Source organism: Motiliproteus sp. MSK22-1 (assembly GCF_001968815.1).
Lineage (GTDB): Bacteria > Pseudomonadota > Gammaproteobacteria > Pseudomonadales > Balneatricaceae > Motiliproteus.
The window spans coordinates 115,344-173,014 of the sequence record NZ_MIEQ01000024.1 but is presented as its reverse complement, the minus strand read 5'-3'; the positions used below and the strand labels follow the sequence as shown (position 1 = coordinate 173,014).

At 47.5% G+C, this 57,671-nt stretch carries 39 protein-coding genes and 1 riboswitch (2 of these 40 cut by a window edge); of the genes, 18 read left to right on the top strand and 21 right to left on the bottom strand.

Annotated features, from left to right (window positions below; all coding sequences use genetic code 11):
• A protein-coding gene (locus BGP75_RS05355) for a PLP-dependent aminotransferase family protein (protein WP_076716176.1) crosses the window boundary here: on the bottom strand, positions 1-638 show its beginning. It extends 862 nt beyond the left edge of the window; 638 of the gene's 1,500 nt are visible here — the first part of the coding sequence; its start codon is at positions 636-638; its stop codon lies beyond the left edge, outside the window.
• Positions 639-826: 188 nt separating this feature from the next.
• On the opposite strand from BGP75_RS05355, the gene BGP75_RS05350 reads away from it, so the two are divergent.
• The gene (locus BGP75_RS05350) at positions 827-1,642 is read left to right on the top strand and encodes a phosphodiesterase (RefSeq protein ID WP_076716173.1); all 816 of its coding nucleotides are present in this window, start codon (positions 827-829) and stop codon (positions 1,640-1,642) included.
• A gap of 89 nt (positions 1,643-1,731) precedes the next feature.
• Positions 1,732-2,310 carry an HD domain-containing protein gene (locus BGP75_RS05345; protein WP_076716170.1) on the top strand — a complete coding sequence of 193 codons (579 nt, stop codon included), beginning with the start codon at positions 1,732-1,734 and terminating at the stop codon, positions 2,308-2,310.
• Between the two features lie 86 nt (positions 2,311-2,396).
• Here BGP75_RS05345 and BGP75_RS05340 read toward each other — a convergent pair whose 3' ends face one another.
• Complete coding sequence (locus BGP75_RS05340; protein ID WP_076716168.1) at positions 2,397-2,978, bottom strand: TetR/AcrR family transcriptional regulator; 582 nt, start codon at positions 2,976-2,978, stop codon at positions 2,397-2,399.
• A 389-nt stretch (positions 2,979-3,367) separates the two neighbouring features.
• Between BGP75_RS05340 and yghU the strand changes: the two genes are divergently transcribed.
• On the top strand, positions 3,368-4,234 hold the full coding sequence (yghU, locus tag BGP75_RS05335; RefSeq protein WP_369832103.1) for a glutathione-dependent disulfide-bond oxidoreductase: 867 nt from the start codon (positions 3,368-3,370) through the stop codon (positions 4,232-4,234).
• Positions 4,235-4,379: 145 nt separating this feature from the next.
• On the opposite strand, the gene BGP75_RS05330 is transcribed toward yghU, so the two are convergent.
• Entirely contained in the window at positions 4,380-5,420 is a 1,041-nt protein-coding gene (locus BGP75_RS05330; protein ID WP_158070066.1) for a DMT family transporter, read from the bottom strand.
• A gap of 253 nt (positions 5,421-5,673) precedes the next feature.
• Between BGP75_RS05330 and BGP75_RS05325 the strand changes: the two genes are divergently transcribed.
• Positions 5,674-6,168 carry a MarR family winged helix-turn-helix transcriptional regulator gene (locus BGP75_RS05325; RefSeq protein WP_076716160.1) on the top strand — a complete coding sequence of 165 codons (495 nt, stop codon included), beginning with the start codon at positions 5,674-5,676 and terminating at the stop codon, positions 6,166-6,168.
• A 224-nt stretch (positions 6,169-6,392) separates the two neighbouring features.
• Here BGP75_RS05325 and BGP75_RS05320 read toward each other — a convergent pair whose 3' ends face one another.
• Both BGP75_RS05320 and BGP75_RS05315 read right to left on the bottom strand, forming a co-directional pair.
• Positions 6,393-7,859: an amidohydrolase family protein gene (locus BGP75_RS05320; protein WP_083704637.1), complete on the bottom strand. Its 1,467-nt coding sequence runs from the start codon at positions 7,857-7,859 to the stop codon at positions 6,393-6,395.
• Between the two features lie 168 nt (positions 7,860-8,027).
• A complete protein-coding gene (locus BGP75_RS05315) occupies positions 8,028-8,585 on the bottom strand; it encodes a Spy/CpxP family protein refolding chaperone (RefSeq protein ID WP_076716158.1) in 558 nt (185 codons plus the stop codon).
• Positions 8,586-8,860: 275 nt separating this feature from the next.
• On the opposite strand from BGP75_RS05315, the gene BGP75_RS05310 reads away from it, so the two are divergent.
• Together BGP75_RS05310 and BGP75_RS05305 are read left to right on the top strand one after the other, a co-directional pair.
• On the top strand, positions 8,861-9,547 hold the full coding sequence (locus tag BGP75_RS05310) for a response regulator transcription factor (RefSeq protein WP_076716155.1): 687 nt from the start codon (positions 8,861-8,863) through the stop codon (positions 9,545-9,547).
• Positions 9,537-10,832, top strand: coding sequence for a cell wall metabolism sensor histidine kinase WalK (locus BGP75_RS05305; protein WP_076716153.1), 1,296 nt, complete (start codon positions 9,537-9,539; stop codon positions 10,830-10,832). The genes BGP75_RS05310 and BGP75_RS05305 overlap by 11 nt, the downstream gene beginning before the upstream one ends.
• A gap of 47 nt (positions 10,833-10,879) precedes the next feature.
• Here the strand turns inward: BGP75_RS05305 and BGP75_RS05300 are convergent, their stop codons facing one another.
• Positions 10,880-11,812: a LysR family transcriptional regulator gene (locus BGP75_RS05300; protein ID WP_076716150.1), complete on the bottom strand. Its 933-nt coding sequence runs from the start codon at positions 11,810-11,812 to the stop codon at positions 10,880-10,882.
• Positions 11,813-11,998: 186 nt separating this feature from the next.
• Here BGP75_RS05300 and BGP75_RS05295 point away from each other — a divergent pair, with 186 nt between their 5' ends.
• Together BGP75_RS05295 and gabT are read left to right on the top strand one after the other, a co-directional pair.
• On the top strand, positions 11,999-13,486 hold the full coding sequence (locus BGP75_RS05295) for an NAD-dependent succinate-semialdehyde dehydrogenase (protein ID WP_076716148.1): 1,488 nt from the start codon (positions 11,999-12,001) through the stop codon (positions 13,484-13,486).
• An 86-nt stretch (positions 13,487-13,572) separates the two neighbouring features.
• Positions 13,573-14,850, top strand: coding sequence for a 4-aminobutyrate--2-oxoglutarate transaminase (gene gabT, locus BGP75_RS05290; protein WP_076716145.1), 1,278 nt, complete (start codon positions 13,573-13,575; stop codon positions 14,848-14,850).
• A 218-nt stretch (positions 14,851-15,068) separates the two neighbouring features.
• Here gabT and BGP75_RS05285 read toward each other — a convergent pair whose 3' ends face one another.
• The 4 genes from BGP75_RS05285 to BGP75_RS05270 form a co-directional block, all read right to left on the bottom strand.
• Positions 15,069-15,611 carry a cupin domain-containing protein gene (locus tag BGP75_RS05285; RefSeq protein ID WP_076716142.1) on the bottom strand — a complete coding sequence of 181 codons (543 nt, stop codon included), beginning with the start codon at positions 15,609-15,611 and terminating at the stop codon, positions 15,069-15,071.
• A gap of 219 nt (positions 15,612-15,830) precedes the next feature.
• A complete protein-coding gene (locus BGP75_RS05280; protein WP_076716140.1) occupies positions 15,831-16,661 on the bottom strand; it encodes an ABC transporter permease subunit in 831 nt (276 codons plus the stop codon).
• On the bottom strand, positions 16,661-17,563 hold the full coding sequence (locus BGP75_RS05275) for an ABC transporter permease subunit (RefSeq protein ID WP_076716137.1): 903 nt from the start codon (positions 17,561-17,563) through the stop codon (positions 16,661-16,663). The genes BGP75_RS05280 and BGP75_RS05275 overlap by 1 nt, the downstream gene beginning before the upstream one ends.
• Complete coding sequence (locus BGP75_RS05270) at positions 17,560-18,708, bottom strand: ABC transporter ATP-binding protein (RefSeq protein WP_083704636.1); 1,149 nt, start codon at positions 18,706-18,708, stop codon at positions 17,560-17,562. The genes BGP75_RS05275 and BGP75_RS05270 overlap by 4 nt, the downstream gene beginning before the upstream one ends.
• Positions 18,709-19,333: 625 nt before the next feature.
• Here BGP75_RS05270 and BGP75_RS05260 point away from each other — a divergent pair.
• On the top strand, positions 19,334-20,704 hold the full coding sequence (locus BGP75_RS05260) for a glutamine synthetase family protein (protein ID WP_076716131.1): 1,371 nt from the start codon (positions 19,334-19,336) through the stop codon (positions 20,702-20,704).
• 108 nt (positions 20,705-20,812) lie between these two features.
• On the top strand, positions 20,813-22,306 hold the full coding sequence (locus tag BGP75_RS05255) for an aldehyde dehydrogenase (protein ID WP_076716128.1): 1,494 nt from the start codon (positions 20,813-20,815) through the stop codon (positions 22,304-22,306).
• Between the two features lie 212 nt (positions 22,307-22,518).
• Here the strand turns inward: BGP75_RS05255 and BGP75_RS05250 are convergent, their stop codons facing one another.
• Both BGP75_RS05250 and BGP75_RS05245 read right to left on the bottom strand, forming a co-directional pair.
• Positions 22,519-23,649, bottom strand: coding sequence for a ribonucleotide-diphosphate reductase subunit beta (locus BGP75_RS05250; protein WP_083704635.1), 1,131 nt, complete (start codon positions 23,647-23,649; stop codon positions 22,519-22,521).
• Between the two features lie 22 nt (positions 23,650-23,671).
• Positions 23,672-26,668 (bottom strand): ribonucleoside-diphosphate reductase subunit alpha, encoded by a 2,997-nt coding sequence (locus tag BGP75_RS05245; RefSeq protein ID WP_083704634.1) that lies wholly within the window; start codon positions 26,666-26,668, stop codon positions 23,672-23,674.
• A gap of 123 nt (positions 26,669-26,791) precedes the next feature.
• Positions 26,792-27,067, bottom strand: a riboswitch (cobalamin riboswitch).
• A gap of 197 nt (positions 27,068-27,264) precedes the next feature.
• Here BGP75_RS05245 and murI point away from each other — a divergent pair.
• Positions 27,265-28,110, top strand: a complete 846-nt coding sequence (gene murI / locus BGP75_RS05240) for a glutamate racemase (protein ID WP_076716126.1) — start codon at positions 27,265-27,267, stop codon at positions 28,108-28,110.
• A gap of 129 nt (positions 28,111-28,239) precedes the next feature.
• On the top strand, positions 28,240-28,416 hold the full coding sequence (locus BGP75_RS27000; RefSeq protein WP_158070065.1) for a hypothetical protein: 177 nt from the start codon (positions 28,240-28,242) through the stop codon (positions 28,414-28,416).
• A gap of 134 nt (positions 28,417-28,550) precedes the next feature.
• Here the strand turns inward: BGP75_RS27000 and BGP75_RS27170 are convergent, their stop codons facing one another.
• The 3 genes from BGP75_RS27170 to BGP75_RS05215 all read right to left on the bottom strand — a co-directional run bounded on the left by BGP75_RS27170 (position 28,551) and on the right by BGP75_RS05215 (position 32,962).
• On the bottom strand, positions 28,551-30,719 hold the full coding sequence (locus tag BGP75_RS27170; RefSeq protein WP_198939273.1) for an EAL domain-containing protein: 2,169 nt from the start codon (positions 30,717-30,719) through the stop codon (positions 28,551-28,553).
• A gap of 138 nt (positions 30,720-30,857) precedes the next feature.
• Positions 30,858-31,562, bottom strand: a complete 705-nt coding sequence (locus BGP75_RS05220; protein WP_076716124.1) for a TetR/AcrR family transcriptional regulator — start codon at positions 31,560-31,562, stop codon at positions 30,858-30,860.
• Positions 31,563-31,681: 119 nt separating this feature from the next.
• Positions 31,682-32,962: an FAD-binding oxidoreductase gene (locus BGP75_RS05215; protein ID WP_076716121.1), complete on the bottom strand. Its 1,281-nt coding sequence runs from the start codon at positions 32,960-32,962 to the stop codon at positions 31,682-31,684.
• Positions 32,963-33,361: 399 nt separating this feature from the next.
• On the opposite strand from BGP75_RS05215, the gene BGP75_RS05210 reads away from it, so the two are divergent.
• Both BGP75_RS05210 and BGP75_RS05205 read left to right on the top strand, forming a co-directional pair.
• The gene (locus BGP75_RS05210) at positions 33,362-34,705 is read left to right on the top strand and encodes a glutamine synthetase family protein (RefSeq protein WP_076716119.1); all 1,344 of its coding nucleotides are present in this window, start codon (positions 33,362-33,364) and stop codon (positions 34,703-34,705) included.
• Between the two features lie 243 nt (positions 34,706-34,948).
• Complete coding sequence (locus tag BGP75_RS05205; protein ID WP_076716116.1) at positions 34,949-36,079, top strand: extracellular solute-binding protein; 1,131 nt, start codon at positions 34,949-34,951, stop codon at positions 36,077-36,079.
• Positions 36,080-36,162: 83 nt separating this feature from the next.
• On the opposite strand, the gene BGP75_RS05200 is transcribed toward BGP75_RS05205, so the two are convergent.
• The 4 genes from BGP75_RS05200 to BGP75_RS05185 all read right to left on the bottom strand — a co-directional run bounded on the left by BGP75_RS05200 (position 36,163) and on the right by BGP75_RS05185 (position 47,953).
• Positions 36,163-42,219, bottom strand: coding sequence for a hypothetical protein (locus BGP75_RS05200; protein ID WP_076716113.1), 6,057 nt, complete (start codon positions 42,217-42,219; stop codon positions 36,163-36,165).
• Positions 42,220-42,306: 87 nt separating this feature from the next.
• Positions 42,307-44,463 (bottom strand): type I secretion system permease/ATPase, encoded by a 2,157-nt coding sequence (locus tag BGP75_RS05195; protein WP_076716110.1) that lies wholly within the window; start codon positions 44,461-44,463, stop codon positions 42,307-42,309.
• Positions 44,463-45,848 (bottom strand): HlyD family type I secretion periplasmic adaptor subunit, encoded by a 1,386-nt coding sequence (locus tag BGP75_RS05190; RefSeq protein ID WP_076716108.1) that lies wholly within the window; start codon positions 45,846-45,848, stop codon positions 44,463-44,465. The genes BGP75_RS05195 and BGP75_RS05190 overlap by 1 nt, the downstream gene beginning before the upstream one ends.
• Positions 45,848-47,953: a peptidase domain-containing ABC transporter gene (locus tag BGP75_RS05185; RefSeq protein WP_076716105.1), complete on the bottom strand. Its 2,106-nt coding sequence runs from the start codon at positions 47,951-47,953 to the stop codon at positions 45,848-45,850. Before BGP75_RS05185 ends, BGP75_RS05190 begins: the two co-directional genes overlap by 1 nt.
• A gap of 1,431 nt (positions 47,954-49,384) precedes the next feature.
• Here BGP75_RS05185 and aceE point away from each other — a divergent pair.
• Entirely contained in the window at positions 49,385-52,060 is a 2,676-nt protein-coding gene (gene aceE, locus BGP75_RS05180; RefSeq protein ID WP_076716230.1) for a pyruvate dehydrogenase (acetyl-transferring), homodimeric type, read from the top strand.
• Between the two features lie 213 nt (positions 52,061-52,273).
• On the opposite strand, the gene BGP75_RS05175 is transcribed toward aceE, so the two are convergent.
• The gene (locus BGP75_RS05175) at positions 52,274-53,200 is read right to left on the bottom strand and encodes a LysR family transcriptional regulator (protein WP_076716103.1); all 927 of its coding nucleotides are present in this window, start codon (positions 53,198-53,200) and stop codon (positions 52,274-52,276) included.
• Positions 53,201-53,511: 311 nt separating this feature from the next.
• Here BGP75_RS05175 and speB point away from each other — a divergent pair, with 311 nt between their 5' ends.
• Positions 53,512-54,447: an agmatinase gene (gene speB / locus BGP75_RS05170; RefSeq protein WP_076716100.1), complete on the top strand. Its 936-nt coding sequence runs from the start codon at positions 53,512-53,514 to the stop codon at positions 54,445-54,447.
• Between the two features lie 181 nt (positions 54,448-54,628).
• On the opposite strand, the gene BGP75_RS05165 is transcribed toward speB, so the two are convergent.
• On the bottom strand, positions 54,629-55,360 hold the full coding sequence (locus BGP75_RS05165; RefSeq protein WP_076716098.1) for a glutamine amidotransferase-related protein: 732 nt from the start codon (positions 55,358-55,360) through the stop codon (positions 54,629-54,631).
• Between the two features lie 241 nt (positions 55,361-55,601).
• On the opposite strand from BGP75_RS05165, the gene BGP75_RS05160 reads away from it, so the two are divergent.
• Positions 55,602-56,987 carry an aspartate aminotransferase family protein gene (locus BGP75_RS05160; protein WP_076716095.1) on the top strand — a complete coding sequence of 462 codons (1,386 nt, stop codon included), beginning with the start codon at positions 55,602-55,604 and terminating at the stop codon, positions 56,985-56,987.
• A gap of 183 nt (positions 56,988-57,170) precedes the next feature.
• Positions 57,171-57,671: the 5' portion of a LuxR C-terminal-related transcriptional regulator gene (locus tag BGP75_RS05155; protein ID WP_076716092.1), read on the top strand. The gene runs 318 nt beyond the window's last position; the window shows 501 of its 819 coding nt (coding positions 1-501); the start codon lies at positions 57,171-57,173; its stop codon lies beyond the right edge, outside the window.

The window sequence follows — 57,671 nt, the reverse complement described above, 5'->3', positions numbered from 1 at the left end:
CAGGTCGATAAACAAAAAGCCTGCTGAGCACCGCTAACCACCAGAACTTGTTCAGGACTACAGTGGACTCCTCGGGCATCCCTCAGATAGTCAGCGATGGACTGACGTAACGGGTAGTATCCGGCTGAATCTCCATAGCAAAGTAACTCTCGCTGGGCCCGGCGACAGTGTCTGCTATATATTTTATTCCACACCTTAATGGGGAATCGATCAAGTGCGGGAATACTGCCGTCAAATGCGCGGGGCACCTGATGATCAATCTTGGGACTCGCACTCAACCGTTGACTGCGCCTGGACAGTGTGCAGTTGTTCTGTATCACACCTTGTTCTTGATTATTACTCGGCCGCCTCGGTTGTTGATCATTAGAACGTATAGGCTTTACAAAACTGCCCGAGCCGACGGAGGCTTCCAGGTATCCTTCAGAAATGAGTTGCTCATAAGTATTTTGGACCGTTAAGCGTGAAATACTTAACTCACGCGCCAACTCTCTTGTAGATGGAAGCCGACTCCCGGGGACCAACTCTTCTTTGAGAATGGCTTGTCGAATCTGAGAACCAAGCTGGCGAAACTTTGGCACATTAGATTCAGCATCCAAATTGATCATTGCCAACAGGGCACCCCGGGATTGCTTCGACATACATATGGCCTCTTCAGTCGGGTAAATCAGTTAAGGTGCTGTAAAAATTGGACTTACTATACTGACAAATATGGCTGTAAAGCCAGAACCAAAAAAGAGCTAGTATTCTTAACTGCTATCTGAAGAATGCTCAAAGCGAGTACTTTCGACAATTCTGTAACATAGAATAAAATCTCACTGGAGGTAGCGTGCTAATAGCGCAAATTACAGATCTGCACGTAGGACGGGTCATAGAAACGACATCCGGACCTATCGATTTACTCGACCGATTGGTAGATGCGGTGAATGAAATTAATCACTCAGAGAATCTACCAACAATCGTTATGGTAACTGGAGATATTTCTAACCACGGCCACCCAGATGATTATCTTCGAGCCAAAAAGGTACTGGACACACTAACGATGCCCTACTACATCGTGCCCGGTAATCACGATCACCGGCAACAGTTACGGAAGATTTTTGCGGAACATCAGTATTTACAAACCAACAGCCCTTTTCTTAACTACACCCTTGAGCAGTATTCCATGCGTATCATTGCGCTGGATAGCCTTAATCCAGGTACTCATACAGGCCTTTTGTGCGATGAACGTTTGAAGTGGGTGGACGAACAATTAGCTCAACAACCCGAGATCCCTGCACTGGTCTTTCTTCACCATCCACCCAATAAAATTGGCAGCCCCTATGTAGATCGGATGATGTGCACAAACGGCGAAACGCTTGGAAAAATAATAGAACAGCACCCACAAGTTAAGGGAGTCGCCTGTGGGCACGTTCATCGGGATGTGGTGATTAGCTGGCACAGAACTGTACTTTTTATAACGGGCAGCAGCGCGTTTTCTTATGATCTGATGCTTAAGGATGTTGATGACCTGGACCCGGTATTCGAACCTTCGGTCTATCGGCTGTTCAATTGGCAGGAAGAAACCGGCCTGATCTCCCACCTCTGTTTTATCGGACATCACCCCCGAGGCCTGAGTGAAGGAGTCCCGTTACCGCCGAGTTAGTGAAAACCTGTGTCGCAGGACTTTATTTCAACCATTCAGTAAAGGTTCTACAATGGACACCATCTGGAATCTTTATCTAGGAGCCTATAATGAATTCAATGGAACAGATCTTAAAGTTCATTGTAGAAATAGAAAAACTCAAAGATGTTGAGCGAAAAACCCGCCCTGTGGGCCTTGATCGCTATGAAAACTCTGCTGAACATAGCTGGCATGTTTGCCTTTCAGCATTGATGCTCAAGGACTATGCCAATCAAGAGATCAATATTGACCGCGTTATAAAAATGCTGCTGATACACGACCTGGGCGAGATAGATGCCGGAGATACAATTATCTACGCAAGTGAAACTAAGGAGCTAAAATCCCAGGAAGCTGATGGTCTTAAGCGAATTCTAGACATACTTCCTAAAGGTGAATCAGAAGAATATATGGCCCTCTGGTACGAATTCGAAGCCGGTGAAACGGCAGATGCGAAGTATGCCAAAGCCATCGACAGAGTCCCTCCTCTATTGCATAACCTGCATGGGAACGGGCATAGCTGGAAGGAGAACAATATCTCCAAAGAAATGGTTCTTTCTGTTAACAAGCGCATAGCCAAGGGCAGCGAAGCACTTTGGGATTCACTGGAACAAAAACTAGAACAAGCAGTTGAAAATGGAATCCTTAAATAGAGACATTCTCTCAAATATTTCAGATATCGACGGGAAAGAGGTGCAGAGGATAAAGCCAATCGGGGTTCAGCAGTAGAGCGTTGAGATTACCGCAAACTGGAAAAAACGTCTTCGATTAATTCATTAACCTGTTCAGTTTCATCATTAGCCAGCGCATAGGCCCGAATCCCCATCAATTGCATTTGCAAAAAACGCGCTAATCGTCTCGGATCTTTTGAGCTATCAAGCTCTCCACATGCACTAGCCTGATCAAGTAAAACTGCAAATCCATCCTCAACGATGCCTAATAGCTGCTTTGCTTCAATCTGCAGATCCGCATTCTCATCAGTGAGTTCAGAGATTGTCTTAACCAGCATACACATACCGCCCGATGAAGGTTCACGGCAATCAATAACAGCCAGGTTAAAGAAGGTTCTCAGTGCTTCGAGTGGTGATGAAGAGGCCTCAATACAAGCCTCTAATCGTGCAGCACTGGCATTGGCATAACACTTCAGTACCTCTTTGAATAACCCCTCTTTACTTCCAAAACTGGCGTAAATACTGCCGGGCCGCATATCAACAAAATCTTGAAGATTGCGCATAGAAGTTGCGTGGAAACCTTTTTCCCAGAAAAGGTCGGTGGCCTTTTGAATTACCTCCTGACGGTTGTGCTTTGCAGTTTTAACCATAGAGCACTCTCAAAAACTCAATTTGAACGATCGCTCAATTTTATCTTGAACGATCGTTCAGGTCCAGTTAGGATAGTCTTTTTGAACGATCGTTCAATCAGAGAGAAGCCGTTTAACAGGCAGGGAAAACTCTAATGATAATAACCGTTGGATGGTCTCCAGCCCCCTTGAGAGACCATCGGAAAAAAGCAGCCGGTTTAAAAATCACCGGAATTTAAAGAGATTCGGAGCAATATTTGATCTGCGGGGAGCTGAACCGGATTGGACTAAGTAACAAACTCGGGAGAAGAACGATTTATCGGGATAATGTACCCCGCCTGGATTTGCCTTGGAGCAACAAGGGAAAACAGCTGTGCAAAGTGGGTGCTATCTGTGCATTTTAATGAGGAATGATGATGAACGACTACGTTACACCAAGCGTCTGGACATATGATAGCGAAAGCGGCGGTACCTGGGCAAAGACAAATCGTCCTGTTGCTGGAGCGACCCATGAAGTAACGCTACCTAAAGGAAATCACCCACTCCAACTGTATTCAATGGGCACGCCGAATGGTCAAAAAGTAACCATCATGCTTGAGGAGCTGTTGGCATTAAGCGAATCAGGTGCTGAATACGACGCTTACCTCATTCAGATTGGAGAAGGGGATCAGTTTTCTACAGGGTTTGTGGATATTAACCCAAACTCCAAAATTCCAGCGCTGCTCGACTGTTCAGGCGAAAAGCCTGTCAGGGTTTTTGAGTCAGGTGCCATTTTGCTGTATCTGGCAGAAAAATTTAACCACCTATTGCCAACACAACTGGCTGAGCGTACTGAAGCACTTAACTGGTTGTTTTGGTTGCAGGGATCAGCTCCATATCTGGGTGGTGGTTTTGGCCACTTCTACGCTTACGCGCCAGTAAAAATTGAATATGCAATTAACCGTTTTACTATGGAAGTAAAGCGTCAGCTGGACCTGCTGGATAAGCAACTGGCCTCAAATCGATTTATTGCAGGTAAGGAATACAGCATTGCGGATATTGCTATCTGGCCCTGGTATGGAAATCTGGTACTTGGAACCCTGTATGAAGCGGCTGAATTCCTGGATGCAAATAGCTACCAAAATGTCCTTCGCTGGGCTGAAGAAGTATTGCAACGTCCGGCAGTACAGCGCGGACGAATTGTGAATCGAAGCTGGGGAGAACCTTGGGAAATAGTTCAGGAGCGCCATACAGCAGCGGATATAGATAAAGTACTTCAATTAAAGCCTGAGTGCTAAAAAGTACCAACGGGTACAGGGATCAGCTCATATAGAGAGCAGGGAAATAGTCAAATTGTCAGTATAAACTGATGCCAACCCTATCCCTGCCCTTCCGTTAGAGGCCCTGTTTTAGCCGGTTATAAACTTGACTGTTTAGTCTGATTTATCCAGTGGTTGTTCTTGTTACCGGATTTAAAGCCCGATGACTATCAGCTATTGAGTCACAGCTACTGGAAATCCTGTCAGTCGAGTCCATACTCGACTTACTCGAAGGTGCCTTAGGCATTCTGCTGACACAGAACACTCCACCAACAATCATAACGGTGGCTGCCAGCTTCATAATACTTGGAACTTCATTAACGAGTAACCAGGCTAAAAAAACTCCAACCACAGCAGCAACTGAACCAATTTGACTGAGATAAACGGGCCCAGCCAATTTTTGCAACCGAAAGTAGAGGTTATAGAGAATGGCAAATATCAGGATTTGCGAGGCTAACAGCAGTGTCGCCCCGGGTGTCCAGACCTCAGGAGCCACATCTATATCAGCCGACAGAGTTACAATACTAACCGTTAACGCACCAAAAACCATCATTCCTGATGATAGCTGCCCGGAACCGGTCTGGTCAGGCCAGGAAAGGGTACGGTAGATATTTGCAACGCTGATAATAAACGGTGTGCTCATTGCAATAAAAATCCACTTATTGATCTGACCGCTAAAAATCCCTCCATCTGTAGCTAATACAACTGCCCCCAGTAAACCGATAACCACTCCGGCTATTCGCAGAACATTGGGTTTCTCCATCTTCAATATAAGAGAAAAACTGTAGGTTACCACCAGCGTAAAAGCGAAGCACAGCGCCATAAAACCTGCTCCCACGTGCTGGACTGCCCCATAGGTTATTAGGTTAGGCACAGCATATAAAAAACCGGATATCGTCATGTAGGCAATGACTGATCGAGACAGATTTAGTCGATTCTTTGCTAAAAACAGTGAAACTCCCTGAAGCAGCCCACCACCCAACATAGACCACAATAAAAGTGCAACAGGTGGCCAACCGTATAAGGGAGCCAGTTTGGGAAAAATAGTGGCGGTTCCAAGCAGCAACCCAACCATCAGCAGTAATATCAACGCCTGCCATTGTCTGCCAGCCTTTTTCGAAGCACTCGGCATTGGATTATTTGCTGTCAAAGCTCTAGCACTCATCAGGTTATCTCCGAGTAAAACAATACTGATCATCAAAACTTGATATTTATCTTAATGCAAAGATACTTTGTGTCAAGAATCATTTATAAAAGATATTTTTCAGTAAGATTGTCTGTTTCGAGATTCTTGGTTTAAAGGCTTGCTTTTTTAGGGTATTTTTCACTCAGAGGTTCGAACCAAGAGACCTGCTGACTCTGGGTGTCAGTCCGATCGGATTTTGATAGTCAGAGATTCTTATGTTGATGGAGAAAAAATGGACCGCGCACAAACCGCCGCCTCACAATGGGCGAAAGAAATCCCTGAATTGGACGTGCAGTCCATGTTGATTATTGGCCGACTGTCCGAGTTGGCTCATATTCTGATGAAGGATCATATGGCACCGAACTTTGCCGACCACGGCCTCAAGCCCGGTGAGTTCGACGTACTCGCCACGCTCCGCCGTGCCGGAGAGCCCTTTGCATTGATGCCGACAGAACTCTATAACTCAACAATGATAAGCTCTGGAGGTATGACAGCACGTTTGGATCGTTTACAAAAAGCAGGGTTGATTAACCGAAAGCCTCATTCAACGGACCGGCGGGCGATGATGGTGGTGCTATCCGACGAAGGAAAAGCCTTGATTGAAGAAATACTGCCTAAACATGTGGCCACTCAGAATAAAGCCCTTGAATGTCTCTCCCAAGAGGAGCAAAAAATGCTGAAGACGCTTTTAGGGAAAATGACAGAAGCACTCTCGAAGCCACAGTAAATCTGGCAATATAAACTGACTTTCAGCAACGAAACGACAATCTTTAAAACCTGATGGACTCTTGACTGAGGAGTATTCAGACAACTCTTAGATACCGGCTACAGGGGGGCTCCCCCCTGTAACTGGAAACTAACAACGATCAGAGTAACTTTTTCTCAGATAAGCTTTGCTGTGCGTTCCGTTTAAGCCCTCTTTTATACCCACAAAAATACTGGACTAACCGCTCAACGTGCGCGAAGTGTTTCCCGCTCGATCACTTCACCTTTCAGTATGATCTGACTGATACTGTTATAGGCTTCCACTGTTTCGAGAGGGTTTTTGTCTAACAGCAATAAGTTGGCAATTTTTCCTGATGAAACGGAGCCATAATCATCTTCCACGCCCATTACTCGTGCATTATTAATGGTGGCAGCTTGAAGAATAGCCCCCAGAGCAACACCCGCTTGTTGCATACCTCGTAATTCAAGGAAACTATTAAGTCCGGGTTGGTTCGCATAACTGGGATTACCAGGCGTATCGCTGGCTAACAGCAACGGATGGCCTTTATCCGTAAGGTATTTGATAACCCTTCTCCCCTGGCTGATAGGCCGTCGTTCAAATAAATTACGAATAATGTTATCAGGAAGATTATCTAAACCGTCATGACGCACTTCTTCACGAAACCACTGCGCATCTTCCGTCCGATACCAGGACAACAGTTCACCAGGAACCACCTTTTTCATCAATAAATCATCCAGTACAGTACGGTCAAACAAATCTCGAACACCCCCGACAACACGTGTGGTTGGCTGGAATGCGACTCCCTGTTCAACAACCTGATCAAGAAGATATCTTATATCTTCCGGTAAACCCGGGTTATTGGTGTACTGGTTCCAGTTCCACATACCATGGGCCAACACGTCAACCCCCAGGTCAATCGCTATTTTCTGCATGTCAACGGCATTAGCATGAGCATAAATCGGCAAACCTTCTCTTTCCGCCGCTGCCTGTATTCTCTGAAGCAATGCTGAAGATGGCATCGGCCAGTGGGATTGATCACCAAAACCATTCTCCACAAATACCTTGACACAACGACCACCGTCTTTCTTTATTCGTGTAATTGCGGCTTCAGGAGAATGCAGCGCTGGATCGTATCCAGCAGGCACCTGAGCAGAGGTTTCCGCTACAAAATATGGAAAGAAGTCCAGAGAGAATAACTCAGAAAAAACCAGTGGGTAGCCATTAACCGTTGGCACTGCACCACAATGGAAGACATCTGGATGCAGAGGTTGCTTCAGAGTCAGCTCTAAGCTTTCCGGCGAGGCAACTAAATCAAGAACCTGAGTGACTCCAAAGTATAAATAGCTTCTTGGTGCCTGCTTTGTGAAGGCTAGTTGCAGATCAGACTGCTTTGCCGAAGAGGTTAGATCAATGATGCCAATACCGGGAACCATCGAAAGATGAACATGGCTGTCAGTTAATCCCGGAATCAGAAATTTCCCGCTGCCGTTGATCCGTCTCACAGCTTCCAGGGGCGAAATATGATCAGCAACATTAATGATACGGTCATCCCGCAATAATACGTCTTGCTTATTCAGTGTCAGAGTATAAGGATTGATAACCGTAGCTTGCTCAATCAGTAAATCCTGAGCTGCAGCCAACGATTGCCACAAGACTAATGTAATGATCAAACTGAAAGATTTGACCTTCATAAGATGGCTCCATGCATTTATCTGAACCTTGAATAAAAATTGTCTTATCTTTGATCTGAAGCCATAAAAATGAGCAGCACTTCAGTGGCTTCTGGTTATGGGACCGATGACAAGCCCATTCGGTCTCTGGCTTTCAGAGCAACCAGAGACCGATTATCAAAAGTAATCTTAGTGCCGACCCCAACGACGGTATTTTAATTTACGTAATTTGTCGGCCATTTCCATACGTTGTTCAGGGGTTAAAAGTGCATGGAATTTAGCGGTTTCCGCGACAAACAACTCCACCTGTTCATTCAATGAATGATTAATTTCCTTCCAGGCCGCAAGACTCTTTTCTGAATCAAACGATTCAGCAGCAAAAATGTCTGCAATCTGTTCGACTCTTTCTGTCCGTTGGCTTTGAAGCTGGTCCCTTGCTATAAGCAGCACATCTCCCATGACCATTAACTGTGCGGTTTGCTCTTCATTCAGCTCATATCGATCTTCAATTTTTTCGATCATCCAGTGCATATGCCCGTCAGCAGAGCGGAAACAGAACGCGATAAACATGACAATAGCTGCAATGACGGCCAGAAATATCGACCAACCAATAAATCGTGCCAGCTTTGATCTTCTTCGACAGCTATGTTTTGTTCTGTGACAGTGAGAATCCGAATGGGAATGATCCCCTGGAGAGTGCTGATCTGGATCGTCCTTTACATCGGTTTTTTCATTATTATCAGCCATAACAAACCTCTATCTTTTAATGAAAACTGAAGTTACGAACTCCATGGTAGAAAAGAATTGATAAACAGAGTTTTCAGCCCTGTGTCGGTTTGTGACATTGTGTGACAATCTTTCAACGGTGAGTAAAACCTCCGCCATTCCCGCTATACTCAGAGCCTTGGTGAATACGTGCCAGATTGTGGATCTTTTAGGTTGTGAGTCAGAATCGCAATGAGACTGGTATAGAAAAGATTTAGTACGACGAACTGCGGACACAGAATAAACCGAGAGATTGAATGACAAAATTGCTGCTGATTGATGATGACCAAAAGCTGGGAGAGTTACTGAATCGCTATTTTCAACAATACGAGATTCAGCTGGTTCATTGCCTATCCCCGAGCAACGGGATACGAATGCTTCAACAAGAAGAATTCAATTTACTGCTGCTGGATGTGATGCTCCCCGAATTTAACGGTTTTGAAGCTTGCAAGAAAATTCGCCAAAGTTCTGACATTCCCATTATCATGCTAACCGCCCGCGGAGAATTAGCAGATAAGGTCGTAGGCCTGGAGCTGGGTGCTGACGACTATCTCCCTAAACCCTTTGAACCAAGAGAGTTAGTTGCGCGCATACAGACCATTTTACGCAGAGTCACCAGCACAGTTCGCAAACAGGATGTATTGATATTTGAAAAAATTCAAATCCACCCGACTTCACAGCAAGTAGAAGTTTCCGGAACACCCGTTGTGTTAACAACGCTGGAATATCGTCTACTGGAATTACTGGTGAGCCAACCCGGTAAAGTATTCAGTCGTGATGATATATTGAATGGTTTAAAAGGAGTGGACGCAGACCTGTACACTCGTGCTGTAGATACCCTGGTTAGTCGCCTGCGAGCAAAACTCAATCAATGCAGCTATGGCAGTTGTATAAAAACCGTCTGGGGCAGTGGTTATTGTCTGGTATCAATCGATGTTGACTAGATTTATCCAGTCGATTTTCACCCGTCTGCTGGCAATATTTGTTGCTGCCATCTTATTGATGGCGCTGCTTTTTGGGCTCGGCCATCTGATCTTTGACTCCAAGGAAACGGATAACAGCTATACCAAGCATTTAGCTGAATATCTGGATTACCTGATTAAGGATATCGGTGTCCCTCCTGACCTGACCAGAGCACGAGAAATCAGTAACAATCTTGCCATTGATATTCAAATTTCCAGTGAAAATCTGCAATGGAATACTCACCCGGATTTCGCAGCAGTGGAACAGTTCCACTATATAACCCTGGACGATGCCGACATTCAGGTCTCAACCCGTCGTGGACTGAAAATAGCCAAGATTGAAAAAAATGGCTATCAATACACCTTCGTAACCCCTGGGTTTAATTATCAGGACCTTCGCTCAAAACGCGGTTTATACTACCTGATCGTTATCATTGCCGTACTGTTTTTAATTTTTTATTCCGTCAGGCGCCTGTTCAGACCTATTAAACAGATTCGTGCCGGCGCTGCGCGAATCGGTGCAGGAGAGCTCGATTTTCGTATCGAATCAAAACGAACCGACGAGCTTGGTCAATTAACCCATGATATCAACAGGATGGCCTGTGATTTAGAGCAACTGTTAGAAGCGAAAAGACAGTTGCTGCTTGCCATCAGTCACGAGTTAAGGACACCATTAACCCGCTGTGGGGTCGCAGTCGAGATGATTGAGGATTCAGGGCTTCAAACCAGCATCAAAGAAGACCTGGACAGCATGAATGAATTAATTGGTACACTGATCGAGGCGGAGCGCTTAAATACACGTCACGTTGTATTACACAAAGAAACCCTAGAGCTGAATGACTGGATGACCGATTTGATTGATCAGAACTATCCAAAGCAACAAAGCCGAATCTGGTTGCTCCCGTCGCCAAACTCTATCCTGATTTCTGCTGATGTTGCAAGACTGAAACTACTGATAAAAAACCTGATCGATAATGCCCTGCGACATTCAGAGAAACAGCAGTCCATCGAAGTCCGACCAGGCCAATCTGATAGCCACAACCTGATCCAGATAATTGACCAGGGTGAAGGGATGTCCGACGCGGTACTTAAACAAGTAATGCAACCCTTATATCGAGCCGATGAGTCAAGACAGCGTAATACAGGAGGCTTTGGTCTGGGGCTCTATCTGTCATTACAAATAGCAAAAGCCCACCAAGGTAATCTGGAAATCCACAGTGAACTGAATCGGGGCACAACCGTTACAGTGTTACTGCCCAGAGACTAATCGTCAGCGACAATAGAATGGGAGCCCTTAGTGTATTTGCTGGCTCCCTAAGCAGCGCTCTCATGGAGTGCTCGGATAATTTCAAGAAAAAGATCTCTGGGGCGATTCGCTCTTCCATGGCTGCGAGTAATGGCAGCAATCCCCAGAGAATAATGCTTGGTATCCGGCATCAGAGCCTTCAGGGTTCCCGAAACCACATACTCCCGGACATACTTATCCGGCATAAATCCTATATAGGCACCAGACAGAATCATTGCCATACGGGCTTCATAAAAATAAGAGACCGCAGCTTTATCCATACCCGCCAATTGCTCACCCACCTCAGGAGAAGTCTGTACCCCTGCGTGAACAACTTTACTTTTTTGTACTCTCTGTTCAATATCCGCACCATCAGCGCATTGAAATAGTGGGTGACTGTTGCTGCAATAAAGATGACACTCATCCAAATACAAGGGAGTGTAATTCAAACCGTCAAATCGCCGATGGAAAGGAATGAAGCCAATATCTGCCTCATCATTAAGTACCATTCTTTCAATATCAGCCATTGCTTTAACATCCAGCAGTAATTTCACGTCTGGGGCTTCAATGGAAAATCTGGCGATCGCCTCAGGGATTGCTGATTGTGGGTCCATACAGATAGTGTCGCTGGCAATAATCTTCAATTCACCAGTCAATTCAACATGCAGAGCATTAACACCAGCACGGAAGGTTTCCAGAGAGGAAAAAAGCTCTTTCATCAGCTCATAAACGATAGCCCCCTCCTCTGTCAGCGAAAAGCCCGCTCGTCCTCGACGGCAAAGCTTCAAATTAAGCCGTTTTTCCAGATTGGCGATATGTATGCTGATGGTGGAACGACCTACATTCAGCTCCGTCTCTGCTGCGGCAAAACCTCCACATTCGACTACTATTTTGAATATTTTCAGGAGTCGGATTTCATAGTCTGCCACTTGCCCGAGCTTAACCGCCAGTTCCTTTTTCATAAGGCTCTCTTAATGTTTTACAACCATCAATGTAAACAACGACACAATACTATTTATCATACATTGCTTATCACAGATAGTAGCCTTATTAGCATCGCCGAATTTGCGCGACTTAAGCCACTGCTACGATTATCTGAGTGAAAAAACCTCAACACCTGGAATAGCGACAACCTAAAGGGCAGAACGATGACATTAACAATCAAAGATCAATCGCTGTTTAAACAACAAGCTTATATCAATGGAGAATGGGCAGACGCGTCCTCAGGGAATACGCTTTCGGTCACCAATCCAAGCACTCAGACACATATAGCTGAGGTTCCCGATATGGGAGCCAAAGAAACGACAACCGCCATTGATGCGGCCGCTAAAGCACTTCCGGCCTGGCAACGGTTAACAGCAAAAGAACGGGCCAGCATTCTGCGAAACTGGTACAACCTGATCATTGAAAATCAGCAAGATTTGGCTCGAATCATGACCAGCGAACAAGGAAAACCACTGGCTGAAGCTAAAGGCGAGGTAATCTACGGTGCCTCCTTTGTAGAATGGTTTGCTGAAGAAGCCAAAAGGATTTACGGAGATGTGATTCCGGCCCACGGCACAGATAAGCGACTGATCACAATAAAGCAACCCATCGGCGTTGTAGCAGCTATTACTCCCTGGAACTTTCCGATAGCCATGATCACCCGCAAAGTAGCTCCGGCATTAGCCGCCGGCTGCACAGTCGTCGTCAAGCCAGGAGAAGATACCCCGTTATCCGCCCTGGCACTGGCAGAACTGGCCGAACGAGCAGGCTTCCCAGCCGGTGTATTCAATATAGTGACTACTAAGGACTCAGCAACAGTAGGTAAGACCCTGTGTGATGACAACCGCGTGCGCAAACTCTCATTTACCGGTTCGACTCCCGTCGGCAAACTGTTGATGAAACAATGTGCTGATACGGTTAAAAAGGTTTCTCTGGAACTGGGTGGAAATGCTCCTTTTATTGTCTTTGATGATGCCGATCTGGATGCAGCAATCTCCGGCCTTATGGCATCCAAGTTTCGCAACGCTGGACAGACCTGTGTCTGCACCAACCGGATTCTGGTTCAGGACCAGATTCATGATCGCTTTGTCGAAAAATTAGCCGACGCTGTCAGCCAACTGAAGGTGGGAGATGGTTTTGACGACGGCGTAACCACCGGACCTCTGATCAATAACAAAGCCGTTAATAAGGTACAGAAGCTGGTCACTAATGCCATCGAAGAAGGCGCTACCCTTTATCAGAAAAACAATGAGGCGACTCCTTCTCAGGATAGCGCAACAGAACCAGGTGGTAACTTTTACGCTCCCGCCATTTTGACAGGAGTGACAGCTTCCATGGAGATTGCCAGTGAGGAGATCTTCGGGCCTGTAGCAACCGTCTTTCGCTTCAGCACCGAAGAGCAGGCTATTCAGATCGCCAACGACACTCCTTTTGGCCTGGCCGCATACTTCTACGCCAGAGACATTGGCCGTGTGTGGCGTGTCTCAGAGCAACTGGAGTATGGCATGGTAGGTATCAATGAAGGGATTATCTCCACAGAGCTAGCCCCTTTCGGTGGAGTTAAAGAATCCGGTATCGGTCGCGAGGGATCCAAGTACGGTATTGATGACTTTATTGAAATCAAATACCTGTGCATGGGAGGCATTAACTGAAAAGCTGATATCAGGGACCGGCTACCGGTAAAAAACAAAGCACAGGACCCCTTTAAACCGGGTTCGTTAAGCAAAGAGGCATACGTATGAATAACTCTTCTCTGCAACAGCGTAAAGATCAGGCCTTTGCCCGTGGGCAGGGTACCATGACCCATGCTTACATTGAGAAAGCTCGAAACGCCGAGCTATGGGATGTAGAAGGCAATCGCTATATCGATTTAGGGAGTGGTATTGCTGTCGTAAATACCGGTCATAACCACCCCAAAGTACAGGCTGCCGCCCAGTCACAATTAGAAAAATTCAGTCACACCTGTGTCATGGTAACCCCCTATGCCAGCGCGGTTGAACTGGCCGAAAAACTCAATGCTGCGGCTCCGGGAAATACACCTAAAAAAGCAATCTTTGTTACCACCGGTGCTGAAGCTGTGGAAAACTGCGTCAAAATTGCTCGCGCCCACACGGGACGCCCCGGAGTCATTGCCTTCAACGGCGGATTTCACGGCAGAACCAACCTGACCATGGGGCTGACCGGTAAAGTCACTCCTTACAAGGCAGGCTTCGGCCCCTTTCCCGGAGAGATTTTTCACGCGCCTTTTCCAAACAGCTATCACGGAATCTCAACAGAGGATTCATTACAGGCTTTGAATACCCTGTTCACCGTCGACATTGATCCCGCACGTGTTGCTGCAATAATTATCGAACCGGTTCAGGGCGAAGGTGGATTCTACCCGGCGCCACCAGAGTTTATGCAGGCATTACGGAAACTCTGCGACCAACATGGAATTTTACTGATCTGTGACGAAATCCAGACCGGCTTCGCACGTACCGGAAAAATGTTTGCCAGTGAATACGCTGGAATTGAACCAGACCTGATGACGATGGCCAAGGGAATTGCAGGAGGCTTTCCTATTGCGGCGGTGGTGGGCAAAGCGGAGATTATGGATGCGCCCTTACCAGGAGGCCTCGGTGGTACCTATGGCGGCTCACCCATCGGCTGTGCAGCAGCACTGGCTGTACTGGAAGTTATCGAAGAAGAGAACCTTTGCCAACGTGCCAATGAAATCGGTGAAAATATCCTATCTCACCTTAAGGCATTGCAGTCCAAATACCCGAGCAAGATCGGCGACATACGCAACCTGGGTGCCATGATCGCAATGGAACTGGTGCATGAAAGCGACGCCAACAAGCCAGACCCCGAGTTGACCAAAGCCATGGTAGCCGAAGCATCGCGAAATGGTTTGATTTTGCTTTCCTGCGGTATTCGCGGCAATGTCATCCGCTTTTTACCCGCCCTCACTATTTCCGATGCATTAATTGAAGAGAGTATGAAATTGCTCGAAAAAACAATGGATAATCTTATTTAGTCGTTTAACTGCAACGCTGCTTTAGACTCCAAAGACCGGTTTATCACCGGTCTCTTTATTTGATCCTGTCAATAACTCTGGATGATATTCAACAATATATCTCAGTCAGCTGGTTTGAACTCATCCCCATGACAGTTTTTATCAGCATACGTCTATAAGTAACCTTAACTTATCAGAGGGAGCAACTGCGTTATTGAAAGCAAAACAGAGCAAGACAATCAAAATGATGGTGGGGTATGGGCACTGACTATTCGGCAGATCTTTTTTGATCGATTCCGAAAGCGATGAGGAATCTTGGTAGAAAAAGTGTAACTATCACCTTCTTCAAGCACATAAACCTCCCCCCCTACCGTAATCTCTATCTTTCCCTCAATCACAGTACCAGCCTCTTCACCTTCGTGCTCCATTAATTCAGTGCCGGTATCAGCCCCTGGATCATAGGATTCAATCAAGAAGGCAAGCGTTCGTTTCTGATCAGGACTGCCGACCAACTTCCAGACCACGCCGTCGCCACCCATATCGATCAGTTCATCTGCCCGATAAACAACCTGATGTTTACCCTCAATATCGGCTGTGAAAAACTCTGTAACCGTCATGGGAATGCCACTGAGAATTTTTTTTAACGAAGCCACTGAAGGACTGACAGCATTGCGCTCAATCATAGAAATAGTACTATTGGTCAGCCCAACCCGCTTAGCCAGTTCTCGTTGAGAAAGCCCATAGATCTGACGGATTCTTTTAAGCCTATCCCCTACTTCCACAACGTTCTCCTAATTTAACAAACAGTGGTCGATAACTTCAAAACCGATACAACTCAACAACCTGTTTCTACTATTTGCAGACAGAGGCTTATCAGATACAAGCTCCAGCGGATTCCCGGTTAATACCATGAATCGGGAACCTCTGAATAAGTCCTCTGTGTTCTCTGCGGGTCCTAACAGACGGACAATAGACGCAGAGGGATTCTATCACGCTCAGTGTCACTCCATCATTTCCCGCATTTCGCGCAGCGCTTTCTTTTCAGCACGACGGGAAAACCACCAGGCCAGGAAGACAAAAAAGCTGACTGACAGAATGATCAGGGTTGCCAATGCATTAATTTTAGGGCTGACGCCCAATCTGACGCTGGAAAAAACCACCATTGGCAGCGTTGTCGATCCTGGACCAGCAACGAAACTGGCAATAACCAGGTCGTCCAAAGAGAGAGTAAAGGCCAGCAGCCAGCCCGACAGAAGCGCTGGTGCGATAATCGGCACCATAATTTGAAAGAAAACTTTTACCGGTGTTGCACCAAGATCCATCGCCGCTTCTTCTATCGAAAGATCCATCTCTCTCAGTCGGGCATTCACCACAATTGCAACATAAGCAGTACAAAAAGTGGTGTGAGCAATCCACACGGTGGTCATTCCCCGTTCGGCAGGCCAACCAATCATTTGTCCCATAGAGACAAACAGCAGTAACAGGGAAAGTCCGGTAATAACTTCTGGCATCACCAGCGGAGCTGTCAACATACCCCCGAATAGGGTATGACCTCGAAAACGTCCAAAGCGAACCATCACAAACGCAGCCAGAGTTCCCAAAACGACCGCCATGGTGGCTGACATAAAGGCGATGCGTAAGCTCATCCAGATAGCCGACAGCATTTGTTCATCCTTGAGTAGCTCGAAATACCACTTAGTTGAAAACCCACCCCAGACAGTAACCAGCCGGGATTCATTAAAGGAATAGATAATCAGGATCAACATGGGGATATACAAAAACAACAAGCCCAGCCACAGTATCAGATTGGAAAAATCAAATCGTTTACTCATTACTGCGTCTCCATCTCTTTTAACTGATAACGGTTAAACAGCACAATCGGAATAAGCAGCAATCCCAGCATCACCATGGCTACCGCAGCCGCAACCGGCCAGTCGCGATTATTGAAAAACTCCTGCCAAAGTACTTTTCCAATCATCAACGTACTGGGACTTCCCAGCAGCTCCGGTATCACGAACTCACCAACGACAGGAATAAATACCAGCATTGAGCCAGCAATAATTCCAGCTTTGGATAAAGGAAGGGTAACGGTAAAGAATGTCTTCCAGGGCTTGGCACCCAGATCTGCAGAGGCTTCAAGCAAGGAGCCGTCCAGCTTAATCAGATTGGAATAAATAGGCAGTACCATAAAAGGTAAATAAGCATAAACAATGCCCAGATACACAGCGAAATCAGTGTGCAGAAGATGTATGGGCTCATCAATAATGCCAGCACCGATCAGCATATTATTAATCAGGCCGTTATTCTTAAGCAGGCCAATCCAGGCATAAATCCGAATCAGAAAGGATGTCCAGGACGGCAGCACAACCAACATCAACAAGATATTACGGGTACGAGGTTCAGCACGGGCAATGGCGTAAGCCATGGGATAACTGATCAATAAGCAGATAAATGTGGAAATAAGCGCAATCTTTACAGAGCTGAGATAGGCAACAAAATAAAGATCATCCTCCAACAACAGCAAAAAGTTGCCAAGATTGAGGTTAAAGGTCAGAACCTCATCCACATACTCAACAATGGCTGAATAGGGCGGAATAGATATTTCACTCTCAGCGAAACTGATCTGGAATACGATCAGAAACGGCATAAGGAAAAACAGCAGCAGCCAAACATAAGGTATGGCGACTACACCTGTACGAGCATCCGGAATCAGTTTTTTCAGTAATTTATTCATGAGTCCAATACCACCGCACTGTCGGCATTCCAACTTACATAAACCGGGTCATTCATACGGTATTGAACCTCACGACGTTCGGCATTCGAGCGAACAGCCTGAATAACAAGATTTGAAGGTAATTCGACATGGTAGACAGAGTGGCCACCCAAATAGGCTATCTCTGCAATCGTTCCTTCAGTCCAATTGCTATCCGCTTGCGGTCGGGTTTTGCTAAAGGTCATTTTTTCAGGGCGAATAGCGACACTGACATTCTGACCTGAAGGACCACTAATGCCGTGATCAATAAAGATATTTCTCTCCATTGCATGGGCTTGAATAATGACGTGATCAGGCTCCTCTTCAATCACCCGGCCATCAAAAAGATTAACTGAACCGATAAATTCAGCGGTGTAGCGACAATTAGGAAATTCGTAAACATTATGAGGCGTCCCCACCTGAACCAATTCACCATGATTCATAATTCCGATACGGTCCGCCATGGTCATGGCTTCTTCCTGATCATGAGTGACCATCACACAGGTCACCCCAACCTGTTTGATTATCTCAACAACTTCCAGCTGCATCTCATTTCGGAGCTTCTTGTCCAATGCCCCCATCGGTTCATCCAGTAATAGAAGTTTTGGCCGTTTAGCCAGACTACGAGCCAGTGCCACCCGCTGACGCTGACCGCCAGATAACTGGTGTGGTTTACGTGAGCGAAACTCAGACATATGGACCATACGCAGTAATTCATCCACACGAGTACTGATTTCATCTGCAGGCATACGTTCCTGCTTTAAGCCATAGGCAATATTCTTTTCAACCGACATATGAGGAAAGAGCGCATAAGATTGAAACATCATATTGAAAGGAAGTTTGTGAGGAGGAGTCCCGGCAACATCACTACCCTCCAAAAAAATGCCTCCAGAGGTCGGTGTCTCAAATCCAGCCAACATTCGCAAAAGCGTCGACTTTCCGCACCCGGAACCTCCCAGCAGCGCAAATATTTCTCCTCTCTGAATTGAGAGAGAAAAATCTCTGACGGCAACAGCCTCACCAAAAGCTTTGGTAACATTTCGGATTGATAACAATGCATCGCTCAATGCTTCAACAGGTTTTCGACTGTCGTCGAGAATATCCGCATTGATCGCTTGGTCAGTCATAACAGGATCCTTTTATTCTAATATTTGACTCACATCCTGATCTCATGGGGCTCAGCTAATAATTTCATAAAGACCACCTTAGCAGGCAACCCTGAACAGCAGCCCGAGAACAAGCTCCGAAAAAACCTCTGACCAGCCCCCAATCTGTTCTCGTTAGCCTGGTTCAAAGGCTTTCCATCTAGGCAACACCCTGAAGTAATGTCGATGCTCCCTGAAATCCAGACCCGGATCAGCCCAGCACTCAGATCATCCACCCTCAGAACCATTCAACACCAAAACACTTCACTGTTCTAAAAGCAGCCAACACTAAAAACAAAATTTGTTGTTTATATTCTTCACCGACTGTAAGCACCATACCGCAGCAAAAAAACGGATACAACAATTTTATAGACTATTACTTTACACTTACCATTCGTAAAAAATACTTATAGAAAACCTTAGAACCCTTTAAGAACAGGCCCAAAAGATCAACAAAGCGCTTGACCAGAATTAACTATTGATCTAACGTTTACACATATTTTGAGCAATATATTGATCACTCAGCAACTGCAAACAATCTTGGAAAATATAACAATAAATTCTTCACTGAAGAAAATCATTGTCGAAACACTAAAAGGCGATTCCAATGTCAGCGATAGCAAAAAATACCGAAGCAATTGATTTTCTTGCGCAAAACCCGAGCGTTGAAGCGATAGATTTACTGATCTGTGACTTGAATGGCATAACCCGTGGAAAGCGGATTGAAAGAGAGAGTCTATTAAAAAGCTATGAAGACGGCATATCGATCCCGGCTTCACTCTTCTCATTAGATATTACCGGAAAAACTGTCGAAGCCTGCGGACTGGGTTTAAAAATTGGTGAACCCGACCGGTTTTGCCTTCCTCAATCCAATCACCTGAAAGTTGCTCCCTGGCAACAGCGACCGATGGCTCAGACATTATTGAGCATGTACGAAGCTGATGGGTCACCATTTTTTGGTGATCCCCGCCATATATTGACTAGCGTTCTTTCGCATTTTAAAGCGATGAAACTCACACCTGTGGTCGCAGTGGAGCTTGAGTTTTACCTGATTGACCGCCAACGGAACAAATCGAATCAGCCTCAGCCCCCCCTTTCCCCAAAAACAGGGAAGCGCGAACAGCACACTCAAGTCTACGCGACTAATGTGTTAGACGAATACAATGACTTTCTGGAGGAAATCGCCAAAACTACTGCCGAGCAAGGCATTCCTGCCGATGCTGCCGTAGCAGAATACGCACCGGGTCAGTTTGAAATCAACCTCAAGCATCAGGACGACCCCCTTGCCGCCTGCGACAATGCAATTCTGCTTAAACGAGTGATCAAAGCCGTAGCCGAAAGGCATGGTATGGAAGCCTCTTTTATGGCCAAGCCCTACGAGGAAGAAGCAGGCAGTGGCTTACATGTCCATGTCAGTATTATCGATGAACAGGGCAACAATATTCTTGCAGAACCGGGCCAACCTTACAGTAAACTAATGGAATACGCTGTTGGTGGACTACTACAGCAGATGCCGGCTTCCATGGGGCTGTTTTGCCCCAACGTAAACTCTTTCCGCCGTTTGCGCCCCGAATATTATGTCCCTATGTCTCCAAACTGGGGACTGGATAATCGCACCGTATCCGTACGGATACCGGCAAGCACTGATGCTGCTAAACGTATTGAACACCGAGTAGCAGGTGCCGATGCCAATCCCTATTTGGTCATGGCAGCTATACTAGCTTCGATTCACTATGGCATCAGCGAAAAAATACAGCCCCGGCCAAGAACAGAAGGTAATGCGTTTGAACAAGACGGTGTTGGTTTACCTACCCGCCTGTTTGAAGCGTTGGAAATACTGAAACAAAATGAAATCCTGAGATCATACTTATCTTCAGAATTTATTGATCTTTACGTAACCTGCAAGGAAGAAGAGCTTTCGGAGTTTGAGCGCCATATCAGCCAACTGGAATCTCAGTGGTATCTGACCACAGTGTAGTTCCAAGCGCTAGAGTCTCTAAAACAATACATGATTACAAAACAACCACTCCTGAGCGACGTTACCGCCAAAATAGACAACAGGCAAAATAAGTAAAGGTATGCAACCATGAGCAACATGACCTATTCAGACTGGCAATCCCGTGCCGACAGTTTACAAATTGAGGGAAGAGCCTTTATCGACGGCCAATATGTAAGTGCACTGTCAGGCCGTACAAGTGAGTGCATGAATCCTTCAAACGGCCAGAAATTAGCAGATGTTGCTCTTTGCGGCCCGGAAGATGCTGATCAAGCAGTCAAGGTCGCCCGCAAATCGTTTGAATCAGGGGTATGGTCAAAAATGCCACCGATGGAGCGGAAGAAAGTATTGATTCGCTGGGCAGAGCTGATAGAACAAAATCTGCAAGAACTGGCACTGCTGGAATCTCTAAATGCCGGCAAACCCATCAGCGATACTCTCAATAGTGATATCCCCAGTGCTGCCAACACCATTCGCTGGACCGGTGAAGCTATTGATAAAGCCTATGAACAGATAGCTCCAACCGGACAGGACTCTCTGGCGCTTGTTACCCGTCTGCCGCTCGGAGTCATTGTCGCTATAGTGCCCTGGAACTACCCGATGACCACCACCGCCTGGAAGCTCGCTCCGGCATTGGCTACCGGAAACTCAGTGATCCTCAAACCTGACCCCAAGACTCCTTTAACCGCTCTTCGCATCGCCCAACTTGCCAGCGAAGCGGGCATTCCCGATGGGGTACTTAATGTGCTACCCGGTGACGGCCCTATTCTGGGTCAACACCTGTGTCTGCACCAGGATGTAGACGGACAAACCTTCACGGGCTCAACAGCAGTCGGCAAATTACTGACCCAGTACTCAGGTCAGTCCAACCTGAAGCGAACTTTCCTGGAGCTTGGGGGCAAAAGTGCCAATATTATCTTTGCCGACGCCAATCTGGAAAAAGCAGCCAGCCTGGCGGCTATCGCAGGATTTTACAATTGTGGTCAGACCTGCACTGCAGGAACTCGCCTGTTGATTGAGCAAAGCATCTACGATGAATTTCTTGAGCGAGTTGTAGAAAAATCCAAAGGCTGGATACCCGGTAACGCTCTGGACCCGGCAACCCGCATGGGGCCTGTTATCGACAAAAATCAATTTGATACGATCAGTCAGTATGTTTCCCTGGGGCTTGAAGAAGGAGCACAACTGGCCTGTGGCGGAGCTCAGGTTTTAGCCGAAAGTGGTGGTCATTATCACCAGGCTACAATTTTTTCCGGTGCCAATAATCAGATGCGCATTGCCCGTGAAGAAATTTTTGGCCCGGTAATATCAGCCATTCCCTTTGACGATGCAGCAGACGCCGTTTCTATCGCCAACGATTCCCCTTATGGGCTAGCAGGTGCCGTCTGGAGCCGAAACATAAACACGGCCCACAAGGTAGCAGCGGCAGTCCGCACCGGCACCATGGGGATTAATAATTATTTTGGCGGTGATATCACCGTTCCCTTTGGAGGCTTCAAAGAGTCCGGTAATGGTCGCGATAAATCGATGCATGCCTTTGATGACTACACCGAACTGAAAACGACCTGGATCGAATTCGAATAGCCCTCTCGAAGAGCCAATCAAACGCTCAGATCTGTTTGATCCCTGCCGGGCAGGGATCAAACAATCTACCAAGTAGTGATAGTTTGTGGTCTGCTTGACCCTCTATAGCTATTGGTTGACCGCGGCAACTGGCCAAATAACAAAGAGCAACGTAACAGGTTGCAGACTGTAGTAGCTGTTCGTACGGCAATTAGGTTCCTACTCAACAGAAGTCACCATTTTAGCCCTGCCCCAGTCTGATATTCCGTTACCCGGGTTTCAAAAAAATTCTTTTCCTTGCGTAAATTGGCTTGCTCATCCAGCCAGGGAAGAAAATTTTGTGTACCAGCAAACGGCTCTTCAATTCCAAGTTGCCGACTACGTCGATTAGCCATAAAACGAAACTGCCCAATATGCTGATCTGCGCTATAGCCAAGTATTGGCTGAGGTAATAAAAATTTCGCATAGGCCCGCTCAGCAGCCTCAGCCTCTTCCCACATCTGTTTCATTGAAACAGGGTCCAGACAAACGTTTTCCTCTAAGAGGATTTGCTTAATCACACGGATGCCAAAGCTGGCATGCAATACTTCATCACGCATAATGTACTGCAGTTGCTCAGCGCTTCCCCGCATTAATCCTCGACGCTGCAAAGCAAAAATCGGACTAAAACCGTTATAAAACCAGCAACCTTCAAACACAGCAGCAAAGAAAACATATGCAAGCAGAAATTCCTGCAGGTCATCGGCGTTCCTGAGGTTTATATCCGGTCGTAATACCGACTCCAGGCGTCGATTACAAATTTCTATTTTGGCGTAGATCTGCGGCACCAGACGGTAACGGTTATAAACTTCACTTTGATCCAGTCCCAGAGTTTCAATACAGTGCTGGTAGGTCCAGGTGTGCAAGGCTTCTTCGTAAACCTGTCGCGCCTGATAGATCTGCAATTCGGGTGCAGACATTTTTTCCATAACGGCAAGACCAATATTACGCATAGCCAGAATGTCAGAAGTCGTCAGATATGCCAGCACATTCTCATAAAGGTGGCGTTCTTCGGGATTGAGCCGCTGTTGATAATCCTGAATATCCTGATTCATATTAATATCCAGCGGCGTCCAGTGATTACGATTGGCATTGAGAAAATACTCCCATGCCCAGGGATACTTGAACGGAGCCAACTGATTTATATCTGTCTGCCCATTGATAACCCGCTTATCTTCCGCATTAATGGCATGACTGCCCCCACCTCTCGAATCGAGCAGCAAAGAGTCAGACAAATCGCCAGGATAAGATTGACACTCATTCCGGCTCGCTTGCTCTGAGCTGATTTCAGCCCTGTCCAATAGATCATTCCAGGTCTTTAACATTACTTAATCTCCAAGGGCAGGGTTACTGGCACGCTTCACAGTCTGGTTCAAGAATCGAGCAGACTTTTGGCAATAAAGATTCATTGTCAGCTCCCGTCACCTCATCCTCCATATCATGACCTTTTTCTACATGGGTCGCCCCCAGAGTACGTAAGTAATAGGTTGTTTTCAGTCCTCTCAACCAAGCCAATTTGTATAGCTCATCAAGTTTTGACCCCGAAGCCTCAGACAGATACAAATTGAGGCTTTGGGACTGATCTAACCATTTCTGGCGTCTGGAAGCCGCCTCAATCAACCAGCGCGAATCCATCTCAAAGGCTGTTGAATAAAGTGCTCGTAGCGACGCTGGGATGCGCTCAATAGATGCGATTCGACCATCAAAATATTTAAGGTCATTCACCATAACCTGATCCCAAAGACCCAGTTTTTTCAGATCATTCACTAAATATCGGTTGACCTGGGTAAATTCACCGGACAGATTGGATTTTACAAACAGGTGCTGGTAAGTCGGCTCAATGGACTGACTCACACCACAGATATTGGAGATCGTAGCCGTAGGTGCAATGGCCAGGGTATTGGAATTACGCATCCCCTGAGCCTGCACTTTTTTCCGCAGAGGCTCCCAGTCAAGGGTCTTGTTTCGATCCATTTCCAGATATTTTCCACGGCTTTCAGCCAGAAGTTCGATAGAATCCAAAGGCAATATGCCATTGCTCCACAAAGATCCTTGATAGCTGGGGTAGGCACCTCTCTCAACGGCCAGGTCAGCGGAAGCGGAAATCGCAAAATAACTCAGTGCTTCAGCAGAGCGATCAGCAAACTCAACGGCTTCAACCGATCCATAGCTGATTCTCTGCTTGTACAGTGCATCCTGAAATCCCATTAATCCCAACCCGACTGGCCGGTGACGCAGATTGGAGTGACGGGCTTGCGGTACCGCGTAATAGTTAATATCCACTACGTTGTCCAACATACGCATCGCTGTAACCACGGTGCATCTTAAGTGCTCCAGATCAATCCCTTGCTCTTCACTGACGTGGGCTGCCAGGTTTATCGATCCCAGATTACAAACGGCAATTTCCTGCGCCGAGGTGTGTAGCGTAATCTCGGTGCACAGATTAGAGCTGTGTACCACTCCACGATGCTGGTTGGTGTAGCGCAAGTTACAGGGATCCTTAAAACACAACCAGGGGTGCCCTGTTTCAAACAGTGTCGACAAAATTCTACGCCACAGGGTTTGCGCATCCACTCGCCGGCTGATTCGAATTTCACCGGCAGCAGCCTGACTCTCATATTGCAGATAGCGCTTTTCAAACGCGACTCCCACCAGGTCATGCAGATCCGGCACCTCATCAGGAGAAAACAAAGTCCAGTGTTGCTGCTCAAGCACCCGTTGCATAAACAAATCCGGCAACCAGTTAGCGCTATTCATATCCTGAGTACGACGACGCTCATCACCGGTGTTTTTTCTTAACTCCAGAAAGGCTTCAATATCAATATGCCAGGTTTCCAGATAGGCACAGACAGCTCCTTTGCGCTTGCCTCCCTGATTGACCGCAACAGCGGTGTCATTTGCAACTTTCAGAAACGGGACAACCCCCTGACTGCTACCGTTAGTCCCGTTAATATGAGCCCCCAATCCTCTGACCGGCGTCCAGTCGTTACCCAGCCCCCCCGCGTACTTGGAGAGCAAAGCATTATCCTTGATTGCTGAATAAATCCCATCCAGATCGTCTGACAGGGTCGTCAGGTAGCAAGAAGACAACTGCGCCCTGAGGGTTCCGGCGTTAAAGAGCGTTGGGGTACTGGACATAAATTCAAAACTCGACAGCAGTTTATAGAATTCAACTGCACGCAGTTCCCGATCCACTTCATTAATCGCCAATCCCATAGCAACACGCATGAAAAATGCCTGCGGTAACTCAATGCGCAAACTCTGATGGTGAATAAAATAGCGATCATACAGAGTCTGCAAACCGAGATAAGAGAATTTCAGATCACGTTCGGGCAGCAACGACTCTGTTATAGCAGCAAGATCAAACTGCAACAGCTGCGGATCCAATAACTGATGCTCCCCCCCCAGTTTTAGATAGTTGATGAAATATTGGCCGTAACAATGGGCTGTTTCGTCCCTTAATTTATCCACATCACGGGTTTCAAACTTCAGCCCCTGCAACGCCTCCTGACGGGCTTCATCAGTTTCAAAATATTGCGCCTTGAATGCCTCAGCATGCAGCTGATCTAACAGCAAGCGCGCAGCTACCTGACTGTATCCGGGCTCTTGCTCAATCAATGCCCTGGCACTCAGAACAAGCACTTCAAAAAGCGAGGTTTCTTTTATCCCCTGGTAAAGATTCGGTTCCAACTGCTCCATCAATTTCCTGACAGAAACATCTTCCACTCCCCGACAAGCTTCTTCAAATTGTGTTTCCAGCCCGGCAATATCCAACAACACAAGATCCCCTTGCTGGTTGGTAATCTTTATGGGCTGGCTTTGTGACTGCTGAGAGTCTTCAAACGTTTCAGCTCTGCGACGCGCATGAGCTTCACGATAAAGAACATAGGCACGCGCTACCTTATGGTGCCCGGATCTCATCAAAGCTAATTCGACCTGATCTTGAATATCCTCTATTGCCAGTGTTCCGCCGACAGGAAAGCGGCGAGTTAAGGTTGACACAACTTGCAAGGCGATTTCCGAAACCTGACTCTGGATACGCAAAGAATGGGCGCCGTCCCCCTCTTCAGTAGCCAAAAAAGCCCGCGATAATGCCAGAGAAATTTTCTGCTGATTAAATTCAGTGACAGTGCCATTACGACGAATCACCCGAAAAGCCTCATTAACAGGACTCAAGCTGCTGATCCTTACGGCATCAGAGCCAGGGTTCTCAGTAGTATCCTTCTCAAACCGATCATCATCTGACAACCTGGTAATTTGCGTGGTGGTGCCAGTATTAGCGGTGGTGTTGATATTAGCGGTGGTGTTAGTGACGTTAGCGCTGTTATTAACAGTGGTTTGCATGATGCCTCCCAAGTTCCGTGATTGGGTAGGCCGTCGCGTAGCAGAAGGGACAGCGATCCAGCAGAAGGCTTTCCTCAAGACCTTTGACGCGAAGGCTCAGGTTAGACAGTGGTTAAATACAATAGAACCGCTGCCATCTTCAGTTGGTATTCGGACTCGGGAGTAAACCGTTAATCTAATTTATTACCGTATAAACTAAATCAACTGTATTGAGGATCACGGCTTGCCAGCGGTTGAAAACGAATTCTCCCGATGCAGCCTTACTTTTCTGTCATAACCAAAAAAGCCTGTGATCTTTATTCTCCCATACCGTTGCGCGACAGTTCCGGATTCTCACCGGATTCCCCGCCAGAGCTTTGGTTGCTGGTTTTTGAAGCAATCAAAAATCTGGCACAACTACAGTATGTAGTATGTAACTTAAAGACAGGACACAAGATATAGAAAGTAAAATCCTCTTGCAAGCACTTATAACAGCCTGAATTACGATCAGAGCTGAATAACCCTCCTATCCTGGCAGATTCAAAGTTGTTCGGCTTATCTATGTGATCGGTATAAAATCCCCGGACTTTGAATGATGCAGCAAAGGAACTTATACAGTGAACAGGCCAGTAGGAATATTCGATTCAGGAGTGGGAGGCATATCAATCGCTCTTGGAGTTCGAAAAATTCTTCCTTCAGAAGACTTGCTATATGTTGCCGACCAAGAGTTTTCACCCTACGGCTCTAAGTCAAATACAATTGTTGAAGCGCGCGCCGAAATAATCACAACGTTTCTTTCCCAGCAGGGATGCAAAGCGATTGTGGTTGCCTGTAATACTGCAACCGTAAACTCAATAAACAGATTACGGACAATGTGTAGCATCCCCATAGTGGGAGTTGAACCCGGTATAAAACCAGCAGCTCTGCAAAGTAACACGGGGATTATTGGGGTTCTGGCGACAGAAAAAACCCTGAGCAGCGAAAGCTTCCAAGCGCTCAGGAGTCAATTTTCTGCCGCAGTGAATATCGAAATACAGGCCTGCCCACGCTTTGTTGAATTGGTTGAAAAGAACAATCTCAACAGCGTCGAAACGCTAAAAATTGCAGAAGACTATGTTCTCCCCCTTATTGCGAAAGGAGCAGATCATATTGTTCTTGGCTGTACTCATTACTCATTTCTCACTCCTGTGATAGAGCAGATCGTCGGCGATAAGGCGACCATTATTGATACGGCCATTCCCGTCTCTTTGGAATTAAAAAGACAGTTATCCAGACGTGATCTGCTTAACCCTCAGGACCGCCAGGGTCTCACCAAATTCTGGAGCTCCAAGGCATCAGAGCAAGCCTCAGAAAAAATAAGTCAGTTATGGGGCAATAAAGTCGTAGTTGCCGACCTCAATCTCCATAAAGATAAGACGGTATCAAAATCAAACCATATCTCCCTCAAACAACGGGATTGCTGAAACTTATCAGACATAAAGTTACCCAAGGAAACATCAGGCCTCAAAAATTATATACTTGTTAACAGGTTCCTTAGAATAAAGAAGTCAGGGATACTTGGAATCAGACACCAAAAACAGGGAAAGTAAAATATGTCCTATTTAAGAATGAAGAACAAACAAGCCAGACACTCCAAGGTTAATCAAAAAAGTGTCACGGCTCAGCAACAGACGACTCCCCTTAATATTGATCCGCTGGACGACACATCAATCACCAAACCAGCCAGACCGCTAAAAGACGCTGCAAAACAGGAAGCTGAATCAGATTAATTCACTCTGATTCAGCTCGATGGCAGGCTATTGCGGGCTTCACCCGGCCCAGTCTACTGATCTCCCGCTTACCCCATATCCGGGAATGATTTAATCGCGATAGCCCGCCCTTTGTTTTAAGGGCTTATCCCTACCTACTCATCCCCATCTCTTTGCTGGCACAGTTGCTGCTCGGCTGAATCCAAAAGACTATCGATCGAATTGAGCGTGGAATAATCGATCGAAATAGCTATTTCGCTGCAACAGATGGGATATTGATCTTCTCTGTTACGTTTATCCAGCGCCTCATGTAAGCGCCTAATTAATGATTGCGGGGGAACAATGCCCGTTAGCAGTGCTGCAAATGCGTCGTTACCTACACGTGCGTAAACATCAGCATCAGCAAAGATATCACCGAGTACCTGGCTAAACTCTACCAGCATCCGCTCACCCTCGGAGCGGCCAAGGCGGCCGAGGATCGATTTGAAATTATCCAGATCAAAATAGATCAACCAGGCAGGTTTTTGACTGAGGGCACTCTGCTGCAACCCCTTACCCGCCAGAATCCGAAAACCCTGTCGGTTGGAAATCCCTGTCAACTCATCAAGGGTTGAACGCTGATAAGCAGCCAGCTCACTCTCAACCATCTGCGCCACATCTGAAAATGCCAGCAGGTCATTGTCCGTCAACGTTCGCGGAACCTGATCAATCAGGCATAGCGTTCCAAGCTTTGAACCATCACTATGAACCAGCGGGTAACCTGCATAGAAGCGAATATAGGGCTCCCCGGTCACCAGAGGATTATCAGCGAAGCGGTCGTCGGTCATCACATCATTAACAATAAATGTCTGATCCTCCAGAATCGCATGGCCGCAAAAGGAAATTTCCCGGGACGTTTCCTGTGCTGACAATCCCATGCATGACTTGAACCATTGACGATTGGCATCCACCAGGCTGATCAGCACAATCGGCATATCAAACATCCGCTGAGCCAGGCGGGTGAGTCGATCAAATCGCTCTTCGGCTTCGGTATCGAGGATATTGAGATTACGCAAAGACTGAAGTCGATCGAACTCATTATCCGGTATTCTCGGCGGCTGCATTCTAATCTTAAAGAGTGCTCGTTGAGTATGTGGCCAGGACTTAATCCAATCGGGAACATCACTTGCGGGCATTGGCTGGGCAATAAAATAACCTTGAACCTGATCACACCCCAGGGATTCTACCAAGATCAACTCTTCAAACGTTTCCACGCCTTCAGCAACGATCTTCATATCGAGTTTCTTGGCAATATCAACACTGGATTCCAGAATCACCAGGGACTTTCGATCAGTCTTCGCCGATTGAATAAAGCTCTTATCAAGCTTTAACTCATCGAAAGGCAGGTCTCGCAGCTGAGTCAAACTCGAATGGCCTGTACCGAAGTCATCAATCGACAGCGACAGTTTTTGCATCCGCATCCGTAACAGAACATCCAGCGGATCTGCCTGCCCCTCTGCCAGGATACTTTCAGTGACCTCCATCTGATAATTGGCATGATTTTCACCCATCCGGTACAGCAGCTGAGTGATACGGTCGGCAAAACCGATATCCTTGAGGCTCATCATAGAGACGTTAAAAGCCACCTTAAGGTTGATCCCCTGCTGACGCCATTCGCTCGCTATAACAGCCGCCTGCTCGAGCAGACTGAAAGTCAGTTCATCAACCAGCCCGTTTGCTTCGGCAACCGGAATAAACTGATCAGGAAAAAACGGCCCCTGAGGTGAATCAGGCCAACGCGCTAACAGTTCAACTCCAACTACGGCTCGGCTGGCGATATCAACTTTCGGCTGGAACCAAGGCACCAACTCCCCTCTTCGAATTGCACTTTCCAGTTGCTCACAGCTGACCTGTTCCGCAGCAGCAGCCGCTTGTTTTAATCGTCCTCTGTTAGGCTCTCTGATCAGCAGCGCAGCAAGCTCATCACGTTGAACCGGTTTAGTCAGGGTACCCAGCATTGAGAGCCCACGCGCATTGGCAAGACGCTCAGCTGCATCGATTGTCTCTCTATCGGCACCACTAAAAAGGATGATGTCGCCGCCAAATCCCAATGTGGCGAAATCCCGCAATAAATCAATGCCGCCACGTCCTGGCATACTGAGATCAGCCATTACAATATCTATTTGAGGGGAAGAGCTACTGACATAGGCCAGCGCCTTTTCAGCAGTATCAGCCAGCAGAACATTGGGATACCCCATTCCTACAATTGCAAACTGTAGCGCCCGCAGGATAAGCGGATCATCGTCGACGATAAGGAAGGTTTTACTGGTCTGGTTGTCATTCATAGCCTCATATACCCTCTACACCAGCAATCACTCGGACGACACAGCCACAGAGTGCTTGATATCAACAGCAGAGGTTAGTTTAGTAAAATATTGATAAGAATGAACTAAAAAAGCAGATTAGATTTTTTTTTGAGGTTTTTAAGTATCCCAGGGGAACCTAGTTGGAAGGTCAACAAGCTCTTTGTGATGCTGCGCCAACAACGTATAGGCCATTAGCTTAAGGTCGCTCAGTGTTCGCTTTGCCCGCTCCCCTGTTTGATTGACCAGCACCAGAAAAAGGCTATGAGTCATTTCCAGATAGAAACGCGCAAGACGCTCCCTTTCTGTAATGTGCTTGTGAATCCCGAGGCGTTTAAAGACCAGAGCCATTCGAGAAATAATCAGCTCATCATGCTGCATGTCCAGCTCACGCAATTCGGGGACAGAAAACATTGCCTGGACCAGCGTCAGTATCGCTTTTTGCTTTTTATATACTTTAAAATTAAGCGTAATCAGACGATCCACTGCATCTTCAAGCAGCAGCTCTTCCAACGGCCACTTATCGATCTGTCCCAGAATCGCTTCAATGCCATCCAGCCACCGAAGGCCCATCGCGTACAGAATCGCATGCTTGTTCGGGAAATAATGATAGAGCGTACCTACAGAAATCCCCACTTCTTTAGCGATCAAAGTGGTGTTAAGGTCATCAAAACCTACTCGCTCCAACAACTCCCCGGTAACATCGATGATCTGCTGAGCTCGCTGCCGTGACCGCTGTTGCACCGGGTCACGCCTTGGCGTCAAATATTCTTCGGCCTTCTTATTGGCCGATGGCAGGTTACCTCTAGGCTGATCACTTTCCATTATTATGATTATTCACCATTGTTAAAATACCCGAACAACTTGGGCTTCAATTACCAGGTGAGCAATTATAAAGCAAAACAGTGGCATCAATAAGTCAATACTATCCTGACATTCGCTTATTAAAACCGATCTCTCAGCGCGTAATACAGCATTCCGGCAACTAATCCCGGCCAACGCAACAAAGTACCTCCGGGGAATGTGGGTGTAGGCACTTGAGCAAACTGATCAAACTTCTCAGCCGTTCCTGCTATTGCATCGGCCATAAGCTTGCCCCCTAATGTGGCCAATGCGACTCCATGACCAGAATACCCCTGAGCAACAAATATGTTGTTTTCAATCCGATCAAAGTGAGGCATACGGTTGAGCGTAATAGCCAAGGTCCCGCCCCAGCCGTAATCAATTTTCACATCCGCCAGCTGAGGATAAATATCCAACATGTATTTTCTGACAAAGCTCTTGATATCACTGGGAAAACGGCTGGTGTAGTTCTCCCCTCCCCCCCAGAGCATCCGGTGATCTGCGGACAAACGAAAATAGTTAATAACAAACTTGGAGTCAGCCACCGCCACATCATCACGAATCAATTCCCGTGCGCGATCTTCGCCAAGAGGTTCAGTAGCCAGAATAAAATTATTGATCGGCATAATCTTACCGGCGATCTTCGGTTCTAACTTTCCAAGATAGCCATTACAGGCCAGCAAAATATATTTGGCCTTTACCAGTCCCTGAGTTGTGGTTATTTCAGCAGTATTGCCGGCTTTATACCCGCTGACACGACTCTTTTCGTAAATGCGAGTCCCTGCATTAGCAGCGGCCTTAGCCAACCCCAAAGCGTAATTCAAAGGGTGCAGATGAGCCCCTTCCTGCCAAAGCTCTCCAGCAAAATAGCGCTTAGTACCGAGCATCTCTTCCATTTCCGTCTCGGGGACATACCGGACCCCTTCATAGCCATATTCTTTTCTGAGCTTATCGACATTTTTTTGGTAACCGGCATTAACAGAAGATTTGGCTGCGGCATGTAATATTCCTGGTTTTAAATCACAGTGGATTTGATATTCACTGACCAGTTTTTTTACCAGTTCCACAGATTCAAGTGACATATCCCAGAGTTTTCGCGCATGATCAACGCCAACTTTGGCCTCAAGCTCAGCCTGATCCATACAATGACCAGCCCCGACCTGACCGCCATTACGACCCGAGGCTCCCCAACCCACCCGCTCTGCATCCAACAGAACAACCTGGTAACCTTTCTGAGACAAGTGCAAGGCCGCTGACAGACCAGTAAAACCGCCTCCTATCACGCATACATCGGCAGCCTGCTCACCCTGAAGTATCGGGTAGTCATCTTTTTCGTTGGCACTGTCAACGTAATAGGAAGACTCATAACCGTCTAAGCTCATCACCCACTCCTTGCCTCAACTACAAAAACGATAAAGGCACATAAAACAGAATCTTAAAATCGAATATTAATTCGATTAAACACCCTTATCAAGCACTATTTGTGTAGTTTTTTACAACTTACTATTGATTTGAAAAAAATCATGATATAGCCTTTAAATCGAATAATAATTCGATTAGACAAAAAACAAGGTGATTGGGAGAGGGGAAGCGCTTCACACAACAGCTGGCAGACTAACAAAGTCCTAAACACCGATCGTCATCCTGATGACTCGATCGGCTTGTCCTGTACTATGACAGAAAACAGGTGGATCCAGAGATTTCTTAGAAAACCCGGCAAACTTCCAATGGCCAGCCAAAATAAAGATAACTAAAGCAGAAACCAAACCCATAGGTGACTTATGGAAGCCTTAGAGAGCTTTCTTAGAGAAAATAACATTACTGAAATCGAGTCTACGATTCCTGATATGACCGGTAATGCCCGCGGAAAATTTTATCCAACCAGAAAGTTTCTGGCGGAAGAAAGTGGTCGCATACCAGAAGCAATTTTAGTCCAGACCGTCACCGGCGACTGGGCAGATAATCATGATGAACTGGTACACACCTCTGATCGGGACATGATCCTGGTTCCTGACTTATCGACCCTGCGCCTGGTACCTTGGGCTGATGAGCCGACAGCCCAGATTATCAACGACTGCTACGATGCTGAAGGCAATGTTCACCCTCTTTCTACCCGCGGTATATTAAGGCGTGTGCTGAATCTCTATAAGGAAGCCGGCCTGTCGCCGATTATTGCTCCAGAGGTCGAGTTCTACCTGCTACAACGTAATCTGGATCCGGATTATGAGCTGAAATCCGCCATTGGGCGCTCTGGAAGAAGAGAAACCGCCCGTCAATCCTATAGCATTGACGCGGTCAATGAATTTAATCCGATTATCGATACTCTGTACAGTTACTGCGATACTCAAGGTCTGGATGTGGATACGCTGATCCACGAATCCGGTGCCGCACAGATGGAGATAAACTTTCTCCACGGTGACCCGATGAACCTGGCAGATCAGGTTTTTGCATTCAAGCGGACACTACGTGAAACTGCGTTAAAACACGATATCTACGCAACATTTATGGCTAAACCAATGGAGCATGAGCCCGGCAGTTCAATGCATATCCATCAAAGTCTGATCGATAACAAGACAGGAAATAACGTATTCGCCGGAGAAAACGGTAATTACAGCAAGACGTTTTATCACTTTATGGGCGGACTACAGCGATACGTACCTTATGCGATCAGCTTCTTTGCCCCCAATGTTAATTCCTACCGACGTTTTGTACCCGACATATCTGCACCGGTAAACATGCACTGGGGGATTGACAACCGAACCACAGGGTTACGCTCTCCAGCAAGTGATCCGGCGGCTACCCGAATAGAAAACCGCTTTCCTGGGGCTGATTCCAACCCTTATCTTGCCATCGCCCTTTCTCTGGCATGCGGCTACCTCGGCATGAAAGAGAAGATTGAACCCTTAGCCCCCGTAGAAGGGATGTCTTTTTCACCAGGCGACAAGATAGAAGTGGCAAGAACACTGGTTGAAGGACTGCAACTACTGGATGAATGTGAGCCGCTGAAAGACATTCTTGGCGAGCGGTTCGTCAAAGCCTATATTGGCGTCAAAACCGCTGAATTCGAAACATTCAACCAGGTCATCAGTTCCTGGGAAAGAGAACATCTGCTGCTTAACGTTTGAGGAACCCAGAGTGTCCCCCCCTCTCCAAAAAACACCAATATATACCTCAGGGGGTATATCACCGGAACCTATGAAGAACATACCTTATAAACAGTGATGAGATATGCCGTCAGAATCAGTGAGCCATCACAGCTACATTCGCGGCAAATGATTTAAAGGTGCGGGCTCGCAATCACACCTCGATTGTGATTGCTGAGACCTGTATTGACCCCACTTAAAATAAGTAGAACAAAGGTTAATACTATGACTAACTCAATCACCCCTCGTTTCAGGCTGCCTGTATCGACTTTGGTGTCTACCCTCGCTTTGACTCTGGCAGTCACCGTGCAGGCCGAAGCCAAGCAGGAATTGAAATTCTATAACTGGTCCGACTATATTGCGCCGGAAACGATTGAGAAATTTGAAAAAGAAACCGGCATTGAGGTCACCTACGATGTCTTCGACAGCAATGAAGTTCTTGAAGCAAAGTTACTGTCTGGTAGCTCCGGGTTTGACCTTGTCGTGCCTACATCTTCATTTTTGGGACGTCAGATCATGGCAGGGGTCTTCCAGCCACTGGATCGAAGCAAGCTTCCCAACTATAAAAACCTTGATTCCGGCCTGATGAAAGTTCTTACCGAAGTAGATCCGGATAATCGTCATGGTATTCCCTATCTCTGGGGTACTACCGGAATCGGTTACAACGTTGAGAAAGTAAAGGAAGCCCTTGGAGAAGATGCCCCTGTCGATAGCTGGGACCTTATTTTCAAGCCAGAGAACGTTGCCAAGCTTTCCTCCTGCGGGGTTGCAATCCTCGACGCCCCCACAGAGATTATTCCTCTGGCCCTGCACTACTCGGGGATGGATCCAAACAGTTTTAATAAAAGCGACTATAAAAAAAGCGCCCCTGCTGGACAATTGTTAAAAGGAATTCGCCCTCATATAACTTACTTCCACTCTTCACAATATATTAATGATCTTGCCAATGGTGATATCTGCGTAGCCGTAGGCTGGTCTGGAGACATCATTCAGGCGGCCACACGGGCCGAAGAAAGTGATAATGGGGTTAATGTAGCCTACAGCATTCCCAAAGAAGGAACCGCGGTTTGGTTTGACATGCTAGCGATTCCTGCCGATGCCAGGAATGCAGAAAATGCTCACAAGTTCGTTAACTTCCTTATGCGCCCAGATGTAATTGCTGATATTACCAATTATGTGGCTTACGCGAATGCCAACAATCAATCACTGGGGCTGGTCGATAAAGAAATTGTCAACGATGTCAGCATATTTCCACCAGAGGATGTTAGAGCAAAACTGTTTTCTTTCAAAGTCCTGCCTAAAAAAATTGACCGCGTAATTACACGGCTGTGGACCGACTTTAAATCCGGTCGCTAAGAAATCCAGGCCTGTTTTTAGTTTCAGTATCCTGCGGGTAAATAACCCGGAGACATCCTCCGGGTTTTTTAACCGCATAACGACTAAACAGCGGCCGTTAAAACGGGTTCAAGTGTAAAGGGCGTTTGATTCACGGCCGTGCCTCCAGCCGAAGAACCCGATGTATCAAAGGTTGCCATCGCCCCCGTCAACTTCGCCAGGCTCAGATTATCAACAAAGATATCATTCCATTGCCCGTTAGCATCATCAGGATTGGCAACCTCAATCCGCAAAGTCTCATCATCAGCTGCACTATGAACCGCACCATCAACATCCATGGTCAGCGTATGCCAACTCCCATAACCCAGTTGTTGCTGCACTTGCGTAGCAGACAGGTCCACTGAACCCAACAGAGTCGAACCGGCCCAGAGTCGAACACTCACATCAGAAACCGTATATCTGTAGTTAGCAAGATCGACGGATAACTGATAGTCAGCGGTTGAATCAAAGGTCGCTGCCAGGGTTTGACTGATTGATCCACCGTTATTAATCTGTACCAGATTACTCCCTTCTGATGCGCCACCGTCAACACCAAAACCTTGCTCGTCTTTGAATGATGCTGTGTTACCCCCGCTAATATTCCAGTGGGGTACATCGCGCTCCAGAGTGCGATCAGATGCAATCAGCTTGTCTTCAAATGAGGCATTCTGAATAGCAACATCTACCTTTCCAGATATGGCCCCTCCTGCGTCTCCCCCGGTTGAACCTTCTCCGGCTGCCGAGGAAGCAAGAGCGGTAAGATAACTGAGCTCGTCGGAATAACCAGCTTCCCCCTTGTCTACCAGAGAGACTCCAGACGGCAGTGTATGCCGGGACGAGTCCTGAAGCAGCTGAATAAAATACTCACCGGCTGCGGCCATTGTCAGACTGGAATCTGAAAATTCGATACCGGCCGGGACTTCCATCGCTAAACCAACGGCCAGAGCCCCCAGATCCAGCTCCGTTAGTGTCGCCAGTTCAAGATTGGAAATATGAACGCTATGTAACGGGCTGCCCTGATAATTTAAGCCAACAATAATTCCTTCGGCTCCAAGCTGAATATCCAGGTTGAGCTGATCAGGACTTAACGAAGTAAAGTGCAGTCCTCGTTGTTCGTCTGCATCCAGAAACTCATAATAGTCATAGCCACCTCCGGCACTTCCCAGACTGGCAAAAGCGTCACTCCCCTTAATAATGATTGTCCGGTCTTCACCCTTAAATGCGTAGCTATCAATCACATTCGCAGCGAGGGTTGTTGCGATCAAGCTGCCTTCAACATAAATATCGAATCCACCCTGGGAGCCAGCTACAACATTCAGTTGATCCGGTGTTATCCCGTCAAACACCAGTGTATTCCGATCCGTAGAGCTGCCCCCCTGTCCCAGGCTGATATCAACCTGCCGTTGTTGATTACCGACTATCACGGTATTGCTGCCGCCCTCCAGGTGAACGGCTGTGCGGTTAGAGCTACCGCCGCCCTGAACAACACCTTCATTAACGATAACAACATCATCTCCAGCACCGGTATTCACCCTGGATTCCCCGGAACCTCCCGATAAACCATAGGTGTCAGAAACCAGAACATCATTACCACTCCAGCCTCCAATGGTCTGGGTACCGAGTAACGACGTTACTAAATAGCGGTCCCATCCACCAAAGGCAGCATCAGGGGAGCTTCTGTCCCCCCCTGTTGATTCTGTCGCTTTATGCTCCAATCCAGTACTGACCAGATCAAAGATTTGATCGGCATCCAGCACTATATCTGTTTCTGATAACGCCCACTGGGGGAAACGTTTACTGAAATCCCGCGCCAGATCCAAAAGATCAGTCATTCCTGCCGCGATCGCTTTGCCAAAACCAAGATCGGTGAAGACCAGATTGTCCTGGTCGTCCTTAACCTGTAGGTTCCCATTCTGATCGATATCAAAATGAATCTGATCAGTAGCTGTAAAGTAACCGGTTCTCAGGATATCTGCCTCCAGCCCGCTATCATCCAGAGTGGCGGTAGAGCCCGAACTTTGGTACTGAACATAAAATGTTTGCTGATCGTGTCGCTCCATTCCATCAAAATCACTGCCTGGATCAAAGACCAATTGGTTACCCACAACACTGATAGTGCCCTTGCCTGAAAGGACATTGCCCTCTTCATCAACGATCTGTATTGAATCAGACATAAGCTGCAACTGATTGCGATCCTGAGCCAAGACATCCAGTATCAATTGATTATCATTCCAGACCCCATTCAACCCGCCTGCCGTGAGTTGAATCTCAGCTAAACCGTAAGTTTCTGGTTTGTATTGGGTTTCCAGCCCCTGAGTACCTGTCCAGCCAACATTACCCTGCTCAAAACTGCCATTGGTCACCAGCTCACGGCCCAGATCATTGGTGACGGATACGTTATCAATAAGATGACCCAGTCCATCACTGGAGCCAGTGCCCTCAAAGGACAGCTGGTTACCCCCATCCTGAGCCGTCAGCGTTAGCGAATACTCGTTCCAACCTCCAGTATCGCCATCTCTGGAAAACACCTCAACACCGTTCCAAAGAACACGCATCCCATTCCCGGTCCCACTTCCTACCCGGCTTGCATAATCAAAGCGCAACTGAACTTGTTCACCCGCAACCAGATTACTCAGGTCTTGATTCATTCGAGTGTTCTGCGAGACGTCCAGCTCGGCCACATGGGCCCCATGATCTTTCTCTTTCAGTACATTGATGGCCACCCGTTCAGTGACAACTGAGCCTTCAATGGTATACGCATCAGTGCCGGCACCACCATCAAGATGATGTTGTCCTCGCCTGGAAAACAACTGATCACTCTCCCCACCACCTGACAGATTATCCTGACCGCCAAACGCTACCAGCTTATTGACCTTGTCGTTACCTGTCAGTGTGTCGTTATGCTGACTGGCCAGCACATTATCAAAATTATCCAGTGTGGCACTAAAGGCACCGGTAATCGTGCCGGCAGAAAGATCAACATTGACCCCGGTTGAACCCTTGAAGGGGCTAAAATCCAGTGAATCATCCCCGCCCAGATTAACAAAACGACTGTTATCACCCGCATTAATAACCCTGATCTGATCCGTCTGCCGGGTACTTTCTATCCATACCTGATTACGGGACTGGCTGGTAATGGTCAGACTGGTATCAATCCGGGTAGCATCCAGCTCAATGGGACGTACAGCCAGATTCTGCAAACCTCGATCGTCCAAAACAATGGATTCAATTGAGTTGGTTCTAAGCACATGGTGCTGTCCACCGTTGACCTTTGTAGGATCCCAATCCAGATCCCAGTCGTGCTGATCAACCATTGCGGCATCATCAACGTCGAGCAGAACGTACGAATAGTTATAGTCCTTATCATCACGTTCCCGCCATTGACTCCAGGATTCAGATGCCGGATCGGCGCTGGAAAGAATCAGCGTATCTCTTCCCTCTCCACCGTACACAGAGGTCCCGGACAGGTAGACTGAATATCCGGAATCATCTCCGGTACTCTGTCGCTTTAGAACGATAGTATCATCGCCATCGCGCCCATCTATCACGCTTGGAATAGTATCGCCAAGAATTCCACCGCTAACACGCTCACCAATGTTAATTACGTTATTTTTATCGTCACCGAATAGCGATGCTCCCCCGTAAATATCCAACACGACATTCTCGACATCCTGGATAAACTCAGTACGGGAGAAATACAGGTACAGCAGTGATTCAACTTTTTTACTGGGGTCGTAGAAACCACCCGTCACTCGAGTCAAACCGGGATCATCCTGAGTTTCCCAGGTCACGATGGAATCGGAGATGTCCTGTAATTTCAATGAACTTCTATCAACAATGGCTCCTGTTAACTGCCCCTGAAACAGCTCAATTTCATACAGGTATTCACCATCAGTAAAATAATTAAGTTGATAGGTGGTGTCACTGGCATCACGCCCCAGAAACCACATATTTTTGTCCGCAATCAGCGATTCCAGGTTATCCAGAGTGCCCAGATTGGTTAGCCCTCCACGACGAGCCAGCGACTTTAGCTGCTGCAATTCGCCATTATCGGAAAAGAGTCCACTCTGACTGCCTTGCAGTGCACTCTGAAGCTCTCCTTTTTCCACCAGGTAGTCTGGATCAATCTGAAAACCAGCTGATTTGTTAGCGAGATCAATGTAAGCGCCATTAACAAAGAAACGCTTGTCTTCAGGTATGGTTGATTGCCCGCGAGTGCTATTTTCAGCAAATCTCAAGCCGTGGTCAGGATCATAATAGTTCCAGGAGTCTCCACCATGCAGACCATTTACCACCACCGTATCAATACCGGGTCCGCCGTCAAACCCTGCTGTGATTCCCGGCGTTCCCACCAAAATATCGTCCCCTTCTTCACCGTATAGCTTATGGTAGCCCAGAGGACTGTAGAGATAATCGTTACCCTCACCCCCATAAAGGTTGTGACTGCCATGCTCAGAGGCGTACAACCGGTCATCGCCGTCATGGCCGAACAGGTTTTTACTGCCACCTCCCTGAGCATCCAGCAAATCATCAAGCATACCGCCAATCAGTGGATCATCTCTCCAGGTATTATCAACAACAGCCAAGCGCAGCTCATCCAACCCTGCTTTCGCTTTGTTGGTCAGATCCCTGACATATTCTTTCGCTTCAATTTTGTTGTGAGCGTCTTCTGAGCCATCAAGATCCGCTCCCTTGGAATCAATAGCATATTTGAAAACATCATAGCCCTGGTCTGTGTAGGCAGTTGCCATATTATCCAGATAGCTCTTGAATCCATCTGAGCCTATATACTCATCAAAACTTTCCTGAAGTTTTTCCTCTTCAGTGCGGGTATCAACCATATGGGTAAAGAAACCGATCAGATCACTGAATACCCCAAGCACAGTACTAATAATGTCCACAACAAATGAGATCGCTGTACCAACGCCCGGCAATAGATCGAGTACCCCGCTCACGACATCCAGTACCAGAGCCACACTATCCAATGTTGCCATGACCCCGTACATAGCAGCCCGACCGTGGTTGCCTTGGCGACGGGCCTCATCTGCCGCCATGGCATTAGCCGTTATGGAGTGAACTCCAGCGGCCACACCAACAACCATGCCTGCAACCGGAATAAACCGCCCGGCCTTCTTTAGCGCCGCTTCTCCCGCAGCTGCCCCGGATTTAGCGGTAACCTTGGCAGCATACTTAGTAGCAATTTTTTCGTTAAACAGATCCATGATACCGGTTACACCTGTTGCCATTCCTAACACCCCACCGGCAAGGCGCATATCTTTGTCATGCTGTGAACCAACAGTCGTTCCAATAGCCCCTTGGGCAATACCGTAAAGAGCACTAATGCCCTTGACTCCTTTGCCGGCGGTCTTAAACATACTGGCCGCGCTGGTTACACCCTTGTTTTTGCTCTGCTGCTTTAAAATCTGAGACTCAATACTGGCCAGGGCATTTTCTCTTCGCTGAAATACTGTCAGGCCATTTTTTCTCGGTAAGGAAGCCCACTGCCGGGAAGTAAACTCCGGAAACATCTCTCCCGGACCAACCCGATAATGCTGAAGGGTTCCCGCAACTTCTCTGTTCCAGTACTTATTAGTCTTTTGCCACTGCTCTTTCAGTACATCAACCTTACTCAGCCGTAACCCCAGACTGGAGTCAATAAGCTTACTAATACGTTTGGGAACGTCTTTGACAAAGCCACCAAACCGGGTCCCGGAATCAGACATATAATTGCTGTAACGAAGCAAATCACCCTCTTCTCCCAGGATAACCCGGCCGTTTAAACCATCATCACCGGCGGGCGGCTCTTCCGGTACTGGAGGCTGAACACCCACTGTCGAGATATCTTCGTTACCATTTAACCCTTCTTGAAACTTGTTTATTTCAGCCAGAACCTCTGAATCAGCTGAAAGTTCTTCGATCGCTTCGATCAGCTCGGTATCAAAATTTCCAGCCTCCCGTAAGATCGAAGCCAGGCTGGCAGACATGGCCAGAGGGTCAGATTGACTAGTCCCGGTCTCCATTGATTCTTTGACTTTACCAGTCAATTGTCCTGCGAATTCTTTCCATAATTTGGCCTGTTGATCTGAGTCCAATACGATTTCATCAGTGGCGTCGGTAGTCATAAACACTCTCCAAGTGGGGTCTACTGGTTTTTATCTGCTCTACTGCATTTTTCCTTTTACTGCACTGTTCAATATTCAGAGGATTCGCTACCCCTGCACCTGTAATTTCCACAACCGGGCGTAGCTGCCGGCTTGCTCCAATAGCTGCTCATGACGCCCCTGCTCGACGATCTGTCCGTGCTCCATTACCAGAATTCGATCGGCATAACGCAGGGTATTGAGCCGGTGGGCGATACTGATCACTGTTCGCCCCTGACAAATGGCATCCATATTGGCCATAACTGCCGCTTCCGACTCGTAATCCAGTGCACTGGTGGCTTCATCCAGCAACAGGATGCCCGGGTTAGTCAGCAGCGCTCGTGCCAGGGCAATGCGCTGACGCTGACCTCCCGATAGCCGAGCCCCTTTTTCACCCACCGGTGCATCGTAGCCTTGTGGCAGTTCGCGGATAAACTCATCGGCCCCCGCCAGACCCGCAGCATGAATAACCGCCGCATCTGAGGCCTGGGGGCAACACAGACGAATGTTGTCAGCGACAGAACCAGAGAACAGCAGACTTTCCTGCAACACCACGCTCATGTTGCGGCGAAGGGCAACAGGATCAGCAATGGCCAAATCGATACCGTCCACCAGTACCTGACCCTGTTGAGGGATGTAAAGCCGTTGCAACAGTCGCGTCAGGGTGGATTTTCCCGAACCTGACGGGCCGGTAATACCGACAAACTCACCGGGTTTGATCTCCAAATGAAGGTTGCGCAACACTTCCTGACTATCTTCATGGTAGCGAAAGCGAACCCCCTGAAAGCAGATACCACCTCGAAGTTTGGGCACTGAGGCAAGACCACCACTACCCTCTTCGGTTTCTTCATCAAGGATGTCACCGATACGGCGCAACGAGATCAGGCTATGCTGAAAGTCCTGCCAAACCTGCGCCAGACGCAAAATCGGCTGAGTCACGTGCCCCGAAAGCATATTAAAGGCGACCAGCCCACCCGGTGTCAGCACCCCATCCATAACCAGAGTGACTCCCCACCAGAGCAGTAACGCTGCGGTAATTTTCTGAATCAGCCCGATGCCCTGACCCGCCCAGATTCCCGTGACTCTGGCCCGAAACGAAGCACGCACAAAAGCGGCGATAAGCTGTTCCCAACGCCGCAGAAAACTCGCTTCAGTGGCGGTGGTTTTAATTGTTTCAATCCCCGTCACCGATTCCGCCAGATAAGCGGTGTTATCGGCACTAAGTTCATATTCCCGGGTTACGCGCGCCCGCATTACCGGTCCAATCATCAGCCAGAATAAAAAATAGAGCACCAGGGAACCCAGCACCAGCCAGGTAAGTGTCGGTGCATAGGCAAACATCACGGCAACGAACATCCCGATAAAAAACAGATCCAGAACCATAGTCAGAGCCGAACCGGTCAGAAACTGACGAATCTGTCCCATCTCTCGGACCCGGGCAATAATCTCTCCGGTCTGACGCTGCTGGAAATAATCTAACGGTAGTGCCACCAGATGCTGATAGAGACGACTGGACAGCTCCGAATTGACTTTGCTGGCAAGGTTGGAAAACAACCATCCTCGTAGAAAACCGTACAGCGGCTCGAATACTGCCAGCGCCAACATGGCCAGACCCAGGACCTGAAGGCTGTTCAGACTCCGACTGACCAGTACACGATCAATCACATTCTCAAGCAGAATCGGGGTCACCAGGGCGATCAGCTGCAGCATCAACGACACCAGCAGTACATTACGAAATTGACTGACGTGCTTGCGAATAGAAGGAATAAACCAACCAAAACCGAATTTCTGCTTACCCTTAAGTTCCCGAGCCTCAGCCAGCAACACCGCCTCGCCTCGCCAGTATTTGGCAAACGTAGATACGGGGTAACGGCGACTTCGTGCCGTCGTCGGATGGTAAAGAATAACGCTATCAGCAGACACCGCTTCAAGTACCAACCAGCCCTGTTCCGTCTGCAGCAAGACCGGCAATGGCAGTGTCCTTAAGCGCTCAGTCCGGGTTGAAACAGATCGAGCCCGCAAGCCAATCCAACCGGCACAACGACACAGGTCCTGGCTGTCCACCCGACCTTCACTACGGCCCAGCTGATGACTGAGCTGCTCCGCCTCAATCGACAGACCAAAATGCTCGGCAGCATGCGCCAGCGCCTGCAACGCCGTATCAATAATGGGCGATTCAAGCCCGGCCTGGTCTGTGCCTAAATCATAAGGCTCAATAGCAGACATCAGCGCTCCCTCATTGCTTCGGACTGATATTGCTGCAACGGACTCAGCAAATAGTCAATAACACGACGCTCTCCAGTACGGATCTCAGCAACAATGCTCATTCCGGCCTGTAACGGGACCGCCTGATCTTCCACAAGGATGCTGTTGCGGGCTATTTTCACCCGTGCCGGGAACACCATCCCCAACTGCTCATCCTGGACCGAATCCTTTGAGACATGAATCACCTCACCGGGAATCGTGCCGTAGCGAGTATAGGGAAAGGAATCTACTTTAATTTCCACGCTCTGTTGGGCATTCACAAAACCCACGTCCTTGTTTAATACCATGACCTGCGCTTCTAACGGGCTGTCTTCCGGGACAATCACCATCAGTTGCTGGGCCGGTTGCACGACACCACCAAGAGTATGCACCGCCAATTGCTGGACCACCCCGTCAACCGGTGCACGCAGACTCATCAGGCGACGCTTCTCACGAGCTTTGATCAGCTGCTGCTCCACCACTGCCCTTTCGACCTGCGTACTATTAAGCTTGTCATGGTACTCACGCCGACGTTCGGCCAGATAGCTACGGCGCTGTTCCTGCAACCCCAACAGCTGTGCCTCAAGCACCTTCAGATCCGCATGCTGGCGAGCCAACTCCCGTTCAATCTCCAGCTGTTCCCGCTCTTGCTGCAACAGCTCGACCTTCGGATACATTTTCTTAGCTACCAGGGTTCGACGGGCCTTGAGTCGATCTTCGATATTGCTCGCCAATCGCAGCAGCGCAGTAATCTCTGCCTGACGGGCCTGCTGGGTCGCTCGATTGACCTCCATCTCGCCCTCCAGAGTTTGCAACTGGGTCTGCACCGCTTGCCATTCGCTGATCAGGTGCCTGTTGGCCCGTGCCACCTGATCGGCGGGGATATCCGCTGCAGCCTTAAAGCTCTGCAATGGATGATCGGTCAGCAGGGCCTGTAACCGGAACTGTTCCAGGCGTCGGAATATCAACCGTGCCTGTAACTCCTGAACATCGGCTTCAACACCGATCGGGTTCAGCTCAATCAACGAATCACCAACCTTCACTCGTTGCCCGTCACGGACATCAATAGCAGCGATTTCACCGGCTTCCAGTGACTGAATAACCTTCGAATAACTGGAAACTATCAACCGTCCTGAAGAGCGTGAATGAATATCCAGACGGCCGATAATCGACCAGATCAAAGCGATGACCAGCAACAGTGTCAATAGCATGGCCGTGCGCCGAGCCCAGGGGGCCGGCGGTCGTTCAACAATCTCCAGACGACCCGGCTGAAACTCATACTCATCACGGGAACGTTTCACTGCCGACGGGGCCTGACGCTCAGCCAGCCAGGCGCGGCGTGCGGTATGCCAATGCTTGAGTCCCATCAGACAGCCTCCTGGCGTAAGGCTTGTTGCAGTAGCCAGAGACGGGCATAGCAACCTTGCTGAGTCAGCAGTTGCTGGTGACTGCCCGACTCGGTGATCCGGCCTTTCTCCAACACCACGATACGGTCACAGCGACGTACGGTCGACAATCGATGGGCAATGGTGATCAGTGTGCGTCCCCGGGCAATTTCAGCCATATTGTTCTGAATCAGAGCCTGGGATTCATCATCCAGAGCACTGGTGGCTTCATCAAAGATCAGAACCTTAGGGTCTGCCATCAGCGCCCGGGCAATGGCGATACGCTGACGCTGGCCCCCGGATAATGAGCTGCCTCCCTCAGCCAGCACAGTGTCATACCCCCGCGAGAGCTGCAAAATAAAATCGTGGGCACCCGCTAACCGGGCCACGGCAATCACCGCCTCCAGTGGCGCGGTTGGATCCTGAACTGCGATGTTATGGCGAACCGTGCGGTTAAACAGGTAGTTCTCCTGCAATACCACCCCAATCTGACTACGCAAATACCCTGGATCCAGCGTATGCAAGGGCATACCATCGACAAGAATATCGCCACTATCCTGAGTGTAGAGTTTTTGAATCAATTTGGTCAGGGTGGACTTTCCTGACCCTGAAGGACCCACAATCCCCAAATGCTCACCGGCTTTAAGCTGCAAATCGACCCCCTTTAACACCGGAGGGAAGTTTGGTTGGTAACTGAAAACGATATTACTCAACTGTATTTCGCCCACCAACGGACTGGTCGGTACTCGATTACCCTGCGCTTGCTCAACGGGGAGGTTGAGCATATCCCCCAGCTTGTCCACGGCCACCCGAGCCTGTACAAACTGCTGCCATAGCTCAATCAACTTGGCGATCGGCTGACTGACATGGGAGACCATCATGTTAAACGCAATCAGCTGACCGATGGTCAGTTCCAGCGACATAACCAGATGAGCGCCAACCCAGATCACCAACACCCCGGTGACTTTCTGCAGCAAGCTCACCCCATTGTTGACCAGGTTGTTCAGTGTCTGAGTCTGAAAGCCTGCCGCCACCATATCTTCGGTCTGAGACTCCCAGCGCCGCTGCATCCGGGGTTCAACTGCCAGGCTCTTGATGGTTTCGGCGCCACTAACCGATTCGTTCAGAAAAGAGGTATTAACCGCAGAGGTCTGAAACTGCCGTTCAATCCGGGCCTGAAGCGGCCGGGTACTAAGCCAGGCCAACAGAAAATACAGCGGCAGAGCGGCCAGGACCAGGCCGGTCAACAGGGGTGATAACCAGTACATCACCGCGAAAAAGACAAAGGAGAAAAGCACATCAACACAAAGGGTCAGGATCGAGCCGGTCAGAAACTCACGGATACTATCCAGTTCCTGCACTCGCGTAATGATGGCGCCAACCTGACGGTGCTTGAAATACAGCAGCGGTAACCCCAGAAGGTGACGAAAGAGCTTAACTCCCAGACTGATATCAATCCGATTGGTCGTGTGGGCAAACAGGTACTCCCGCAAACCTTTCAGCAGTACTTCAAAGAGCCCCACTACCAGCAGTACAAACACCAGTACATCGAGAGTTGACAGGCTTTGATGCACCAACACTTTATCCATTACGACCTGAAAAAAGAGCGGTGTAACCAACGCCAGCAGCTGCAGCATCAGGGAGAACAGCAAGACTTCAATCAACAGCCAGCGATGACGGACAAATTCGGGAATAAACCAGGAGACATCAAAGCGGAATGCAGCCCCTTGCAACAATACTACATCACCAGTCCATTGAGCCTGAATCTCACTCAGTGATAAGGTCTGAGGTAGCCGAACATCCGGTGATTGAATAAGAGCCTGTGTCTCAGAGAGACGAACCAGAACAACAAAAGATCCATCTTTTTGTCGGTAGGCTAACGGTAAAATATCCGGGGTGACTTTAATAAAATCTAATCGGCAGAGATTTAGATTTACACCATGGCATTTACCATAGCGTTTCATCATTTTTTTTAAAGGTATATTCTCGGTGGGTTCAGAAGATATTTCCTGCAGTTTAATACCGGTTAATTGCAGCAAAATCTGACTACAGGCAATGGCCGATTGAGTATTCGTAATCTCTTTCAAGATGCCCCCTCAGATACGCTTTCGCCCAATAAAAACACAGGATCAAAAAAGATTGTGTTATCCACAGTTTTCTATGATGAAAGCTATAAGTCTTCCTGCATCAACAGGAGAGTTATTTTATTATTTTTCAAACGCTTAACTAACAAGTACCTAGATACATAATAAGTAAACGTACACCACGGAAATCATGGTATCTTTATAATTATAATTTATTAGTTCAGGCATCAAATACATACTGAAAATATTAAACAGCTATGTAAATAACAGAATGTGCCACAGTTAAAACAATTGACGCCAAAAATAATATCTTTATATTATTATCAGGCAATGACTCTACATTCGGCCCTATAAATAAAAATAAGATCACAGCGAATATAAAATACTATTATGTTATCTATTGGTAGTTAAATAACCCAGCACATGATTAGAGCCGGATTGTTTCTACGCTGTTCCTGCCATCTGAGCCAGTAGCCAGTTACAAACCAGCACTGACTTTTCATCACTTAGAAAACCTGTGAATTAAGTCCATTGTGTTCTCGGTGGTATCCAGCGTGGAATTGAACAATATCAGTACCTCCATCCATGAGTCGATTAATAACACCTTAGCCTAACTTCAGCAGCTACATTAAAGATTGGCAGCTCAGTATCAGATCACAAATTAGAGATAAAAGTACTGATTTATCATTCGTCGTCTTTTGACTAAGCTCCATTAATGCTAGAAGTCATACCATTTTACCGGTAGGTCCAACGCTAAACTTTTATAGAGCCAGTCCGATTATCAGCCTCTCCAGAGACTGCTAAGAACATCATGAACTTACTCGCAGGTTATTTGATTGCTTCAGGATTTATTAAGTTTTCCAAAAGCCCTATAAGGCACTCTAGGTAATTAAATCAAACGGAAAAACAGGCATTCAGCACTTATAGTTTCAAAACTTTTTTGATAATAAATGATTTAAGATCAGTCTGTTACTATTCTAGATGTGCCTGAAATGAATCCATCTTGTTTTTTTTGATAATCCCTTTTTTAGCACAATTTACTCAGAGCAATCATCTCTGCGCTTGTCGCAAAGACCCCAAGGCCCCCGACAACCCAATCAGGTCCCTCTTTCAGATGAAAAGACCAAGAACACCAACAAATTATAAAAAATCAGTAGATAACACTAAAATAGTACTTATCTGTGGATTTATTTGGAGACTAACACTAACTGCTTGGTGATAAATTTCTTAACTATAAAACATAGCGCAACATAAAACATGGAGCAACAGAACTGTCGAACCGCTATCCGTATTCACTGTTCTGTGACCAGTCTACCAGGCTGCTGATAAACATCCTTAGAAGGGATATCCGAAAGAGACTCCACAGGAGTCTCTCATATGCATCTTTATTATGGTTTTTATTACCTGATCGTTAACACCCTTTGGGAAAATCCTATGAACGCAGTTGACCCAACCACCAACCCTATAGACGATGATGATCTGACTCTTGAAAACAGTGAATGGATCGAAGCCCTCGACAATGTGCTGGACTACCAGGGAGAAAACAGAGGTCGCGATATACTCCGGTTGCTGCAGAACAGACTACTCAATAAAAATATCAGTCTTACAGAGGCGACTCTGAACACACCTTATCGAAACACGATCCCGACAACCGATCAGCCAAGGTATCCGGGAAATCCTGAACTGGAAAAAGAACTGGAAAATATCATCCGCTGGAACGCAGCCGCAATGGTACTAAGAGCAAACGATCAGGGCACCGGTGTCGGTGGACATATTGCTACCTATCAATCTGCTGCCACCATGCTGGAAGTTGGCTTTAACCACATTTTCAAGAACCGTTCAGAAAACTATGGTGGTGATCAGTTAATGGTACAAGCCCATGCTGCCCCTGGCCTATACGCCAGAGCATTTCTGGAAGGTCGCCTCAGCGAGCAACAGGCCAGTAACTTCCGGCGGGAGTTACAGCCTGGTGGAGGGTTAAGTTCTTACCCACATCCTCGACGGATGCCGGACTTCTGGCAGGGGCCGACGGCATCCATGGGTCTGTCAACACCTTCTGCTATTTATCAGGCCCGCTTTATGAAGTACCTGGAGAACCGAGGTCTGAAAAAACCTGATGGCGGAAAGATCTGGTGTTTTATAGGAGATGGTGAGTCAGATGAGCCAGAAGTACTGGGCACCATCAATATGGCAACCAGGGATAACCTGGATAACCTGGTTATGGTTGTTAACTGCAATCTTCAACGCCTGGATGGTCCTGTACGCGGTAACGGGAAAATTATCCAAGAGCTGGAACGAAGCTACAGAGGGGCTGGCTGGAACGTTATCAAAGTCATCTGGGGAAGCGAATGGGATGAGTTGTTCTCTCGAGATCATGACGGGGTTCTACAGGCCCGTATGGACCGAGCAGTCGATGGTGATTACCAGTTTTATACGGTATCCGACGGTCCAACAGTCCGCAATCACTGGACCAAAGATGACCCACGACTGGAAGCTCTGATGAAGACCCTGAGTGATGAGCAGATTCGCTGCATTAAACGAGGTGGTCAGGACCCTAATAAGATATTCAGTGCCTTTGATGAAGCCTTAAAAACCAACGGGAAACCTACCGTTATTTTGATGAAAACGGTAAAGGGAGATGGTATGGGGGCCTCTGCAGAGGGTCAGAACACTTCTCATCAAAAGAAGCGGTTAACCGCAGAAGAACGTATTGCTCTGGGCCGACGCTTCGAAATCCCCTTAAGTGATGAAGCCTTAGCTGAGGCTCAACTCTATAAACCAGCTGATGACAGTCCGGTAATGGAGTATCTGCATCGTAGAAGACAGGATCTGGGTGGTTACCTACCCTCAAGAAAAGCAGACACGAAACCCCTTCAAACTCCTGAACTCTCCCTTTTTAAGGCCGCAATAGAAGGGTCTAACCGAGAGCAATCAACAACAATGTCCTTTGTAAGAATGTTGTCAACAATGCTCAAAGACAAAAGTTTTGGTCAGTATGTGGTTCCGATAGTACCGGATGAAGCGCGCACCTTCGGCATGGAATCGCTATTTAATCAATTTGGAATCTATTCCAGTGTTGGTCAAACTTATAAACCGGTAGATTCCAGTAGCTTACTGCCCTATAAAGAGGCCAAAGACGGCCAGCTGCTGCAGGAAGGGATTTGCGAAACCGGTGCCATGGCATCATTTTTAGCCGCAGGTACAGCCTACGCAAACTATAACGTACCAACCATTCCATTCTATATATTCTATTCAATGTTTGGGTTCCAGCGGGTTGGTGACATGATATGGGCCTGCGCTGACAGTATGGCAAAGGGCTTCCTGATCGGAGCTACAGCCGGCCGGACCACGTTAAACGGAGAAGGCCTGCAACACCAGGATGGCCATTCTCACGCCATCGCAGCCACTGTGCCCAACCTGTACAGTTATGATCCGGCATTTGCTTACGAGCTGGCGGTTATCATTCGCGATGGCATAAGGCGAATGTACGAACAGGACCAGAAAATCTTTTACTACATTACTCTCTACAACGAAAACTACTCGATGCCTGCAATGCCTGACGGAATCGAAGACGGTATTCTCCAGGGGATGTATCGTCTCAAGAAAAATGACGCCAAAGGCCATAAGGTACACCTGTTAGGCAGTGGCAGCCTGATGCAGGAAACCATTAAAGCAGCCGAGTTGCTTTCCGACTTTGGCTGCAGTGCCGATATCTGGAGCGTGACCAGTTATAACCAACTTACCCGACAGGCCCTGTCAGTTGAACGACATAATCTACTGAACCCGGAACAGCCCAAACAGAACTATATTGAGCAGCTTCTAGGGGCTGAAAAAGGAGTATTTGTAGCCGCTAGTGACTTTATGAAGTCTTTGCCTAACGGTATTTCACGCTGGTTTCCTGAAGATCTGGTTGTACTGGGTACCGATGGGTTTGGCCTGAGTGAAAGTAGACCAACACTGCGGGATCATTTTGAAGTTGATGCCCGTTATATCGCCTGGTCGGCATTAGCTCAGCTGTACCGCAACGGAATATTATCTGAAGCCAAACTTTCACAAGCACGCGATTCCCTGGCTATTCCTCAAGAGAAGGTTGATCCGACTCTGGCTTGATTCCAGGCCCGTTTGGCAACAGTGATGCCAGAGAGACCAATCTCTCTGGCACTTTCTATCTTGCACTTCCAAACTCTCAGGCACCTCCAAAAACACCAGATCAGATACAGCATCGCATCCTCGGTCGTAATAAGACCGGTATGCAGTGCCTGAAGAGACTAACAGCTCTAGAAACTGTTTTGATCTCCGCTACGCTCGCCCTGGACTAGGGGATTATCCATCGACAATGTTCTGCCCCAGCTCAATGACTCTCTCTTTAAGCCATCGAATAGAAGGACTCTTTGCAAAAAAAGGATGATAAATCAAAGTCATATTAACATCTGGCAATCCCTCCGGTGGCCCGATCAAGCGCACCGGCAACATACTGCAAAATAACAAGGCCATCTGTTTAGGTAAGGTAATGATGGCATCTGTTTGTGCCACAATGCAGGCCGCAGCCGTATAGTTAAGATTCCTGGAAATGGATTGACGGCTACACCCCTGAGATTCTAACCAGACATCAATATTGCTGGTTGCTATTCCACTCAGGTCAGAAAATACAACATGAGTCATTGATATATATTCATCCAATGAAAGCACGTCCGTTACCTGAGTATTATTCGCCCCCACCACGCAAACCTGCTCTTCCTGAACCCATGCTTCACTGATGAGATGGGACGGAACCTCCTGAGACGAATCCAATCCCACCACCAGATCGATATCATGACTTTCCAGGGCCTGTTCCGAAGCTCTGTCAGTAATCAGCTCTATCTCAATACGGATCTTTGGTGCTTCCCGTTGCAGATAAGCGACCAGCGGAGGTAGGACCACCGCCTCAAAGTAATCGGTACTGGCGATGACAAAGGTACGCTCACTTTCTGCCGGAAAAAACTGCTCAGGAGGAGCCAGTGTTCGCTCCAACAGCTTTAACGCCTGGCGGATCTGAGGCAGCATGTCCACAGCCCGAGGTGTAGGCTGCATCCCCCTTTCTGTACGAACCAGAATGGGATCATCCAATTGCTCTCGTAACCGGTTTAGCGCGTGACTGGTGGCAGACTGACTTAAAAATACTTTTTCAGCCGCTCGGGTAACATGCCGCTCTGTTAATAAAGCATCAAAAACAAGCAATAAATTAAGATCAAGCGATCTGAGTTGCGACATGCTGGACTCCCGTTAAGAGAACCCACAAATAAGTCCATCATGCTCTATGCCCCCCTTTGGAGCCCAATAGACTTATTTTCAGATTCCCTGGTTGTTACCAATAGCACTGCTATCCACCGAGCAACATTTGATCTCAAGCAGATAGACCATCTATATCATGCATGATTCATTGAAATTATGCATTTCAATAATAACAATCATTACCCTAACCTGTTTCCAAACAAGAGACAGCCTCCCCCAGATACCATCAGGAATACATAAACGGGGACTTCTGCTGTTCCATCGGTTGAACATTCCTTAGGAGCCCCACAATGGAAAACGATAGTCAGATTAATCAATCAGCTAATGCGGATATTCCGCTGTATGGCGCAGTATCCAGTTTCCTGCAGTTCCCGACAACTACTGATATTGAAGGTAATTGCTCTGATGTCGCTATCACAGGAATACCTTTTGATATGGCCACCTCCGGACGCTCCGGATCCCGTTTCGGTCCCCAGGGAATTCGTAAGGCATCCGCTAATCTGATGTGGGAAGGAAAGCGTTGGCCCTGGCAGTTTTGTTTGAATGATCGACTTCAGGTTATCGATGTCGGGGATGTTCCCTTCAAACACGGTGAACCCCAAACTCTGGTGGAAAACCTTGAAGCCCAGGCGACTCGAATTCTAAATACTGATAAGACCCTGCTTTCATTCGGCGGCGACCATTTCGTTACACTACCACTGCTGAGAGCTTATGCAGCAAAGTACGGCCCGGTTGCGCTCATTCATTTTGATGCCCATACCGATACCTACTCCGGTGGCAGCCGTTATGATCATGGCACTATTTTTCATCATGCTGTTAAAGAAAGGCTTGTGGATACAGAACACTCGATTCAAATCGGTATCAGAACTTCTTATGACCACCAGAATCACCCCTTTGAAGTACTGGACGCAGCCTGGATTAATGATCAGGGGCCGAATGAAGTTATCAAACGAATTAAAGCCCGAGTCGGCACCAGACAGGCCTATGTCAGCTTTGATATTGATGGTCTTGATCCGGCCTTTGCTCCGGGTACAGGAACACCTGTAGCCGCTGGAATGAGCATTGATTGCGCACTAAAAGTAATAAGAGGAATGGTAGGAACTAATCTGATAGGCATGGATATTGTAGAGGTTGCTCCAGCTTACGATCACGCTGAAATCACCTCACTGGCGGCAGCCACCCTGGCTTTGGAATACCTGTATGTAGTCGCAGCCAATAAATCCTGAAGCCCCGTGATTGGCTCCTTCTGCCATTAACGAAGAAGGCCGGCATCAAGCTGACCTTCTCTTTTATAATTCAACGATGTCCCTGTCTTTTACCGTTCAATGATTAACAGCCACCAACAAATATCCTCAAATAACATTGATTAAATAGTGTCTGTAGGGAATTGAGATCAGTAACGGCAACTTATGCAGCCACCTGGCAACCCCTCACTAAAAACTCCGCCATCCACCGAGCTACGGTTAAGGAATCAGTTTCCACTCCTGGCTCCCGAACAGAAGCCAGTCCTTTCTCAGCAAACTCAACCGGTAGGCTGATACCTTTATTTGTCTCAAGCAACGCTTTCTCATAGTCAAGACTGAATTCAGGATGAGACTGCATCGTCAAAATACGATCACCATACGCTAAAGCTGCGTATTTACAGAATTCAGAAGTGGCAATAACTTCAGCATTTTCCGGGACTTCAACAACCTGATCCAGATGAATAGCGTTGATGGTGAACTGATCTGCCTCTGGATCCGGATAATGACTATTACCCATCAGCTGGTAACTCTGAAGCCCTATTCCCCAGCCATCAGCGCACTTCTCAACCCTGCCACCAAAAGCTTCTGCAATGATCTGATGGCCAAAACAGATCCCGACAACCGGCCTGCCCGCTTCGTACGCATCCAGCACCAGACATTTAAGCCGCTTCATCCAGGGGAGGTTTTGATAAACATTAAACTTGGAGCCGGTAATTATCCAGCCGTCACAAACCGTTACTGATACGGGAAAAACATCATCTCTCACATCGTAGGTTTCAAATTCAAATGAAAATCCACTATCTGTAATCAGCTGTGCAACCATGTCGGCATAGGAACCGTGCTGGTCCAGCAGCGAGTCTGGAGTAATGCCTGTCGCTAATATACCAATTTTCATACTCGTCGTTCCTGGTGAATAATTATTTGTCTGGTGCCTCTTTATTGCTGCACTGACTGTTGTATTTTATTCCAGCTTAACGGTTCTGTATTTTCCTGTAACTATCACCCAGTAGGTATTTGAATTCTCAGGAAAGAGAAAATATACCCTATGGGGTATATCCGTAGCAGAAGCCTACTGCGTATCGTTGTCATCATCAGCAACAGATAAATAGTTTGAACAGGTTGATGGGAGAAAGCTAATGCTGCAGGCAATCAACAATAACAGTGATTCAATCACCAAAGATATTCAGGCAACCGATGCCAGACATCACTTACATCCTTTTACTGATTCCGGAGCGCTTAATTCAGCGGGAGCCCGAGTTATAACAGGGGCAGAAGGAGTGTACCTCTGGGACAGCGAAGGTCATAAGCTGATTGATGGAATGGCAGGTCTGTGGTGCGTGAATCTGGGCTATGGTCGTCAAGAACTTATTGATGCCGCTACTAAGCAACTGAACGAGTTGGCTTACTACAATACCTTTTTCCAAACAACCCATAACCCAGCAGCCAGCCTGGCCAAAGAAATCGCCAGCATAACGCCCGGGGATTTGAACCATATATTTTTTGCAAGCTCCGGCTCTGAAGCCATTGACACTCTGATTCGAATGGTTCGTCATTATTGGCAACTAAAGGACAAACCCTACAAGAAAATACTGATCAGCCGTGAAAATGCCTACCATGGCAGCACAATAGGGGGCACCAGCTTAGGCGGCATGACAGGTATGCACAAACAGGGAGGCCCTCTTGTCCCTGATATCCACCGCATCCGTCAACCCTACTGGTATGGAGAAGGTGAAGATCAGAACGAAGAAGAATTTGGTCTTAGCTGTGCCAAAGCACTTGAAGACAAAATCCTCGAAGTGGGTCCAGATAATGTTGCAGCCTTTGTCGGCGAACCCATCCAGGGAGCGGGTGGGGTCATTGTTCCACCAAAATCCTACTGGACGGAAATCCAGAGAATCTGCAGAAAGTACGATATTTTGCTGGCAGCCGATGAAGTTATCTGTGGTTTTGGACGTACTGGGAACTGGTTCGGTTGCCAGACATTTGGCTTTCAGCCAGACATTATGACGATGGCCAAAGGCTTATCCTCAGGATATTTGCCAATATCGGCAGTCGCGGTCGGTGATCAAATCGCCAACACCTTAATGGAAAGTGGCAGTGATTTTAATCATGGATTCACCTACTCAGGCCACCCGGTTGCAGCAGCGGTCGCAATTGAGAACATACGTATTCTCAAAGAGGAAAAGGTGATTGAATATGTCGCTGAAGATATTGGCCCCTATTTCCAATCCCGGTTAAGACAAGTTCTGGGCAATCACCCACTGGTTGGTCACATCGAAGGCGAGGGCCTGGTTGCCGGAATGGCTCTGGTTAAGGACAAAGCCAGTAAAACATTTTTCGAAGATGAACTGGACATTGGTTTGATTTGCCGGAATTTCTGTTTCGAAAACGGATTAATCATGCGCGCCTGTGGCAGTCGTATGGTGCTTTCTCCCCCGCTAATCATCACCCGGGAAGAAGTCGACGAGCTGATAGAGAAAGCGCTTAAATGCCTGAATCTGACACTTGAATCAGTCAGTTAAACGATCAGGAGTCTCCAGGATCAGGAACGAGCATTTCCCTTCTGCAAATAGAGATTCCTAACATCGGTTTTGGTGACCTTTTCTTCTTAGCCTGGCGTATGCCGGGCTTTTTTATTAGTCTCGTCCGTATAAGCGGCATAAATCCCAGGCAAATACAGATGACACCAGGCTACGGAGAAATAGATGAAAGAGAAAGTTAGCCAGATCAGCATCAATGAAAGTTGGCAGAAGAATCTGGCCACTCTGATCAATCATCAGCGACTGCGCAGTTTCCCACTGGCACTTGAAGACTTTCTGGCAACCCTCTGCGCTTTTGACACCTTCCTGATGGTTACCTACAAAAAGTCATTCAAGCCGATCATTCTGAGTCCTGCAGCGCCAGCAGAACAGAGCAAAACGCTGCAAATATATGTCAATCATTCCTACGTATTGGACCCTTTATTTAATGCCATCCAAAACGGCATTTCATCAGGAGTGACCCGTTTGGCAGAGATCATGCCCGATTCCTTTGAAAGTACCGAGTACTATCAAAGCTGCTATCAGGATTTTGGCCTTGTAGATGAGATTGATTTAATCGTCTACCTGGATAATAACGTTACTTGTGCAGTCACTTTAGGCCGCAAGGACAGCCTTGGGGCAATCACCCGGGCAGAACTCAATTCCCTCAATGATATTTTTCCGGTA

Coding starts and splice junctions, on each gene's coding strand:
- BGP75_RS05345 (WP_076716170.1), top strand. CDS start 1,732: ATGAATTCAATGGAACAGATCTTAAAGTTCATTGTAGAAATAGAAAAA.
- BGP75_RS05195 (WP_076716110.1), bottom strand. CDS start 44,463: ATGTCTGCTATTGAGCCTTATGATTTAGGCACAGACCAGGCCGGGCTT.
- BGP75_RS05325 (WP_076716160.1), top strand. CDS start 5,674: ATGGACCGCGCACAAACCGCCGCCTCACAATGGGCGAAAGAAATCCCT.
- BGP75_RS05215 (WP_076716121.1), bottom strand. CDS start 32,962: ATGAGCTTAGACGGTTATGAGTCTTCCTATTACGTTGACAGTGCCAAC.
- BGP75_RS05340 (WP_076716168.1), bottom strand. CDS start 2,978: ATGGTTAAAACTGCAAAGCACAACCGTCAGGAGGTAATTCAAAAGGCC.
- BGP75_RS27000 (WP_158070065.1), top strand. CDS start 28,240: ATGTCCTATTTAAGAATGAAGAACAAACAAGCCAGACACTCCAAGGTT.
- BGP75_RS05245 (WP_083704634.1), bottom strand. CDS start 26,668: ATGCAAACCACTGTTAATAACAGCGCTAACGTCACTAACACCACCGCT.
- BGP75_RS05330 (WP_158070066.1), bottom strand. CDS start 5,420: ATGAGTGCTAGAGCTTTGACAGCAAATAATCCAATGCCGAGTGCTTCG.
- BGP75_RS27170 (WP_198939273.1), bottom strand. CDS start 30,719: ATGAATGACAACCAGACCAGTAAAACCTTCCTTATCGTCGACGATGAT.
- BGP75_RS05190 (WP_076716108.1), bottom strand. CDS start 45,848: ATGGGACTCAAGCATTGGCATACCGCACGCCGCGCCTGGCTGGCTGAG.
- BGP75_RS05200 (WP_076716113.1), bottom strand. CDS start 42,219: ATGACTACCGACGCCACTGATGAAATCGTATTGGACTCAGATCAACAG.
- BGP75_RS05165 (WP_076716098.1), bottom strand. CDS start 55,360: ATGAAAATTGGTATATTAGCGACAGGCATTACTCCAGACTCGCTGCTG.
- BGP75_RS05305 (WP_076716153.1), top strand. CDS start 9,537: ATGTTGACTAGATTTATCCAGTCGATTTTCACCCGTCTGCTGGCAATA.
- BGP75_RS05320 (WP_083704637.1), bottom strand. CDS start 7,859: ATGAAGGTCAAATCTTTCAGTTTGATCATTACATTAGTCTTGTGGCAA.
- yghU (WP_369832103.1), top strand. CDS start 3,368: ATGATGATGAACGACTACGTTACACCAAGCGTCTGGACATATGATAGC.
- BGP75_RS05275 (WP_076716137.1), bottom strand. CDS start 17,563: ATGAATAAATTACTGAAAAAACTGATTCCGGATGCTCGTACAGGTGTA.
- BGP75_RS05220 (WP_076716124.1), bottom strand. CDS start 31,562: ATGGAAAGTGATCAGCCTAGAGGTAACCTGCCATCGGCCAATAAGAAG.
- BGP75_RS05280 (WP_076716140.1), bottom strand. CDS start 16,661: ATGAGTAAACGATTTGATTTTTCCAATCTGATACTGTGGCTGGGCTTG.
- BGP75_RS05160 (WP_076716095.1), top strand. CDS start 55,602: ATGCTGCAGGCAATCAACAATAACAGTGATTCAATCACCAAAGATATT.
- BGP75_RS05315 (WP_076716158.1), bottom strand. CDS start 8,585: ATGGCTGATAATAATGAAAAAACCGATGTAAAGGACGATCCAGATCAG.
- BGP75_RS05300 (WP_076716150.1), bottom strand. CDS start 11,812: ATGAAAAAGGAACTGGCGGTTAAGCTCGGGCAAGTGGCAGACTATGAA.
- BGP75_RS05210 (WP_076716119.1), top strand. CDS start 33,362: ATGGAAGCCTTAGAGAGCTTTCTTAGAGAAAATAACATTACTGAAATC.
- BGP75_RS05250 (WP_083704635.1), bottom strand. CDS start 23,649: ATGTTAAAGACCTGGAATGATCTATTGGACAGGGCTGAAATCAGCTCA.
- BGP75_RS05175 (WP_076716103.1), bottom strand. CDS start 53,200: ATGTCGCAACTCAGATCGCTTGATCTTAATTTATTGCTTGTTTTTGAT.
- BGP75_RS05310 (WP_076716155.1), top strand. CDS start 8,861: ATGACAAAATTGCTGCTGATTGATGATGACCAAAAGCTGGGAGAGTTA.
- gabT (WP_076716145.1), top strand. CDS start 13,573: ATGAATAACTCTTCTCTGCAACAGCGTAAAGATCAGGCCTTTGCCCGT.
- aceE (WP_076716230.1), top strand. CDS start 49,385: ATGAACGCAGTTGACCCAACCACCAACCCTATAGACGATGATGATCTG.
- BGP75_RS05255 (WP_076716128.1), top strand. CDS start 20,813: ATGAGCAACATGACCTATTCAGACTGGCAATCCCGTGCCGACAGTTTA.
- BGP75_RS05260 (WP_076716131.1), top strand. CDS start 19,334: ATGTCAGCGATAGCAAAAAATACCGAAGCAATTGATTTTCTTGCGCAA.
- speB (WP_076716100.1), top strand. CDS start 53,512: ATGGAAAACGATAGTCAGATTAATCAATCAGCTAATGCGGATATTCCG.
- BGP75_RS05270 (WP_083704636.1), bottom strand. CDS start 18,708: ATGACTGACCAAGCGATCAATGCGGATATTCTCGACGACAGTCGAAAA.
- BGP75_RS05295 (WP_076716148.1), top strand. CDS start 11,999: ATGACATTAACAATCAAAGATCAATCGCTGTTTAAACAACAAGCTTAT.
- BGP75_RS05205 (WP_076716116.1), top strand. CDS start 34,949: ATGACTAACTCAATCACCCCTCGTTTCAGGCTGCCTGTATCGACTTTG.